Source organism: Paenibacillus oralis (assembly GCF_003863965.1).
GTDB classification, from domain to species: Bacteria; Bacillota; Bacilli; order Paenibacillales; family Paenibacillaceae; genus Fontibacillus; species Fontibacillus oralis.
Genome location: NZ_RRCN01000001.1, coordinates 1,617,783 through 1,675,453, shown reverse-complemented (window position 1 = coordinate 1,675,453; position 57,671 = coordinate 1,617,783). Strand labels below are relative to the sequence as shown.

General features: G+C 47.0%; 51 protein-coding genes and 6 pseudogenes (1 of these 57 only partly in view). 41 read left to right on the top strand and 16 right to left on the bottom strand.

Going from position 1 to position 57,671, the window contains the following annotated elements; translation table 11 throughout:
* The 4 genes from EHV15_RS37230 to EHV15_RS07890 all read left to right on the top strand — a co-directional run.
* A protein-coding gene (locus EHV15_RS37230) for a GNAT family N-acetyltransferase (protein WP_128630756.1) crosses the window boundary here: on the top strand, positions 1-100 show its end. Its footprint begins 422 nt before the window's first position; 100 of the gene's 522 nt are visible here — the last part of the coding sequence; its start codon lies beyond the left edge, outside the window; it ends in the stop codon at positions 98-100.
* A 100-nt stretch (positions 101-200) separates the two neighbouring features.
* Positions 201-995, top strand: a complete 795-nt coding sequence (locus EHV15_RS07900) for an amino acid ABC transporter substrate-binding protein (RefSeq protein WP_128630755.1) — start codon at positions 201-203, stop codon at positions 993-995.
* Positions 996-1,028: 33 nt separating this feature from the next.
* Complete coding sequence (locus EHV15_RS07895) at positions 1,029-1,700, top strand: amino acid ABC transporter permease (RefSeq protein ID WP_128630754.1); 672 nt, start codon at positions 1,029-1,031, stop codon at positions 1,698-1,700.
* 14 nt (positions 1,701-1,714) lie between these two features.
* Positions 1,715-2,452, top strand: coding sequence for an amino acid ABC transporter ATP-binding protein (locus EHV15_RS07890; protein ID WP_128630753.1), 738 nt, complete (start codon positions 1,715-1,717; stop codon positions 2,450-2,452).
* A gap of 554 nt (positions 2,453-3,006) precedes the next feature.
* Here EHV15_RS07890 and EHV15_RS07885 read toward each other — a convergent pair.
* Positions 3,007-3,972 (bottom strand): Rpn family recombination-promoting nuclease/putative transposase, encoded by a 966-nt coding sequence (locus EHV15_RS07885; protein WP_128630752.1) that lies wholly within the window; start codon positions 3,970-3,972, stop codon positions 3,007-3,009.
* 532 nt (positions 3,973-4,504) lie between these two features.
* On the opposite strand from EHV15_RS07885, the gene EHV15_RS07880 reads away from it, so the two are divergent.
* The 3 genes from EHV15_RS07880 to EHV15_RS38015 all read left to right on the top strand — a co-directional run bounded on the left by EHV15_RS07880 (position 4,505) and on the right by EHV15_RS38015 (position 8,126).
* Complete coding sequence (locus tag EHV15_RS07880) at positions 4,505-5,854, top strand: helix-turn-helix domain-containing protein (RefSeq protein WP_246061905.1); 1,350 nt, start codon at positions 4,505-4,507, stop codon at positions 5,852-5,854.
* A gap of 168 nt (positions 5,855-6,022) precedes the next feature.
* The gene (locus EHV15_RS07875) at positions 6,023-7,405 is read left to right on the top strand and encodes a helix-turn-helix domain-containing protein (protein ID WP_128630750.1); all 1,383 of its coding nucleotides are present in this window, start codon (positions 6,023-6,025) and stop codon (positions 7,403-7,405) included.
* 508 nt (positions 7,406-7,913) lie between these two features.
* Positions 7,914-8,126, top strand: coding sequence for an aspartyl-phosphate phosphatase Spo0E family protein (locus tag EHV15_RS38015; protein WP_342773960.1), 213 nt, complete (start codon positions 7,914-7,916; stop codon positions 8,124-8,126).
* Here EHV15_RS38015 and EHV15_RS07865 read toward each other — a convergent pair.
* Positions 8,078-8,755, bottom strand: a complete 678-nt coding sequence (locus EHV15_RS07865) for a GGDEF domain-containing protein (RefSeq protein WP_128630748.1) — start codon at positions 8,753-8,755, stop codon at positions 8,078-8,080. The genes EHV15_RS38015 and EHV15_RS07865 overlap by 49 nt on opposite strands.
* Positions 8,756-8,876: 121 nt before the next feature.
* Here EHV15_RS07865 and EHV15_RS07860 point away from each other — a divergent pair, with 121 nt between their 5' ends.
* The gene (locus EHV15_RS07860; protein ID WP_128630747.1) at positions 8,877-9,188 is read left to right on the top strand and encodes a hypothetical protein; all 312 of its coding nucleotides are present in this window, start codon (positions 8,877-8,879) and stop codon (positions 9,186-9,188) included.
* Between the two features lie 10 nt (positions 9,189-9,198).
* Here the strand turns inward: EHV15_RS07860 and EHV15_RS07855 are convergent, their stop codons facing one another.
* A complete protein-coding gene (locus EHV15_RS07855) occupies positions 9,199-10,593 on the bottom strand; it encodes a family 4 glycosyl hydrolase (RefSeq protein ID WP_128630746.1) in 1,395 nt (464 codons plus the stop codon).
* Between the two features lie 155 nt (positions 10,594-10,748).
* Between EHV15_RS07855 and EHV15_RS07850 the strand changes: the two genes are divergently transcribed.
* Complete coding sequence (locus tag EHV15_RS07850; protein ID WP_178075791.1) at positions 10,749-11,612, top strand: AraC family transcriptional regulator; 864 nt, start codon at positions 10,749-10,751, stop codon at positions 11,610-11,612.
* A gap of 394 nt (positions 11,613-12,006) precedes the next feature.
* On the opposite strand, the gene EHV15_RS07845 is transcribed toward EHV15_RS07850, so the two are convergent.
* Positions 12,007-13,050: a LacI family DNA-binding transcriptional regulator gene (locus EHV15_RS07845; protein WP_128630744.1), complete on the bottom strand. Its 1,044-nt coding sequence runs from the start codon at positions 13,048-13,050 to the stop codon at positions 12,007-12,009.
* 141 nt (positions 13,051-13,191) lie between these two features.
* A complete protein-coding gene (locus EHV15_RS07840) occupies positions 13,192-13,401 on the bottom strand; it encodes a hypothetical protein (protein ID WP_128630743.1) in 210 nt (69 codons plus the stop codon).
* A 344-nt stretch (positions 13,402-13,745) separates the two neighbouring features.
* On the opposite strand from EHV15_RS07840, the gene EHV15_RS07835 reads away from it, so the two are divergent.
* The 11 genes and pseudogenes from EHV15_RS07835 to EHV15_RS07790 all read left to right on the top strand — a co-directional run bounded on the left by EHV15_RS07835 (position 13,746) and on the right by EHV15_RS07790 (position 26,459).
* Complete coding sequence (locus tag EHV15_RS07835; protein ID WP_128630742.1) at positions 13,746-14,999, top strand: S1C family serine protease; 1,254 nt, start codon at positions 13,746-13,748, stop codon at positions 14,997-14,999.
* A 183-nt stretch (positions 15,000-15,182) separates the two neighbouring features.
* Positions 15,183-16,622: a CAP-associated domain-containing protein gene (locus tag EHV15_RS07830; protein WP_128630741.1), complete on the top strand. Its 1,440-nt coding sequence runs from the start codon at positions 15,183-15,185 to the stop codon at positions 16,620-16,622.
* A gap of 158 nt (positions 16,623-16,780) precedes the next feature.
* Positions 16,781-16,948, top strand: coding sequence for a CxxH/CxxC protein (locus EHV15_RS07825; RefSeq protein WP_063836288.1), 168 nt, complete (start codon positions 16,781-16,783; stop codon positions 16,946-16,948).
* A 212-nt stretch (positions 16,949-17,160) separates the two neighbouring features.
* Positions 17,161-17,640 (top strand): 23S rRNA (pseudouridine(1915)-N(3))-methyltransferase RlmH, encoded by a 480-nt coding sequence (gene rlmH / locus EHV15_RS07820; RefSeq protein ID WP_128630740.1) that lies wholly within the window; start codon positions 17,161-17,163, stop codon positions 17,638-17,640.
* A 1,022-nt stretch (positions 17,641-18,662) separates the two neighbouring features.
* A pseudogene (locus EHV15_RS38250) lies at positions 18,663-19,031 on the top strand (ISNCY family transposase); the annotation flags it as partial.
* Positions 19,032-19,474: 443 nt separating this feature from the next.
* Positions 19,475-20,005, top strand: coding sequence for a TetR/AcrR family transcriptional regulator (locus tag EHV15_RS07815; protein ID WP_128630739.1), 531 nt, complete (start codon positions 19,475-19,477; stop codon positions 20,003-20,005).
* Positions 20,006-20,039: 34 nt separating this feature from the next.
* Positions 20,040-21,269, top strand: coding sequence for an MFS transporter (locus EHV15_RS07810; protein WP_128630738.1), 1,230 nt, complete (start codon positions 20,040-20,042; stop codon positions 21,267-21,269).
* Positions 21,270-21,293: 24 nt separating this feature from the next.
* A complete protein-coding gene (locus tag EHV15_RS07805) occupies positions 21,294-22,127 on the top strand; it encodes an alpha/beta hydrolase (protein WP_128630737.1) in 834 nt (277 codons plus the stop codon).
* A gap of 62 nt (positions 22,128-22,189) precedes the next feature.
* Positions 22,190-23,680, top strand: coding sequence for a CE1 family esterase (locus tag EHV15_RS07800; protein WP_128630736.1), 1,491 nt, complete (start codon positions 22,190-22,192; stop codon positions 23,678-23,680).
* Positions 23,680-25,140, top strand: coding sequence for a sucrose phosphorylase (gene gtfA / locus EHV15_RS07795; RefSeq protein ID WP_128630735.1), 1,461 nt, complete (start codon positions 23,680-23,682; stop codon positions 25,138-25,140). The genes EHV15_RS07800 and gtfA overlap by 1 nt, the downstream gene beginning before the upstream one ends.
* A 35-nt stretch (positions 25,141-25,175) precedes the next feature.
* Entirely contained in the window at positions 25,176-26,459 is a 1,284-nt protein-coding gene (locus tag EHV15_RS07790; protein ID WP_128630734.1) for an MFS transporter, read from the top strand.
* A gap of 958 nt (positions 26,460-27,417) precedes the next feature.
* Here the strand turns inward: EHV15_RS07790 and EHV15_RS07785 are convergent.
* Both EHV15_RS07785 and EHV15_RS07780 read right to left on the bottom strand, forming a co-directional pair.
* A pseudogene (locus tag EHV15_RS07785) lies at positions 27,418-28,224 on the bottom strand (SDR family oxidoreductase).
* A 27-nt stretch (positions 28,225-28,251) separates the two neighbouring features.
* Complete coding sequence (locus EHV15_RS07780) at positions 28,252-28,614, bottom strand: MerR family transcriptional regulator (protein ID WP_128630733.1); 363 nt, start codon at positions 28,612-28,614, stop codon at positions 28,252-28,254.
* Positions 28,615-28,886: 272 nt separating this feature from the next.
* Between EHV15_RS07780 and EHV15_RS07775 the strand changes: the two genes are divergently transcribed.
* The 4 genes and pseudogenes from EHV15_RS07775 to EHV15_RS07760 form a co-directional block, all read left to right on the top strand.
* Entirely contained in the window at positions 28,887-29,831 is a 945-nt protein-coding gene (locus EHV15_RS07775) for an AraC family transcriptional regulator (RefSeq protein WP_128630732.1), read from the top strand.
* Positions 29,832-29,929: 98 nt separating this feature from the next.
* Positions 29,930-30,814 carry an SDR family oxidoreductase gene (locus tag EHV15_RS07770; protein WP_128630731.1) on the top strand — a complete coding sequence of 295 codons (885 nt, stop codon included), beginning with the start codon at positions 29,930-29,932 and terminating at the stop codon, positions 30,812-30,814.
* A gap of 219 nt (positions 30,815-31,033) precedes the next feature.
* Positions 31,034-31,438 carry a VOC family protein gene (locus tag EHV15_RS07765; RefSeq protein ID WP_128630730.1) on the top strand — a complete coding sequence of 135 codons (405 nt, stop codon included), beginning with the start codon at positions 31,034-31,036 and terminating at the stop codon, positions 31,436-31,438.
* 322 nt (positions 31,439-31,760) lie between these two features.
* A pseudogene (locus EHV15_RS07760) lies at positions 31,761-31,850 on the top strand (MerR family transcriptional regulator); the annotation flags it as partial.
* 345 nt (positions 31,851-32,195) lie between these two features.
* Here EHV15_RS07760 and EHV15_RS07755 read toward each other — a convergent pair.
* The 3 genes from EHV15_RS07755 to EHV15_RS07745 form a co-directional block, all read right to left on the bottom strand.
* Entirely contained in the window at positions 32,196-33,689 is a 1,494-nt protein-coding gene (locus EHV15_RS07755) for a peptide MFS transporter (protein ID WP_128630729.1), read from the bottom strand.
* Positions 33,690-33,918: 229 nt separating this feature from the next.
* The gene (locus EHV15_RS07750; protein WP_128630728.1) at positions 33,919-34,296 is read right to left on the bottom strand and encodes a zinc-binding dehydrogenase; all 378 of its coding nucleotides are present in this window, start codon (positions 34,294-34,296) and stop codon (positions 33,919-33,921) included.
* Complete coding sequence (locus tag EHV15_RS07745; protein ID WP_128630727.1) at positions 34,233-34,658, bottom strand: alcohol dehydrogenase catalytic domain-containing protein; 426 nt, start codon at positions 34,656-34,658, stop codon at positions 34,233-34,235. The genes EHV15_RS07750 and EHV15_RS07745 overlap by 64 nt, the downstream gene beginning before the upstream one ends.
* Positions 34,659-35,013: 355 nt before the next feature.
* Between EHV15_RS07745 and EHV15_RS37220 the strand changes: the two are divergent.
* From EHV15_RS37220 to EHV15_RS07695, 10 genes and pseudogenes are all read left to right on the top strand, one after another.
* Positions 35,014-36,843, top strand: a pseudogene (locus EHV15_RS37220) (winged helix-turn-helix domain-containing protein); the annotation flags it as partial.
* A gap of 93 nt (positions 36,844-36,936) precedes the next feature.
* Positions 36,937-37,158 (top strand): annotated as a pseudogene (locus tag EHV15_RS38245) (response regulator transcription factor); the annotation flags it as partial.
* Between the two features lie 66 nt (positions 37,159-37,224).
* Complete coding sequence (locus EHV15_RS07730) at positions 37,225-37,896, top strand: DUF4386 domain-containing protein (protein ID WP_128630726.1); 672 nt, start codon at positions 37,225-37,227, stop codon at positions 37,894-37,896.
* Between the two features lie 114 nt (positions 37,897-38,010).
* Positions 38,011-38,694, top strand: a complete 684-nt coding sequence (locus EHV15_RS07725) for a response regulator transcription factor (RefSeq protein WP_128630725.1) — start codon at positions 38,011-38,013, stop codon at positions 38,692-38,694.
* Positions 38,695-39,696: a sensor histidine kinase gene (locus tag EHV15_RS07720; RefSeq protein ID WP_128630724.1), complete on the top strand. Its 1,002-nt coding sequence runs from the start codon at positions 38,695-38,697 to the stop codon at positions 39,694-39,696.
* A gap of 101 nt (positions 39,697-39,797) precedes the next feature.
* Positions 39,798-40,736 (top strand): VanZ family protein, encoded by a 939-nt coding sequence (locus EHV15_RS07715; RefSeq protein ID WP_128630723.1) that lies wholly within the window; start codon positions 39,798-39,800, stop codon positions 40,734-40,736.
* Between the two features lie 23 nt (positions 40,737-40,759).
* Positions 40,760-41,443, top strand: a complete 684-nt coding sequence (locus EHV15_RS07710; RefSeq protein WP_128630722.1) for an ABC transporter ATP-binding protein — start codon at positions 40,760-40,762, stop codon at positions 41,441-41,443.
* Entirely contained in the window at positions 41,440-44,031 is a 2,592-nt protein-coding gene (locus tag EHV15_RS07705) for an ABC transporter permease (protein ID WP_128630721.1), read from the top strand. The genes EHV15_RS07710 and EHV15_RS07705 overlap by 4 nt, the downstream gene beginning before the upstream one ends.
* Positions 44,032-44,058: 27 nt before the next feature.
* Positions 44,059-44,172: pseudogene (locus tag EHV15_RS38010) on the top strand (DinB family protein); the annotation flags it as partial.
* Between the two features lie 139 nt (positions 44,173-44,311).
* On the top strand, positions 44,312-44,494 hold the full coding sequence (locus EHV15_RS07695; protein WP_128630720.1) for a hypothetical protein: 183 nt from the start codon (positions 44,312-44,314) through the stop codon (positions 44,492-44,494).
* 334 nt (positions 44,495-44,828) lie between these two features.
* Here the strand turns inward: EHV15_RS07695 and EHV15_RS07690 are convergent, their stop codons facing one another.
* Both EHV15_RS07690 and EHV15_RS07685 read right to left on the bottom strand, forming a co-directional pair.
* Positions 44,829-45,302 (bottom strand): DUF4062 domain-containing protein, encoded by a 474-nt coding sequence (locus tag EHV15_RS07690; protein WP_128630719.1) that lies wholly within the window; start codon positions 45,300-45,302, stop codon positions 44,829-44,831.
* A 19-nt stretch (positions 45,303-45,321) separates the two neighbouring features.
* Positions 45,322-46,524, bottom strand: a complete 1,203-nt coding sequence (locus EHV15_RS07685; protein WP_128630718.1) for an alpha/beta hydrolase family protein — start codon at positions 46,522-46,524, stop codon at positions 45,322-45,324.
* Positions 46,525-46,673: 149 nt separating this feature from the next.
* Between EHV15_RS07685 and EHV15_RS07680 the strand changes: the two genes are divergently transcribed.
* The gene (locus EHV15_RS07680; RefSeq protein ID WP_128630717.1) at positions 46,674-47,243 is read left to right on the top strand and encodes a PadR family transcriptional regulator; all 570 of its coding nucleotides are present in this window, start codon (positions 46,674-46,676) and stop codon (positions 47,241-47,243) included.
* An 86-nt stretch (positions 47,244-47,329) separates the two neighbouring features.
* On the opposite strand, the gene EHV15_RS07675 is transcribed toward EHV15_RS07680, so the two are convergent.
* A complete protein-coding gene (locus EHV15_RS07675) occupies positions 47,330-48,682 on the bottom strand; it encodes an MATE family efflux transporter (RefSeq protein WP_128630716.1) in 1,353 nt (450 codons plus the stop codon).
* 135 nt (positions 48,683-48,817) lie between these two features.
* Between EHV15_RS07675 and EHV15_RS07670 the strand changes: the two genes are divergently transcribed.
* Positions 48,818-49,504 carry a TetR/AcrR family transcriptional regulator gene (locus EHV15_RS07670; RefSeq protein ID WP_128630715.1) on the top strand — a complete coding sequence of 229 codons (687 nt, stop codon included), beginning with the start codon at positions 48,818-48,820 and terminating at the stop codon, positions 49,502-49,504.
* A gap of 193 nt (positions 49,505-49,697) precedes the next feature.
* Here the strand turns inward: EHV15_RS07670 and EHV15_RS07665 are convergent, their stop codons facing one another.
* Positions 49,698-50,117 (bottom strand): Dabb family protein, encoded by a 420-nt coding sequence (locus EHV15_RS07665; RefSeq protein ID WP_246061396.1) that lies wholly within the window; start codon positions 50,115-50,117, stop codon positions 49,698-49,700.
* A 124-nt stretch (positions 50,118-50,241) separates the two neighbouring features.
* Between EHV15_RS07665 and EHV15_RS07660 the strand changes: the two genes are divergently transcribed.
* Positions 50,242-51,120: a helix-turn-helix transcriptional regulator gene (locus tag EHV15_RS07660; protein WP_128630714.1), complete on the top strand. Its 879-nt coding sequence runs from the start codon at positions 50,242-50,244 to the stop codon at positions 51,118-51,120.
* 436 nt (positions 51,121-51,556) lie between these two features.
* Here EHV15_RS07660 and EHV15_RS07655 read toward each other — a convergent pair whose 3' ends face one another.
* Positions 51,557-52,189, bottom strand: a complete 633-nt coding sequence (locus tag EHV15_RS07655) for an FMN-dependent NADH-azoreductase (RefSeq protein WP_128630713.1) — start codon at positions 52,187-52,189, stop codon at positions 51,557-51,559.
* A 134-nt stretch (positions 52,190-52,323) separates the two neighbouring features.
* Between EHV15_RS07655 and EHV15_RS07650 the strand changes: the two genes are divergently transcribed.
* Entirely contained in the window at positions 52,324-52,683 is a 360-nt protein-coding gene (locus EHV15_RS07650) for a winged helix-turn-helix transcriptional regulator (RefSeq protein ID WP_128630712.1), read from the top strand.
* Between the two features lie 394 nt (positions 52,684-53,077).
* Complete coding sequence (locus EHV15_RS07640) at positions 53,078-54,469, top strand: MATE family efflux transporter (RefSeq protein WP_128630710.1); 1,392 nt, start codon at positions 53,078-53,080, stop codon at positions 54,467-54,469.
* A 75-nt stretch (positions 54,470-54,544) separates the two neighbouring features.
* Here the strand turns inward: EHV15_RS07640 and EHV15_RS07635 are convergent, their stop codons facing one another.
* A complete protein-coding gene (locus EHV15_RS07635) occupies positions 54,545-55,150 on the bottom strand; it encodes a TetR/AcrR family transcriptional regulator (protein ID WP_128630709.1) in 606 nt (201 codons plus the stop codon).
* A 193-nt stretch (positions 55,151-55,343) separates the two neighbouring features.
* Here EHV15_RS07635 and EHV15_RS07630 point away from each other — a divergent pair, with 193 nt between their 5' ends.
* Positions 55,344-56,123, top strand: a complete 780-nt coding sequence (locus EHV15_RS07630) for a nuclear transport factor 2 family protein (RefSeq protein WP_128630708.1) — start codon at positions 55,344-55,346, stop codon at positions 56,121-56,123.
* A 41-nt stretch (positions 56,124-56,164) separates the two neighbouring features.
* Entirely contained in the window at positions 56,165-57,331 is a 1,167-nt protein-coding gene (locus EHV15_RS07625) for a YhgE/Pip domain-containing protein (protein ID WP_128635244.1), read from the top strand.
* The last annotated feature ends 340 nt before the right edge of the window (positions 57,332-57,671 follow it).

Here is a 57,671-nt window from a genome sequence, read left to right as displayed (position 1 = left end):
TGAAGGCTCCAAGGATCTGGGTAAAGGCCATATTACGATTTACATGAAAAAAATCCTCATTCCGGGTATGCTAAAGCAAGACGGCGAAAAACGACATTAAGTTGACTAGTCTGATAGGAATATATATAATGAAACTCATTAAATTGTCGAATTTGTCGAAGTAAGAGAATAACATCATGAATGAGGGGGAAAAAACAAAAATGAAAAAAAGATATTTCTTTACTTTAATCTCTATACTTTTGATCGGCCTGCTCGCTACCGCTTGCTCTGGTGCGAATTCCGGAGGGGCAGACGGGAAAAAGGTGCTTCGCGTAGGGGCGACAGGACAATCTTATCCTAACAGCTATAAAGATGGGGACAAACTGGTTGGCTTCGATGTAGAAGTTATCGAAAAAGTGGCCGCCAATCTTGGTTACACCGTCGAGTGGACCAATTCGGATTTCAGCGGTTTAACGGGACAATTGGAGACGGGCAAAATCGACACGATCGCCAACGCGGTTGCGGTGACGGATGAGCGGAAGGCCAAATACGATTTCACGACTCCGTATTCCTACGCCGGGGTGACGATTGTTACGCATAAAGACAACACGAATATTAACACGTTGGACGACCTGAAAGGCAAAACTGTAGCCGGTGTATTTGGTTCGCAAAACGTGAAAAACCTGGAGAAGTTCGATACGAAAGGCGAAATCAAGGTCCGGACATACGAAACCCGCGACGGCGCGCAAAACGATGCGCTGAACAAGCGCGTGGACGGCTACGTGAACTCCAAGGCGTCCCTGCTGGCCGAAATCAAGAAGCAGGACTTGCCGTTGAAATTTGTCGGTGAGCCGTTCCATTACGAGGATGTCGCGTTCCCGTTTGTCAAGAATGAAGAAAATGCCGCTTTGATCGAGCAAATCAACGCCGAGATTCAAAAGTTGAGAGACGACGGGACGCTCAAGCAAATTTCTGATAAATACTTCGGAGAAGATATTACGGTAAAACCGGAGTAATGGCTCAGGTGAATGGAGAGCAGGCGATTCGATATGAATTTTGATCCTTCTTATATTTTAGTGGCGATGGCGGGTGCGATGAAGTACATTCCGATTGCCATGCTTATGGCTGTCGTAGCGATGGTCATCGCCGTGGTGGTCGGGCTTGTGCTGGCGTTCCTGCGGAACAGCTCCAACCGGGGGCTGCGGGGGCTGGCCAGCGTATATATTTCATTTTTCCGCTCCATCCCGATGCTGGTGCAGTTGTTCCTGATCTACTACGGTTTGCCGCAGTTGTTTCCTTTTTTTACGAAAATGGATGCGGTCACCGCGGCGATTATCGGGCTTGGGATCAAGCAGGCCGCTTTCCTTGCGGAAATCTTTCGTGCTGCGCTTCTGTCGGTGGACAAAGGGCAGATGGAGGCTTGTTTAACCGGAGGAATGACGAAGGTACAGGCGTATCGGCGCATCATCTTGCCCCAGGCGGCGCGCAATGCCCTTCCGGGTACGGGCAATGTGTTTATTTCGCTGCTCAAAGAAACCTCGCTCGCCTTCACTTTGGGGGTCGTGGAAATCTTTGCGGAAGCGAAAATGCAAGCCGCCGAGTCGTTCCGGTTCTTTGAGGCTTACTTGGCCGTGGCCTTGATCTACTGGGCGATGATTATCGTGTACACTTATTTGCAACAACTGCTGGAAAAATACTTGGAGCGTCCATACCGGACGTAAAGGTTGAATGGGATATGATTAGAGTCGCGAATTTAACCAAAAGCTTTAAAGGCCTGGAGGTCCTCAAAGGCATCGATCTCGAGATTAAGGACGGGGAGGTGCTCTCGATTATCGGCCCTTCCGGGTCGGGAAAATCGACGCTGATCCGCTGTTTGAACTTTCTGGAGAAGCCCGACACCGGGATCATTGAAATCGGAAATGCCAAACTGGACGCGAAAAACTGCACGCGTAAGGAAATTCAGCAATTGCGCTCGCAAACCGCCATGGTCTTCCAAAACTATAATTTGTACAAAAATAAAACGGCATTGCAAAACGTGACCGAATCTTTGATCGTCGTGAAAAAAATGCCGAAAAAGGAAGCGGACGAGCTTGGCATGGAGTTGCTGAAGCAGGTCGGGCTGGCCGAGAAAAAGGACAACTACCCCGCGACGCTGTCGGGGGGCCAGCAGCAGCGCGTCAGCATTGCTCGTGCGCTCGCCATGCGTCCGCATGCCATTTTATTCGATGAACCGACCTCATCGCTCGATCCGGAGCTGGTAGCCGAAGTGCTGCAAGTTATCAAATCGATCGCGGAGATGGACACGACCATGATCATCGTGACGCACGAAATGGCATTTGCCCGCGAGGTATCGGACCATATCGTGTTTGTCGAGGGCGGCCACATCGTCGAGCAAGGCCCGCCCGATCAATTTTTCAACCATCCGCAAAAGGATCGGACGAAGCAGTTTCTTAAAAATTTTCAAAATGGATAAAGCAGGTAGTTTTCACTGGAGACCGGATCCCGGAGGGGAGACGGTTTCTTTTTTTGACATTATAGAATTTATAAAATATCGGTCATGGTAGAGGGTGATGCGCAGGTAGAGAGGGGAGGAGAAGAGGAATCGGGGGGCTAAGGGACAGCAGAGCCGTTATTTTGGGAAAAACGGAGGTTTGCAAAATGTAACGGACACAGACGACCTTATTTACCTCAAATCGTCCTGGATGAACGGGTTTAGAGCGAGATAGGGTCGCCTGTGTCCGTTAGACTGGGAAATACCCGGGAAATGGGTGGATAAGGTCGCTGGTGTCCGTTAGAGCAGCGTCCAAAGTTTAGGAAGAGCCTCCAACCGCTCCAAAGTAGAAGTCAGAGCCATTAAGGACGCCGTCAGGCGGTGGATTGAATTTTTTTAAGCGCCACCAGCGTGTGAACTGAAATACTATTTAATTCATACTGCTGGAGAACCAATAAATTTTCTTCGATACCACGAAGACTCACAAAATATGGCTCGAAGTTTCCATGTAAGATTGTGTGAGTATTATCTTTTATTTAATTTGTCTTAAATAGCTTGCTTGTTTTCTTCAGCTTCGCTACCTGCTCTTCGGACAACCCCGTAACTTTGGCAACCAGCGATGTTTCCATTCCCTCGCGAAGCATATTGAGCGCCGCCTTTTCTATCCCTTGCTCCAAACCTTCCTCCCTACCTTCCTTCAAACCTTCCTCGTACCCCAAACGACTCCACGCGGGCATCAGTTTCATAATAGACTCACCTTCCTCCGGGTATTGTTCTTTCAACTCTTCCAGCAACCGCTTGTCTTGCTCGGGATCGGCATTGAAATACTGATCCGCCACTGACATGATCAGGGACATTCGCGCATCATCCAGCTTTCCTTGTAGCCGTAAAATCATCCGCAAATACGCCAGGCGTATTTCTCTCTCTTCTCCCTTAGTATATCCCATTTTCACCAGCAGCGCAGCAGCAATCGGATTGCTGGAATCGATAAATTGCCGCCAAGGTTGCTTCCGCAGTTCCACCTTCATAAACTCAAACTGCAAAATCGCCTGCTGCGGCGTGCTCATTACCAGCGTATTTTTCTCCTCCTTAGCCTCGTCCGCTGTAAAAACGGCGATGGGAATAATCAGTTTATACTCCTTCCGATGCCGCTCAAACAAACGGCTGAAATAGATGAACATCCGCTCATGGAAGTCGTTCTCCAGGTAGGACTGCGGCTCGATGTGGATCAATATGTACGCATCCAGCTCCAAGTATCTCGTCTCCAGCAGCAGATCCAGCGTCCGCTTTTCCTCTCCAACGATATCCACAAGCAGCTCCTGCATCAAAAAACGGGTATGACGATGATCGAGCAGCTTGTCCAGCTCAGGAAAGAACAGTTCGATGAACTCCGCAAAAAAGGTTTGCAGCAGCTTCTTGAACGCTTCGTCATGTGGGGTGAACGCCCTGCCTTTCGGCCATCTTGCTTTCTCTTCTTTTACCGCTAGTTCATAAGCACTCATGATTAATCCCTTCCCCTTCCTCTACCATAATCCAACAATTTTGCAACAAAAAAAGCACACCGCCACAGCGCCCCTTAGGCGCCCAGCAAGTGTGCTTCACTTTTCATTTTATTTTGTATATGTAAACTATATCATCGATCATCATGGAGAAGCAATGTTATTTTTATTGAAATCAGCGTATAAAGATTACCTTGATCGGTCTCGTACCTATCGAGGTTTTCTTTTTTATTATTGATCAATCGATACGAGGCAGTCGCTCCAACTGCCAGAGCGCGATCCAGACAAGGGCGTTAAACATGAACATACCCCATTACAGAAACATTTAACCTGTCTACTGTTTGGGGAGCATTGTTCTATTTCCCTGATTCTATTGGTATAACTTTTACCATTTCATCCTTATCAGCTTATTTTATCATAGCCCAATCATGCACATTTCTTCCTTATTGCTCCATAATGCAGCTAGCCGTATTATAAAATTAGTGTATTTTATTGTTCCGGTTTATTTGGTGAAGGAGGGACTTGCTTGAAATCCGTGGCTACGATTCGCACGCAATTGGAGGAATATTTGAAAAGCAACCGGATGACGCTGAATCAGTTCTCCGAGAAGACGGGAATTAACTCAGGGACGTTAAGCGGGATTATCAACGGCCATCGCCCCATCGCCATGCAGCAGCTGGACCGGATCACGGCGGGGATGGGATTGCCCGAAGGTTTTTTCTATGAGGCGTATATTGAGGAGTGCTTTTTTCATGCTGCGCCGGATTGGCGTAGGTTGGGCCCTTTTTTGAAGAGATGCGCCGAGCTGAACAAGCTGGAATGTATTGAGCGAATGGTTCGGTTATTGATGGACAACCTCTCCTATATACCATTGCTTTTTGACTTGGCCGAACAGTTTTTTCATGAAGGCAAGCGGGAGGCGGCCGTACTACTATACGAAGCGGTCTCGGAGGGTGAACGGATGCAGCACTCCGAGCGGCTGGCGCTCTGCCGGTATCGTTTATTTACACTGGGTTTGTCCAAGGACCAAAACAAGAACTTATTGCTGGCCGCCCGTTTTGAACCTTATGTGGACCGGCTGGATGAACCTTATCAATTGGATGGGTTAAATGATTTACTCAATGTGTTTCTTTCACTGCGCAGATGGAATAAGGTCAAAGAATTGGCGGAAAAATTAAAAGTAAGGGCAACTATTTACTATAAACTGAACGGCGGTAGAAAGTCGTCGGAAACTAAGAAGCAGAATATTTTTTATGTTTTATATGCCTATTTAGAATTAGGTGACGCACTTTTCAATTTAGAAGACTATGAAAATGCGTTGCAGTATGTTTCCCTGTATACGGACTGCGATTGGGTGAAAAATCCAAATGAAGATGAGATGGTCGTGATTCACCAGTTTCAGGAGTGTGCTGAGGGCAATCGTTATCTGTATCAATTAATGTCCGGGAAAGTGGAGGTTTTGCCGGAGTACGAGAGGTATATTTCTACCCGGGAAAACGAAGTTTTTACCGCTCTATGCGAAATTGTTATTGCGGCTAACCGGTATGGTTTTAATATCGATTTTATACTTGAGAAGTACAAGTCTTATTTGAACTACCGAGAGCAACGTAACCGCATCGGAAAGATTAGCGAACAGTGTACTAACGACCAGTACCTAAATTTAATAACGGGTTTGGGGGAGTATTATTTAAGGAAAAGTGACTTAGGGCGGGAATTTAGGTTTGTTTTAGATAGTTTGGCGTACGCTATTGACACCCGTAGTGGGCACGGAATGCTGAAAAGTGTGGAATTGTTTGGACAATATCGAAGCTATGCCTCTGATGAAGTAAACCGGGAGTACAAACAGTTATATGAGAAAATGAGTTTTGCGGATATTAGTGTATAAAATAAGATTACCTTGATCGGTTCCGCACCGTCGAGGTTTTCTTTTTTTAGAAAAAAGTTAATTTTGTAACATTTTCCTCCTGTTCCTTATTGACCGATGTTATATTAGCCTATACTATTAGTCATATATGGTTGTTTATTCCATTATTGTGCAAAAGGAGGTGTTCACTTGAAAGCGGCAACGACGATTCGCTCCCAGTTGGAGGCTTATTTAAAAAACAAGAGTATCACGCTCAATCAATTCTCCGAACTTACGCAGATCAATTCCGGAACGTTAAGCGGCATTATCAATGGGCATCGGCCTATTGCCATGCAGCAGCTTGACCGGATTACGGCGGGGATGGGACTGCCCGAAGGACATTTTTATGAATTGTATATTGATGAATGCTTTTTCCAGGCCGCGCCGGACTGGCGTAGGTTGGGACCATTTCTGCAGCGGTGCGCCGAGCTGAATAAGCTCGACTGTATTGAGCAATCGGTTCGGTTAATGATGGATAACCTTGCTTACATACCGTTGTTGTTTAACTTGGCCGAGCAGTTTTTTCACGAGAACAAATGGAAAGCGGCTGCCATACTTTATGAATCAATTGCGGAGAGTGAGCAGAAGCAGCATTCTGAGCGGCTGGCGCTATGCCAATACCGGTTGTTTACGTTAGGGTTGTCCAAGGATCAGAATCGAAATTTGTTGCTGGCTTTGCAATTTGAACATTTTGTGGATCGGCTTGATGAATCTTATCAGTTGGATGCGCTTAATGATTTAATTAATGTGTTTGCTTCTCTGCGTCGTTGGGATAAGTTAATAGAATTAGCAGAAAAACTAAAAATAAAAGCAACCATTCATTATGAGTTAAGCGGGAGCAAAAAATCAGCAGAAACCAAAAAGCAGACCATTTTTTACATTTTGTATGCCTATTTAGTGTTGGGTGAAGCTCATTTTTATTTGGCTGACTATGAGAATGCATTGAATTACGTTTCTTTCTACACGGATTGTAGTTGGGTGAAGCACCCCGATGAAGATGAAATTGTTGTGATCCTTCAATTTCAAGAATGGGCCGAAGGCAATCGTTACTTATATCAATTGATGACTGGCAAAGTAGAGGTTATGCAGGATTATGTAGAGTATATTTCCACGAGGGAAAATGAAATCTTTCCGGCACTTTGCGAGATCGTAATTGCGGCAAACAAGTTTGATATAAATATTGATTTTGTACTTGAAAGGTTTCAACCCTATCTAACATATCAAGAACAGCATTACCGATTCGGGAAAATTAGCGTGCAATATACCGATGATCGGTATGCAAACTTATTAGCTGGTTTAGGTAAGTATTATTTAAACAAAAATGAGTTTGACCGAGGACTAACGTATGTTCTTGACAGTTTAGCATTCGCTATTGAAATTTACAGCGTCATCAGTATGCTTAAAAGTATAGGACTATTTGAACAAAACAGGGATTTAGCAACTGAAGAGGCTAACCGGCGGTACAAAATTTTAATTGGCGAGGTGCAAGAACTGAATGAAAAGAAAATTGACTTTATTAATAGCTGCATGTAGTCTGGCGGCAGTCGTAACGGCACCGGTTATTTCAATCCTCCCTATCGGAAAACAGCTCAATCCAGGCATCACAATAAATGGCCACGGCTTGGGAGCTTAATTTCAGACGGAAAAAGCGCTCTTGGATTTTTTAATCCGGGGAGCTTTTTTTTATCTGAATGAAACCTAGCAGTTCTATACTCGCAAGAACAACACCAACTTGACTTATTCAACTGCAAAAGTGCATTCAATCTTCCCTAAATTACCGCTCTAGGGCGATTGAAATGCAAAACTACATTTGAAAAGGGGCTATTTGATAAAAAAGAGAATTTTGAGCGGAAATGAACTGCACATTTGCATTTGGCGGGCTATGATCGGGGTGTTTGGGCGAAAATAAGATGCACTTTTGCATTTCGTGGATTGCTTAACAAGTTCCGGATCGATGTTCTTTCACTCCCTCCTCCCTCTGTAAGAAAGTTTCACTGCTGACAAACGGGCCATACCTTGGAGTTTACCATCATAAATTAGAATGATGGCGGTAGGAGGGAAATCGTTGATGGAAAGCCCCGAAAAACTAAAAATAAGGATTGAATTAGCCCGAAAGAGGCTTGTCCAATTAGAGATGATCTACGGGCTCGGTCACGCTCTGGTCTTGAAACAATCCGTGCGGTTGGACGAGCTCATTAATCAGTACTACAGGTTCGGCATTTTGGTTTCCGCAAAGAAAAGAGCCGATGTATAAACCAAGGGCTCAGGGCGCTCGCCAGCAGTATCGAACGGTTCGCCTTCCAAAGCAGTTCGGAGCCGTTCCGCGACTTCCCCGGCTTCCCGGATGGAAACTCCCGGCAGGCCGATGATAAATTCCTCGCCGCCATACCTGGCAAACAAGGCCTCCGGCAGAAGAATAGTCTTGCACACCTCGGCAACATGCATCAGAGCGTGGTCCACGGATTCATGGCCGTAGGTGTCGTTGATTTTTTTGAAAAAATCGATATCAAACAGAATGAACGAGCAGCACGTTCCAGCCGCTGCCGCTTCCTCCAACAGGGCCAGACCCTGTCTGAAAAAATCCGCCCGGTTGCCAATGCCGGTCAAACCGTCGGCATAGGCGAGCCGCTCGAGCTCGTCCTGAAGCGCTTTTTGCTCGGTCACGTCGATCAGTAGAAGCAGCGTGCCCAGCGTTTCGCCTCCTTTGCCGAGAACGGAGGAGGACCGCACGAGAAAAAACCGCATGAACCCGCCAACCTTCCACCCCAGCTCCTTCCCCATACCGTCGATATTTTCTACCGCAGGGAAGTCCGAACCCGTTAAGGCAAGCCACGCTTTCCTCAGCGGCTGGCCAATCGACCGGCTTCCGATCTCCGGCATCATTCCGGTCAAGCCTGATTGAAGTCAACGATCCGCTGGGCGCTGTCCAGGACAATGACACCTTCCCGCATGCTTTCGAAGCGCATCGTTGGTGGCCACCATAAGCAGCGTGATGAGGGGAATAATGAACATCGCGGAAGGTCCGCGCGAATGGTATGTTTTTGCGGTTGATGAACGCGTAAATGCCCAGAAACAAGGACAGTACGCCGGAGGTGGCGACAAGCGTAATATATACGTTAATTGGGCTCCCATCGGTTATTGTTCTCCATATTCGGAATCACCCGAGAAATTTCGCGATTCGCTGCCAGCGCTATCTGTGATTGTACAGAAAGTGCAGAGGGTTGGGAATCTCTTTTATATGGGAGAAAGGCAGCCGAATAGGATGCATGGAAAAGCAATAACACGGGAGCCGCAGGTGCACCTATTTTACGATTAATGAGCGATCATCAGGCCTTTACGTACGGTTCCAACAGCCAATCCGGCAAATAGGCCTTGGTGTTGTTCAGCATGGTCACGAAAAGCTCCTCCGCTTGCTCCGGCGTTAGGGCGGAGAGCAGGGGATCGTTCGTGAACGCCCGCAGCGCCAGCTCCCGGTTATGGTTCAGCGAGGCTTTGACCAGCGCTTCCTGGTTGTAAACGTGGCGGATGACCAGGTTGTTGATGTCGTCCGGCAGGCTGCCGGCCAATACCGGCTGCACGCTGTCCGCGCTGAACACGGCGTTGGTCTCGACGACGGCCCCCAGCGGCAGCGAAGCCACTTGGCCGCGGTTCGGCAGGTTGACGTTGGTCACTATCGGCCCGCTGGCCCCGGTCAGGCTGCGCAGCATGGCGATGCCCTCTTCACCGCTGTTTTTCAGCGTAAATGCCTCTTCACCGGAGACGAGGCGGCTGCTGCGATCCAATAGTTTTTTCTGGTTATCGGTCCGCCAGGAGACGGTGGTTAAGCCGAACTTCCAGCGTTTGACGTGTTCGGGATCGCGCAAGTACCAGGTGTTTGGCAGGAATTCGGCGAGATGGCGGTCCCCGGCGGCGGCGATCAGGCCAAACCGGAGGAACAAATCGAAATGGATCCGGTTGGCGGAGGAGAAGCTGTTGTTGATCCAGTGGTCTTTATCGGCGTGGCCGCTGAACCCTTCCGCGGCGTATTTCACCGCAAATTCACGATAAAGCGGGAATAGGTTGGTGCCCCGGTAAGAAGCGCGATCGAGCCAGGTGAAGTGGTTGATGCCGAGCACATTCACCTCGATGTCCTGACGCCGTACGTCTTCGATGCCTTGCATATTCTTAAGCATTTCGGCGAGCAGGGACTGGGTGCCGAACACCTCATGGCAGCAGCCGAACGCTTTGATGCCCGGGAACACTTCATACAACGTGCGGGTCAGCACGCTCATCGGGTTGGTGTAGTTGATGACCCAGGCGCTTGGTGCGTGGTCGCGGATGGCGGCGGCGATTTCGGCGTACATCGGGATGCTGCGCAGCGCGCGGATGGCGCCGCCCGGGCCGACGGTGTCGCCGACGGACTGATATACGCCGTAAGCTTCAGGCGCATGAACGTCCGACTGCATCTCGGCGAAGGTGCCGGGCAAAATCGAGATGATGACGAAATCGGCTCCTTTCAGCGCTTCCGGCAGCGTCTCTACCGCTTCGTAGCGCCAGCGGCCGACGGCCTCGGGATGCTCCAGCAGCTGGTTGCCGATTTGCTCATTGGCTTTGGCGGCCGCCAAGTTGATATCGTACAAAGCAACGGTCCCCGAAAGCGCCGGCTCCAAAGCCAGGTCGCTCATCAAACCCCAGGCCCAGCCGCGCGATCCGCCCCCGATATAAGCGATTTTCAAATCCATTGATTTATTCACTCCTTCGTGTTGTGTTACAATTACGATAGAACAAAATGAGAGCGATTACAGCACGATTATTGCTGAATTGGTCGCCGGATTCTACATTTTTTGCTGAAATGGACTGGGGAAGTAAATTCACCTGCGGCAGGGGGAGAACCGGGATGAATATCGAAGGACAGCTCGAGCCCATCGAGCGTCATTTCACGATCGAAGCGGTCAGGCAGCCGGGCCGGTTTACCATGGTCGGGGAGCATTTTCACGATGCCTGGGAAATCTACTATTTGGTGTCCGGGGAACGCTGCTATTTTATCAAAAATCAAACGTATCATATCCGCGGCGGCGATGTGGTGCTGATCCCGATGGACGTGCTGCACAAAACTTCGCCCTCCGGCAGGCTGTCGCAGCCTCATGAGCGGATTCTGATCAATTTTCGCACGGAAGCGTTCGCCGGTTATCTGCCGGGCAGGGAAGGGGAGATCAACCGCCTGTTCGAGGATTATCCCGTGGTGCGGCTAACCGCGGAAGAACAAAATTTCATGCAGCCTCTGTTCTCCCGGATGCTTGCCGAACAAAGCCGGAGGGAGACCGGGTACGAGGATTATTGCCGGCTTCTTTTGTCGGAACTGTTGCTAAACCTGGTACGCTTGGCGGAAAACCGTCCCGTTGATGATGGGGAAGCGGAGGCGGGGAAGCGGCCTTACCGCGAAATCGCCGAGGTGGCCAAGTACATCACCGCTCATTACGAGGAGAACCTTAGCCTAAGCGGGCTTGCCGGCCGGTTCCACCTTAGCCCGTATTACCTTAGCCACATATTTCCCCGGGTGACGGGGATGACGCTGGTCGCCTATATTAATCGCGTCCGGATCGAGCAGGCTTGCAGGCTGCTGCGGGAGACGGAGCTTCCGGTGACGGAGATCGCCTACCGCGTCGGCTACCAGAGCGGAACGCATTTCGGCCGCGTGTTCAAGAAGGTCAAGGGCATCTCACCGCAGGGGTATCGAAGGGAGCAGGGGATGTTGGGGTGAAGGAGGCGGGGAAGGACGTGGGAAGGAGCTCGCTTATTTAAGTGAGCCATGCAAAAAGGGCCCCGAAGCGGGATCCCACTCTAGAAACGGTGTTTGCAAGGCCGGGTACTGGAACCAACCAACTGTGGCCTTTAAAAATAGCGGAATATTATGTTCTTATTATCCGGAAATGAGCATGTTCATCCCCATTAGCGGAATTTTTTGTCCTTATTATCCTAGGAATGGACTAGAACACGGGGATATCCTAGCGCTTTGAGTAAATAACGACATAAAATTCCTCTATTTCTCTTTGAATAGGGGAATCGCAGGAATAACGACATTTTTTTCCTTTATGTGCATTTGGGGGAAATGAACCAATGCACATTTAAAGGGTGATCGCATCATGCTTTAAGTATTAGTCAACTTCCTTCGTTGCTGCCGCTTCCTTCCGGAAAAAGCTCGGCAGGAACTCCTTGTTGGCTGTCGTCTCACGGACGATCAACTCCGGGTCGATCCGCTGGCTGGCGCCGCGTTTTATTTTGCCGTCGATGCGTTTCAGCAGCATGTCGGCGGCGGCCAGCGCGATTTTGTCGGCGGGCTGGCGGACGCTGGTCATGTGAGGGCGGAGCCGGGAAGCGATGTAGTGATCGTCGTAGCCGACGACCGCGACCTGCTCCGGCACGGAAACGCCGGCCTCCATCAGGGCGTTCACGACGCCGAGGGCGATGTTGTCGTCGCCGGCAAACACGGCCCCAGGCAGCTTGCCTTCGCGCAGCCAGCGCTGGCACGTCTTGTAACCGAAGGCGATATCGAAATCGCCGTACACGACGTCGAACGGCTCAAGCCCTTGCTCTTCCAGCGCCAGCATAAAGCCGCCGCGCCGCTCCCGCGTGCTGCGGAACACCTCCTGACCGCACAGATGGGCGATGGAGGTGCGGCCAAGCTCGAGTAGATGCCGGGTCGCCGCATATCCGCCTTTGAAATTGTCGACCGTCACGGAAAAAGCGTCGTTTTCCGGCTTTTGATGATCGATCAGTACATACGGGATGCCGCGCCGCTTCAGCTCCAAAATAAAATTGTCTTCCTCTACCGGCGAGAGGAGGATCAGGCCGTCAACCCGGTCCTCCTGAATCAGGTAATGATTGCCGCCTTCGCCGATCCCGGTCGAAACCGAGACGGCTAAATAGTACCCGTGCAGTGCCAGCACTTCATTCAACTCTTTGACCACCGCATCGAAAAAAGGGTCGTGCAGCGTCGTCACGATTACGCCGATTATGCCGGTTTTACCGCTGGCGAGGCTGCGGGCGGCCGCATTCGGGCGGTAATCCAGCTCCTTTATCGCTTCGAGCACCTTCTGCCGGTTTTTCTCCCGCACGGTTTCCACCCCGTTCAGCACGCGGGATACGGTAACGACCGAAAGCCCCGATTTTTTGGCCACGTCAAAAATACTAACCTTCATTTCGATTTCTCCTTGCGGCGGATTTTCCATTCCCTGGAATTTTTTTGTTAACATTAGTATAACAAGCCCTGCGGAACGTCCGCCAAAAACAAAAGGCTTATATTATAAAAGAGGAACAGAAGCCCCCTACCAGGGAGCCGCCTAAACGGAGGGATAGGGCGGAGGGGTCATAAACTCGTCGATTTCCAGCGCTTTTTTCTCGATTTCTTCGCGCGTTAAAATCCCTTTTTCCGTCAACAGTTCGATAATCGCGCTGAGAGTCACCAGCTGGTGGTAATGATCCTCCTTCATGTCGGCGAGTTTGGCCAAAACGTTCACTTCGTTCATGGGCGAAGAATAATAGGAATCCATAGGTACCTCCTCAAGTTTTAAGTTAAGGCGAAAATCCGAAAATTACCTGATAGAAAAAGGCTTCCGTGCCATCAAAATATGGTAAAATAAATCTATCAATCTATCGCTTTACTATAGTGTAGTCCGTAACGCAGTCAAACATTCCTAATTTAAAGAAAAAATTGCCAAACATCCCGTGATGGCAGCAACTCATAAGCTCAGCGCGGCGTCAGAGTAAATGATGCATGCCTGACATATGGTTTTGCCGTACCGGCATACAGTTGAAGGGGACCTTTGTTTTGCGTAAAACAGATCAAAGAACATGGCGGCGAGATCAGGGATAGAGTATGGAGGGAGAGAGTACGATGGGATTGTTTGACGATGATTTTTATTCAACGAAAGTGCCGGGTCGACGCTTGCGCATGTCCGAGGGCGGTAAACGACGTTGGCTGGAGATACGGCGCGGGCAAGGGTTGTCCACGCTGCAAATCTCATTGATCTCTTCCGTGTTGAGCGCGGTTGTCGCCGTTTTGTTGTTTAGCTTTATTGTGGGTCTTCATTCCTCTACCTCCAGGGGTGACGCTTCAACAGGGGCGGCCCCGAAACCTACAGATCCGTTCGATCGGATCAGCTGGGCCGCGGGCAAGGCGGCTCCGGCGGTGGTCAGTATCCTGAACCACAGCGAGCTGTCGCACGAGGAACCCGAGCGGGCGGCGCTCGGTTCGGGCGTGATTTTCAAGAAAGAGAAAGGCAAGGCTTACATTATAACCAATACGCATGTCATTAGCGGTTCCGAGGACCTGGAAGTGGTGACGAGCGACGGAATTTCGCACAAGGCCAAAGTTACCGGCCAGGACTCGATTAATGATATCGCGGTGCTGGAGATTGACGATAAAGGAATCCATACGGTGATCGACATCGGCGATTCCAACAAGCTTCGCGCCGGGGAGACGGTCATTGCTGTCGGCAATCCGCTCGGGCTGGGGGGCACGCTGACGTCCGGCATCGTAAGTTATACGAACCGGATGATTCCGGTCTCGCTGAATCAAGACGGGGTTTACGATTGGGAGCAGGAAGTGATCCAGACCGACGCGGCCATCAATGAGGGCAATAGCGGCGGGGCGCTGGTGGATCTGGACGGGCGGCTGATCGGGATCAATACGATGAAAATCGCCGACACCGGTGTGGAGGGGCTGGGTTTTGCCATTCCGGTGAACGATGTGATGAAGACGGTTGATGATCTGCTGCTGCACGGCAAAGTCGTCCGTCCTTATATAGGCGTGTATACGCTCGATCTGGATAATCCGTATTCGCCGATCACTGACGAGCAGCGTCAAGATTTGAAGCTGCCGAGCCACGTCACCGAGGGCGTCATTGTACTGGAGGCCCATGGGCCGGCGCTGGAAGCGGGGCTGAAGTTGAACGACGTGATCATTCAGCTCGATAAGCAGCCGATCCAATCGACGATGGAACTGCGCCGTTATCTCTATGAAAATAAGAAGATCAGCGACGATTTGCAGGTGAGCTACTACCGGGACGGCAAGCTGCAGAGCGTTACGATGAAGCTCTCCGACAAGCCGTCGGACGCGGAGATTGATGCAGGGCTTGAAGATAAATAATTGAATTTCCCAAGGCTTATAGCCGCAGGAACGATGAAGATTCCGTTACATCAGGAAAGCCGTAGCAGATCAATGGGTTGACAAGCGATGCAGATAAGTGACAAGAGATACAGAGGAATCCTCTAATTCCATTAGAATATAGGTGTGGATGTAATTCTATGGAATGAGGGTGAACTGTAAGCTGTGTTTAGACGGATGATGCGATTGGTGTTTTGTTTAGTGATCGTCGTAGCGGCAGGGGCGGCGACGATGGGACCGAGGCAGGCGGAAGGAGCAAGAAGTGATGACTATACCGATATACCAAGGTCCCATTGGGCTTTCCAGGCTGTTCGGTGGTCTAAAATTAACGGGGTGGCTACAGGGTTTTCCGATGGTTCGTTTCGTCCCTCCCAGTTTGTGTCGGAAGCGGAATTTCTGGGGATGATATTTCGCGCTTATCCGGAGCTGCCCTTGGATGAACTTGAGGAGGGCGAACCTGAATACGCTCCTTATTACGCTTATGCCACCAAGGCAGATTGGCCGGTGGAACATCAGCCAGACGCTCCTGTTACCCGCGGTCAAGCCGCCCGTTTGTTAGCTGCCCTTGCCGGACAATCTTTGCCGGAACAAAGAGCGGTCCTATGGATGTTTACCCAAGAGATCGCCGAAGGCAAGTCTGGTGAAGAGGCGGCGTTTGCTTTCGGTGATAAACTGACCCGGGCAGAGGCTGTCACGTTTCTATATCGATTGGAAAAAGCACAGCCCTGCGCGGTTTTGAGCGGCCCCGAAGGAACGGCATCGGGAATAAGTTTGAACGGCCTTGGACTAGGCGATGCGGAATCAAAGGTAACGGAGTTGCTCGGCAAACCGGATCGCAAAGACGCTGCTTCTTCCGGCATGGAGTGGTACGTCTACAACCGGAATTATCAGTGTTACAAACAAATCGGCCTCACGGATAACCGGGTTGTTGCGTTATTTTCCAATGGTGGAGAGTGGCAGTTCGGTGACGGGAATGCGAATGGGCTTGATGGCTTGCTGGACCGGGCGGGTGATCTGTGGGGGGAGCCGGAGCATGTATCGGATTATGAACTGGTTTACCGACCTAATGGGAGCTACCTGCACTTATACAAGAATAACGAACGTGGGGAATCTATCGGTAAAGAGTTTGTCGATGGGGCGTTATGGATGGATCGGAGCTACGTTGACGCGTTAACGGCCAAAACCGCTTTATTTTCGGTGCCGCTGGATGCTCTGGAGCGTGAGATGTTTGATTTGGCGAATACGGCCCGAGTCAAAAGAGGAGTTCTAGGCCCCTTGGTATGGAATGAAGAGTTTGCAGCCGCAGCCAGACTGCACAGTCAGGATATGGCCAAGCGGAATTACGTAGGGGTCGAAACTCCGGACGGACAAACGCTCGAAGAGCGGTTAATCGCCCAAGGTTTGGGGGACTATCGGAACCGGGGCGAAAACATTCGGGTAGGTAATGCCGACGCGATTGCTGTCTATTACGAATGGGTCAACAAAAAGAGCAGCGGGGCGGAAATGCTGAGCGGCAAGTTTACGATGCTCGGGGTCGGGGCTGCGGAAGGAACCGGTAACAGCGATTATCCGATGTATTATACGCTGCTTTTTAGTAAGCCTTAATGTAAAAAAGATCAAGGAATCACCCGGCGCCGTGCGATTGCTTGCGGCTTGGGCGGTTCCTTTTTTTCGCGGAGTATGGTAGAAAGGATAAAGGACACCCTGTAATTACGGAAGATTCCGCCGGGTGGCGGCGGGAAGAGAAAGGATGCTTTGAATTTATGTATGTCGTATGCAAGGATCATGTGGAACTGGCGATTGATATGTTCGTGGACGAATTCGAAGAGGCGCCCGATGTGGTTGATTTGGAGCACACGAAGTTCATCGACTGGGAGCCGCCGGTGAAGTGCCAGGAATGCGAGCAAGAGGCGCGGTTTTTGGTGGTATGAGGAAGCGGGGCGGTTTTCTCCACGGGGGAAAGCGGCCTTTTTTGTTGGGTAGAGCCGCCTAAATATGCGATCTCCGGAGCAATCTAACAAGTAAAAAGATTCCCGGAGGAGTGAGGCCAATGAACCGGAAATGCACGCTGCCGCGCTGCTGCTCCTGGATTGGGGCGACTTTATCCGCTGATATATTTACGAAGCTTAAAGGGGGTTGAATAATGTACATACAAATCATTGCCGTCGGCAAGTTGAAGGAAAAGTACCTGGTGCAAGGGATCGCCGAATATACGAAGCGGCTGACGCCATATGTGAAGTTTCAGATCGTCGAGGTGCCCGACGAGAAGGCGCCGGAGACGATGAGCGAGGCGGAAGTGCTTCAGGTGAAGGAGCGCGAGGGCGAACGGATCCTCGCGCAGATCAAGAGCGACGCGCATGTCATCGCGCTCGCCATCGGCGGCCAGCTCTGGAGCTCGGAGGAACTGGCCGCCGAACTCGACCGGCTCGGCACGTACGGGACGAGCCATGTCGCTTTTGTCATCGGCGGCAGCCACGGGCTCGCTGATGGTGTGCTCAGCCGCGCGCAGCAGCGGCTGTCGTTCGGGCGCATGACGCTGCCGCATCAGCTTATGCGCCTTGTCCTCACCGAGCAGATTTATCGCGCGGTGAAGATTAATCGGGGGGAACCGTATCATAAGTAGGGCGAAATTTTGAATATTATGAGAGATGAAGGAGGGAATTTCCATGAAACCAGAAATAAATAAGAGCTGCTGAAGATGTCATTAAGCTGTTTGAGGAGATGGGGACGGAGGAGGTACTCGAGTTTCGTCTCCATCTTGATAAGGAGACTGATCGTGGTTGTGCTTTGATGGCCGCAGCGTTTTTAGATGAGTTATTGAAGGAACTATTGCAGAATACATTTGTGGATGACTCAGAAAGTTTTATGGATCTTTTCTACGGGACAGGTGGGCTCGCGATATTCTCTTCGAGAATTGAGTTGATTTATCTTTTGGGGCTAATCCCCTTCGTCTTCGCAGAGACTTACATATTATCAGAAAGATAAGAAACGATTTCGCACACTCAATGAAGATAATTGATTTTAATCATCCTCCGATTGCTTCTCGCTGTAGAGAGTTACACTACAATGTTTTTAAAGATCAACTACCTCCTAGAATGGCGTTTAATCGGTTAGCTTTTGGCGTTGCAGGAGTCATAAATGGTGCCAAAAGTACAACCAAGAGAAGGACCGTACGTGGTGATATTGATTTTGGTTCAACAGAGTTTCAGAAGGGGCTGCGCTTAAAAAATGCTTCTCTTTCTCCTCATTAAAGGCGAACTCGATGCTGCCGACGCGCTTCCTATCGTCCAACGTGATCCTCACGATCAAGTGCAGCAGGGTCTTGCACTACGGCGGGAACGAAGAGCGGCGGAGCAGGGCGTCGAACCGGCTCACCAGGGCTTGGACTGGTCGTCTCGAAGCTTCAGCTGCAGCTTCGACTGGCGAGTGAGTTCAGTGTCGGGCTCTTTGTTTATCTGGCTTACACCCCGTCATAACCTTTTTCAGACATGAGATCGATGGCAGTCATCAATACTTTATCGCTAGTGCTGTGAGTGTCGTTCATAGGTCACCTTTTAATACAAGTGGTTACTTGCATTGTTATTTCATATTTCCTTTGAATTTCATGTCAACCTTCAACCTTCATAAAACGCGATTATTGTTGTGAGTATGCGGAGAATTTTACTGGATATCAAGGAAACAAGCAAGCTAAGCAGAGACGTGCTTGGCTAGAGGAGCGTGCTCCCGCTTTTGCACTGCATGCTGTCATTGACGACGTAACGGGGATCGTTGTCAGTGCCGTGTTCCGCAACTAATGTCGGGAAGGTTAATCTCTTGTTATTCTACAGGGCATTCGGAATTATGGTGTTCCGCTTAGTCTTGTACAGTGATCGGCACAACATCTTCCGATCGGCAAATGAAAAGCTTACGGTAGAACAGGAACTTGCCCCGGGGAGAAGAAGCCTCTTTTCCACTTTGGCAGGCCATGACAGCCCGCATATCAATCATATTAAGGCCAAGCGTTCTCGCTGCAAGTGACAGAGAAACCTGAACGCAAGACCAAGGCAGCAAACAAGGCGACTTCTTTGCAACCACACAAGCCCGCTCAAGACCATCTTTGGAAATCCACGTTCGGCACCCACTTACCCAAGCGTATCACAAAACAATTAATTCCAGATGTTATGTATTCACAGCGTAATAGCTATGCAGGGACCTCTTTGTAAACGGGAGGCTCAACAGAAAAGTGACATTTACATAGCACAGTTATAATGACATTTTCACAAATTATTTCTTGACAACATGACAATATTAATTTATCTTGATGTTAACACTATTAACTTTTGTGGAATTAATTTTTTTATTCATTACTAAATATCCTTATTTTATTGTGTATTTTTATATTAAATAAAAGATAATTGCATTAACTTTTGGGGGTGTTTGTCATAGGGAGAAAAGGATTAAGCAAGGAAAAGATTATTATGACAGCGGTATCATTGATTGAGGAAAAGGGTTTTGAGAATTTCTCTCTGCATACTTTGGCCAAAAAATTAGGAGTTACAACTACATCGTTGTATAACTTCATTGAAAGCGCTACTCACTTAAGTGTTGAAATTGGCAAAGTAGCAATATCACAACTTTATGAGTCTATGACTATGGCAACGGGAGGCATTACAGATAGCCGTTATTTGTTAATGGAGTTTGCTGTTGTTTATCGAAAGTTTGCCCTTCAACATCCAGAGCTATACAAAGTAATGATCAACATGCCTTCAGTTCATGGTAAAGAGCATCTTCGGATGATTCTCGATCCAATGGCTGATGCATTAAAAAAGTTTTCAAAGGATGGTTATGACAATATAAATCTCTTAAGAGCATATAGAAGCATGATACACGGTTTTGTGTCATTAGAAATTACAGGGTACTTTGAACTGTCGAATGTGTCTATTGATGAGAGCTTTATACTGGTTGTAAAGTTATTCGTCGATAGTTTGAGGGGCGGTATTGAATTCTAGGGCATTCAAGGAATAAAAACAATGGAGTTTAGTTATGAGGAAGTTGAAAATGAGAAAGTATAACAAAAGCAAAACTAAGGAAACGATTTGGACTCAATCTTTTATAAGTATTTTTATTATAAATATTATATTGAATTTGGGCCAATTTATGACGGGTGCCTTGATTCCCAAGTTCGCCGCTCACCTGGGGGGAACCGCTACTATTGTAGGGATGGTAACGAGTATGTTTGCTATAACTGCACTGGGTGTAAGGCCAATCGTTGGGCCTGCAACGGGTTATTTCAGAAAAAATCGATTATTAGCAGTGTCTACAGGTGTCATTATTCTGGCATTTATCTGCTATGGAATAGCAGCCGATATCAACATGATCCTAGTAGGCCGCTTGCTTCATGGAATAGGAATGGGATTTCTTGCCCCTCTTAGTTTAGCTTTAGCCAGTGATGCCCTGCCAGAGAATAGAATTGCATCCGGAATAGGCATTTTCTCCTTAGGTCAGGCTATTGCTACAGCTATAGGCCCAACACTTGGATTGGAATTAGTTAAGGTCTATGGCTATAACTCGACGTTCATAATAAGTGCTGTTGCGATGGGAACGGTACTACTGCTGATCCTGAGGCTGAAGAGTGAAGCGCCAAGCCCAAATAAAAGATTTAAGATTTCCCTAGACAACATAATCGCACTTGAAGTGATTGTACCAACGATTATAATGTTTTTTCTTGCAGGAGCCTTCTCCTGTATAAATTCTTTTATTTTGATATACGGGGGCGCTACTGGGGTTGATGACATTGGGCTATTTTTTACATCTTATGCAGTATGTTTATTATTTACCCGACCTATTAGTGGAAAACTTACTGAAAAATATGGCGTAAGCACAACAATAATTCCTGGTATTGTAATTTTTGCTTTGTCGTTCATTGTGATCAGTTTTTCCAAGTCTCTTCCCATGTTTATAGTTTCAGGTGCACTCTCGGCTTGCGGTTATGGCATTTGTCAGCCTTCAATCCAGACGCTTTGCATGAAACTTGTACCTAATGAAAGACGTGGAGTCGCTGGTAATACAAATTATATAGGTGTAGATACCGGATACTTGATTACACCATCTTTGGCAGGATTAATTGTAACTATTGTTCAGGGTTATGGAGGAAGCGAGGTGGATGGATATGCAATCATGTATAGGTTGATGATTATTCCAATTTTAATTGCCCTAGTGATCTTCTTGTTCAATAGAAAATCTTTGACTAGGAACAAAACATATGCAGATTAATTCTGAACGATTGGAGTGAAGAGTGTGTCCATCGTGACCATGAATTTTGAAAGTCAGTTTTTGCATTCTAATCATGAGATATCCATTATTTTACCTGACAAACCACATCATATTTCTGCCAAAGAATATTACCAAAACCAAAAGAAGTACAAGGTGTTATGGCTGCTTCACGGTACATTTGGCGATCATTCGGATTGGTTGAGAAAAACAAATATCGAATTGTATGCGTGTGAAAAGGATCTCATAGTGGTAATGCCTAGTGCTTTAAATAGTAACTATTCAAATTGGAGCCGTTGCATGTTGGGGTTCAATATGTACGATTATTTAATCGATGAATTAATGCCAATGATTTATAACTGGTTTCCCGCATCAGAAAAACGCAAGGATAACTTTATAGCAGGCCTTTCAATGGGTGGACGGGGAACCATAAAATTTGCAGTGAATTATCCTGAGAAATTCGCAGCTGCGGCTGTCTTGTCTGCAGTACCTGTAGACTTTAATAATCTGACCGAACAGGATCTGCAAAAAGACGACCCTTTTTATCAACGTTTGCGGGGAATGGTAGATAATGCGGGAGGTTTGGAAAAGTTTGTTCATTCCAACGAGAACGTATGGAATATTATAAACTCTCTTGCAGATAGCCGTAAACTTCCAAGGTTATTATTTGCGTGTGGTAGTAAGGATAAACTAATTTATGAGAACTTCACTGTTTTCCAAGAACATGCCAAGAAGATTGGACTTGATGCAGAGTTCTGGACACTTGAGGGATATGGTCATGAGTGGAGATTCTGGGATCTGGCGATACAACACGCCTTGGAATTCTTTGGTCTGAGCGATACGGGGCAGAGTCGATTCTGACTTTCGGTTGTAAAATTAACCGACCATACAGAAGGAATAAACTAAAAAAGGGGTTGATTTCTATGGAGAAGAAAATTGTGATTCTTCCGGGAACACCAAATGATGATAATCGGGAATATCTTCCGGAAGCAATAAAAGATTCCGACATGGTCGTAAATGAGAATGGAAACAACTCACAAGTGTACCCTGCAAGATTGATCGAACATACCGGTCATGTTGTGGGAGAGGTTAACAACACTTGGTATGAATATGTACCAGTTGCATACGATGGAACCCAAAAAGTACCCTTGGTTGTGTCCATGCATGGTGGTTTAATGACGGGGTGGGGGCAGGCTGTTTACAGCTCGTGGACACTGGTTGCTGATCGTGAAGGTTTTATTGTCCTTTTCCCGAATGCTAGTGATAGACGGTTTTGGAACGTGGAATGTGATCCTGAGCAAATAGTGGTGGCAACAGCCCCAAATGAAGAAGGAATATATTTAAACCCTCCTTCGGATCAACCAGAGAATAACCATGATATGAACTTTGTGCTTCAACTTATTGAGCTAATGAAGTGCAAATATAACATTGATGAGGGCAGAGTATTTATTCAAGGGATGTCAATGGGCAACCTGATGACAAGCCAAATGGCACGATATTACGGACAAGTGTTTGCAGGGAAGGCTGGATCTGGCGGTCCATCGGACCCGCGCCTTTTATTTGACGAAAATGATGGAGTAATCAATCGGGGAGGAGCGCTAGCTGTCTGGCAAACCCGGCTTGAGCTTGATGATGTACCGCCACATTACCTGGGCGACGCTGATTATGTAATTAAACGGAATCGAGAGTATTGGAAGAGAATCAATCATTGCCGTACTTTGCCGGAAATTAGAATCGTAGGTGAGGATAACTTTGCTTTTTACAAGGGGGAATTGGCCGATCTGGTATTCAGGGACGTAAAGAACCGTGACCATGGACAGACTTTTGATGATGCGGAGTTGGTATGGGATTATCTGTTCTCTGGAATCAGGCGTGATGAACAAGGACATATTGTCAATACAGAACCAATATCCCCGAGAAAGGGCGATAAATATGGAATAGCTCTTGCGTTAGGGAGAACTAAGGCATTTGTCAACAACCAATTGGTCAAGATGCAGGGTCCGGTAATCAGACATAAAAAGTTAAAGTATCACGGACTAAATGGAAGCGCTATCAGTAGAGGGGAATATTTTTTAGTACCTGCCTCATTTGTAGCTGACGTTTTTGGCGACAAGCAGTGTCGTTATTTCAATCAGGGCCATTCCGTTGAAATAGTGCTAAAAGATGGAAGAATGCTGCAATTTGCCCGTGGAAGTATCGGTTGTATCATGGAAAATCGAATCTACTCCATGTTTTGTGAATCTGTATATAAAGATGGTGAAGTCTACATTCCTATACAGTGGATTTGCCAACGACTCTTCAATCACCACGTCTCATATTGTGATGAGGTGCTTTATATCACTGATCATTATGCTGAGTTGTCTCTGAATATGGCTCGCCTTATTCGGGATGAAATATTAGAGGAGGAACATTAATGAAGAAGATACAGAACGAAATTATGCTAATTACTTATTCCGATAGTATGGGGGGAAACCTCAAGGAGCTGTACGAAGTACTGGATAAGCATTTTCAAGGTATTATCGGCGGTGTCCACATCTTGCCTTTTTATCCTTCTTCGGGCGATCGTGGGTTTGCAGTAATCAACTATGATATAGTAGATCCGGCTTTCGGTGACTGGGATGACATTCGTAAATTTTCCGAAAAATATTATTTGATGGCAGACTTTATGATTAACCATGTGTCTATACGTAGTGAAGAATTCAAAGATTACATGAAAAATGGTGATTCTTCTCCATACAGGGAAATGTTCATTCACTGGAACGAATTTTGGCCAAACGGCGAGCCAACTGAAGAAGAATTGGAAGCCCTTTACCGGCGAAAATTACAAGGTCCTTATAAGGAATTCACCAGACAGGATGGCAAGGTTGTAAAACTGTGGAACACCTTCTTCGAAGAACAAGTAGATGTGAATCCATGGGCACAGGCTACTAAGGATTATTTTAAGCGAAACCTGGAGCATTTAGCCCAATATGTTCCACTTATTCGATTTGATGCCTTTGCGTACGCATCGAAGAAACCAGGCACCAGTTGTTTCTTTGTTGAACCAGAAGTGTGGGATGTACTGGATATCGGAATGGAGCCACTTCGAGCGCACGGTACTGAGATGTTGCCAGAAATACATGAGAATTACAAAGTACAGCTCAAAATGGCAGAAAAGGGACATTGGGTGTACGATTTTGCATTACCGATGCTAATGCTTCACGGTTTAATGACAGGGAGGACGGACAGATTGATTCACTGGCTCAAGACTTGCCCACGCAAGCAATTCACCACACTTGATACCCATGATGGAATCGGAGTAGTTGATGTTGCTGGTTTACTGGATGAGAATGAAATTGATCTGGTAAGAGAAAGAATAAACCAGAAGTTGGAGGTAACCCAAAAGTATATTCAGAAGCCTGCTGGAATGGTTAAGATGTCAGGTTCCAAAATGAAACAATATCAGTTGATGTCAACTTATTATTCTGCACTTGATGAAAATGAGGAAGCATACATGCTTGCGCGAATTGTACAACTTTTTGCTCCAGGTATTCCTCAGGTTTACTATGTAGGTCTCTTGGCAGGCGAGAATGATATAGAAAGCCTCAAGCGTATAGGTGAACCAAGAAGTATTAACCGTCACAACTATACAAGAGCAGAAATTGAAGATCGAGTAAAACTTCCTATGCTCCAGCGCTTGTATGAGATTATGCGTTTTCGCAATACCTATCCGGCTTTTGATGGAACTATAGAAATAGACGAAGAATTGGAGAACGGGAAACTGGGCATTACCTGGATAAATCAAGAATACAGAACAACACTCCGTGCTGATTTTCGGACGAAAGAATATGAAATTACGTATTTGGATCACAATAAAGAGGGAATCGTTTTATAACCTTGCCTTTTACTTTATATTTGGGGGAAACTGAAATGAGCGAGACAAACATTATCGGACAGGTCACCACACCATTAGGCAGATTGACCACGGGAATAATTATTGGCTTCGGATTAATGATGCTAGCATTACTGACACCGGGAATCCTTCTACTTACGTTCCGCATGATGGATATTGATCCGGACGGTTATTTAAACTCTTATGGTCTAGTGGCAGGTATTGGAGCCTTCTTTGCACTCATTGGTAATCCAATAGGCGGTGCAGTAAGTGACCGGACAAATGTATCATTTGGGAGACGTCGGACATGGATTCTGTTCGGTGCACTGCTCGGCAGCGCAGGGCTCATTTTGGTTGGATTCGGCACTGCTATATGGCAAATCATTGTTGGTTGGTCTGCCGCACAGTTTTTCTTCAATTTTGCTATGGCGTCGTATATGGCTTTAATTCCTGAACAAGTAAAGGCAGAAAAACAAGGAACTATATCCGGAATAATAGGACTTGTGGGACCCGCCGCTGCATCTGTTGGGATGGTGCTCATGATGGTGATGACTTCTGTTAGCGCTGATATAAAGTGGAGTATGCTTATCATACTGGGTTTAGTGGGACCTGTTATTAGTTTATTTCTTATCAAAGATGGTAAAGTTAACATTATATCTGCTCCCAAAACTAAAGTGAATTTTATAGAGCGGGTTAGTAGAATATATCCTAGTCCTCGAAAGTTTCCTTCTTTTAGCTATGCGATTATTGCTAAATTCTTTTTAATGCTGGGTTATGGAAGTGCCAGTTACCTGACTGTTATGCTGGTTAGCCGTATGAATTATACGCAAGAAGAAGCCACTCAAGGACTGGGAGTAATAAACATTGCTATGATACTAGCAATGGCACTTATGAGCGTTGTTGGGGGAGCATGGTCAGATAAGGTCCGCAAACAAAAGCCTTTTTTGTATACTTCTGCGGCTATTATGATTATGGGGATTCTGGTCTTTGCATTCTTCCCGCTTTTTCCAGCAATCGTTGTAGCAGCAATTATTTTGGGTCTGGGCGCAGGCTGTTTCTCAGCCGTTGATACAGCACTTGTAGCTAGAATTCTTCCACGTAAAGAAGATGCTGCAAAAGATTTCGGGATTATGAATGTTGCCAATACTTTACCACAATCTATTGTTCCGGCACTTGCTCCTTTAATTATAGGTGTTGTTGGTTGGCCATCTTATTTTCTGACATTTGGAATCTTCCTGATAATCAGCATGTTTTGTGTCAAACCTTTGCCGGAAATTGGGGAATTTACAGATACAAATAAAGCGACTAACGAGGTAAACTAGTATGCGTTCAACTCTAAAAAGATGTTTCTGTAACTATTAAGTAAGTCTATCAGGCAGAAGCTATACTCATACTTTTCTATCAAATGTAAGCGTTTGATTTTATAATACACTTGGTAGTTTTTACAGCTACGGTAACCAGATTGCCATCAGAATTCAAGATCCTGGATGCAAAGGTATAATGGGATTACCTAATAGGGGCGTACCCTGCGAAAACATATCCGAATAACAAAGTGAAGAACCTTAGCTTTCCCGTTGGCAACATATCCGAAAAGGAACGCTACAATATAACGAAGGAGCTGTCGGCGGCAGCTCCTTTAGCAATTTCGCCGTTAGATCCGTTAGGCTGAGCCGTACCATAAGTGACGGCGAAAAAAATTGTCAAGAGGACAAAATTTCTTAAATAGGCAGGAGAGGTGGGCAGAGTTTGCGCTTGTAGTAGAATCCCAGAAGTTTTATGGGAGCGATTGGGATAAGAGCGAGCCTGATGACGGCGGTATGCAAGAATTGATCCAATGGCAGCTCGAAGTTGCCGCAGATAAAGAGGAATAAAAAGGACATGCCTTGGCCGTGCAAGACATGTCCAATTGGCCGCAGACCCGTTACAGGGTCAAACTTTGTTCGCATGCACCGTGTTCTTCATTCACGAGCAGTTGCTGACTTTTGAATCGCAGCTCAATCCGGTCTGCTTGCCGCTGCTCTAATCGCTGCCCAATCTCCGATAGCTCATTGATCTTGGCTTTCAGTTTCTTCGGCTCCGACGCTATTGGCGCGACAAACGGCGGTGCCTTTATTGGCAAATTGCCCGATGATGGAGATCCGACCGTACTGCCACAATTCCGCTGCGAGGACTGTGTTGGGTGATGGACGGAAAGATTTGTTTTTCCTCAGTCAATTACAAAGACGAACAGCAACCCATTTACCAGAAGGCTGTTCGTCTCTGCACATGGAATGCTGAAGATTATTCGATATCTATATCAAATCTTTGAGCCATTTTGCCGATAAATTCATTATCGTTTAGTTCTTCACGTTCAATCATCAAGTCAGAGCCGGTATGATATCTCAGTTGGCGGGAAGGATCGATTGCCGCCTTGTAGATAACTTCAGCAACAAGTTCCGGAGAAGCGATTTGTTCAGGGTCGAACAGGCTTTGATACATTAAATTGATTTTTTGCTCGAATTCACTATAATCTGTTAACCGGGTATCCTGAATAGCATCCCTAGATCTGCCCGTGAACTCGGTTTTGGTGGGTCCCGGCTCCACAATCTTTACCCGGATATTAAATGGAGACAGTTCATAAAGTAGAGACTCAGTGAATCCGTTTACGGCATATTTGGAAGCATGATAAAGCGAAAACAACGGATAGGTGACTCTGCCTCCCTCAGAGGTAACGTTGATAATAACTCCCTTACGGTTCTTTCTGAAATGAGGCAGAATCGCTTTGGTTACCCGCATCAGGCCAAAAACATTGACATCAAACTGTCTTTGAATTTGTTCTTCCGTTGCAGCCTCAAAGATACCGAATGCACCGTAACCTGCATTGTTTACAACGACGTCGATTTCCCCGAATTTTGATATCCCTTGCTCGATTACATTTTGGATAGATTCCTTGTTTTCAACGTCGAGATGGGTAACTCACACGTTCTGAACCTGGGTCAACTCCATTTCTTTTTCAGGAGAACGCATAGTAGCGATAACGTTCCATCCCTTATTTGCGAAATGTAAGGCTGCAGCTCTTCCGATTCCTGCTGATGTACCGGTGATCATGATTGTTTTCATGGACTGGCGCCTCCTTTAATCTCCTACCTGAGAGGAATATAAATCGATTTTGTATTGAATGTTTTCCTTGAAGCGAGTTAATTGTTCGAATTGGGCTTCGATACGTTCAATTTGTAATTGAAGCATTTGGATACGTTCAGTTTTCGTTTCATCTCCCTTTAGGACCAGTTGCACAAACTGCTTCATTTCGGCAATACTCATTCCCGAATCACGAAGGCAGCATGCGAATTTGATCCATTCAATGTCTTCCGAATCATATATGCGAATACCGCTTTCATTACGTTTGGCGGGTGGAAGAATCCCTTCCTTTTCATAGTAACGAAGAGTGTGAATAGACAATCCGGTCACGCTCACAAGCTGACTAATTTGAAGGGCCATAGAAGATTTCGTCCGTTCTTTTGAACATTGGACATTCCTCCTTTCACCACGAAATTAATTATAGCGTATCATCTAGAGTGCACTCTACGTCAAGGCTTTCATCACGATCAAGCTCGATGGAAGAACTGTACCGCGAAGGCAAGTGCGCAGATAGCGGAAGAACGAAAGAAATGGATCATTGATTCGTTTATATATTTCAACATGGACTGGTCGATCGTGACGAAATCGGGTACACTATTCTGTCCAGAGTATTCGGAAAGGAGATATATAAAATGGCAGACGAAATGAGTCAACTGGCACAGCTGATTTACAATCATTCTAAGAAGGATGGTACCTTTAGCCAGAGCATTTCCGGTCTGTATACTAGGCGCTACTCCAAAATAAGTACGGACTGGGAAAAATCTTTTTACATGCCCTCCATCATAATTGTTGCTCAGGGAGTAAAGGCTGTCAGGATGGGAAAGGAAATCTTTCAGATTGGCAGGTCCCATATGCTTATGATTCCAGTTGCCGTACCAGTTGCTCTGAAAACAATAGAGGCGAATTCTCAGCAGCCATTTCTCGCCGTAGGGTTGACCTTAGAACCGGAAAAAATTGCGGAGTTTATTCCGAAAATTTACCCACAGGGACTGCCCGCTGTGCAAACCCGGAGTGTAGGTTATGTCACTGAGACTGACATAGGTATTATTAATGCGGTGACGAGGTTAATGGAATGCCTGCATAATCCAAGTGATACAGAATTACTTGCCCCAATTGTTAAGGATGAGATTTTAGTGCGGCTGCTGCGAAGCCAGATTGGTATTCACATCGCCGAAATGGGCTTTGCAGATACAGGTGTACGGCAGGTGGCAAAGGCAATCGAGTGGCTTCGCAACAACTTTAATGAGCCAATGAAGGTTTCAGAGCTGGCAAGGCTTGCTCATATGAGTGTTTCTGTTTTTCATAAACATTTTAAGGAAGTTACCTCGATGAGCCCATTGAAATATCAAAAAGAACTGCGGCTGCAGGAGGCAAGGAACCTTATGTTATCTAGGCAAATGGATGCAGTTACAGCTTCTCAGCTGGTAGGGTATGCAAGCGCCTCACAATTCAGCCGGGATTATAGCAGCTATTTTGGAAATCCCCCTAAAAGAGATATTGCTAAATTGGAACAGCGGTTAAATGCATCAAATGATATTACTTTCACCTCAGGAGAATCAGGCAATAAGTCAAGTTAAACAGGCAACCATCTTTTTAAGACTTAAATCATAATGGGTTTGTAATATGTGCAAGAGATGGCTTAACCCTATTATGAAGTGCTTAGGAGGATATTATTATGCGTATTTTTGTTACAGGGGCTACTGGTTTTATCGGATCTGCTGTTGTAAAGGAGCTTATAAACGCCGGTCACCAAGTTATTGGGCTTGCTCGTTCAGATAAGTCTGCTGCAGCGCTCAATGCAATGGGGGCCCAAGTGCATAGCGGCAGCCTTAATGACATCAACAGTCTCAGAAGTGGAGCCGCAGCAGCGGACGGTGTCATTCATTTGGCCTTTGACAATAGTTTCACTGACTTTGGCGGAGCAATTACAGACGATCTTCATGCCATTGAAGCAATGGGAGATACCCTAGTTGGCTCTGGCAAACCCTTTGTTATTACCTCTGTAACTACAATGGTTCCGTCATTAGGGCGACCAGCTACAGAGGAAGATCAGCCACAGGATGGGTCACCGGGAATGCCGCGAAGTGCAGCTGAAAAGATGGCACTAGCACTGGCTGAACGTAATGTAAGGTCAGCTGCTGTGAGGCTCTCTCCATGTGTGCATGACGCCACTAGGCATGGCTTTGCTACAGGTCTAGCTGACATTGCTCGTGAAAAAGGTGTTTCAGCATACGTTGGCGATGGATGGAACAGATGGCCGGCCATACATAGGCTCGATGCTGCAAAGCTATTTCGATTGGCCCTGGAATCTGCTCCAGCCGGGTCAAGGCTTCACGGTGCTGGTGAGGAAGGCATACCTTTTAGGGATATCGCTGAGGCAATCGGCCTAAGTCTGAACCTGCCTGTGATCAGCATTTCTCCAGAAGCAGCAGCAGAGCATTTTGGATGGCTTACACCATTCGTATTAATGGACAATCCGACGTCCAATTCTTTGACACGGGAGAGGCTTGGCTGGAAACCGGCAGGTCCTACCCTGGTCGATGATATTGTAGGAAAATAAACTTCAACTAACGGAAAAGGCACGATTGTCCATGGAACTGAATCATGAAATAGAGCCAGTCTGACGCGCAAGGAATTGCAAGCTACTGACATAACGTTGTCAGTAGCGTTTTTTTATAATTGGACATGTAAATGTAAAGGAGAATAGATAAGTAAAAAAGTATGTTTTACAACGGCTGTGGGACACGGCCAAACCTATTATTAGGAAGGATGATATCTTGTGAATTTCGCTTCTGTACGCATTATTACTGACGACGTGGATCGTCTCGTCGAGTTCTATGAGAAAGTCATGGGGGTTTCGGCGGAGCGACCCGCGCCCGTATTTGCCGAACTCGTTGTGCCATCTTGCACCCTTGCAATCGGCCACTCCCAGACGACGCAGCTATTCGGCGCCGATTCCGTAGTAGGTGCCAATAATCGCACTGTCATTATTGAGTTCCGGGTCGACGATGTCGAAGCCGAATTTGTGCGCTTGAAGCCATTTGTCGATAATTGGGTAATGGAACCGACCATGATGCCGTGGGGGAACCGTTCTATGCTGTTCCGCGATCCCGATGGCAACCTTCTTAACCTCTTCGAGCCGGTGACCGAGGATGCGATTAAACGGTTTAGAGGTAGACATTGACGGGCAGTAAATAATGGCCTTCAAACTTGCCGTTACAGACAGCGCGGAGAACCGTATCATAAGTGACGGCAAGTTTTTTGCGGAATTCCTTGCGGCGCAGGGATTTGAATATATGTGCAGGATAGTAGAGGACAGGGCACTCGCCCTGTCCCTTCTTATTAGATGAGGATAGGCGCGTGAGTTTCGGTTCAATCAAGGTATTTACAGATCGACTTTCCAGTTGCCCATCATCTTGGCGACTTCCGGATCGCGGTACCTTAGAACCTTCGTGTTACACGAAGTCAAGTGGCTATCTTAATTTATTTTCCAAGGAGGATTCCAAATGCATACGGTCAAAGAAGCTGCCCAGATCACGGGACTCACTGAGCACGCCGTGCGTTTTTACACGGATAAAGGCCTGGTGCCGAGTCTATTTTCAGGAGATGAATGCCTATGGTACCAACAAGTGAATGGCTGTCCCAGTGGGGTTCGTAGAATTCCCATGTTACTTGATCCATACACTGGAGGGTTTCTGGCCATGGGTCCTCTTTGATAAGGCATTAATTTGTTATTGGAGTGGAATGCCCCGATCTTTGACCACATCACCTTTGCGAAGGAGCGGCCGTAGCATGCTCCTTTCGTATTTTTCGCCGATAGACCCGTTAAGTTGAACCGCACCACAAGTAGGGCGAAAAGCGTTATTCTCAGGGGGGGAATCAGACATTTCACAAATGATATAGAGCTACCCCCTACACTGCTATTCTGGACAAGAGTTCTTTTACTGTATCCCTTTCATATACCCCTGAATTTTCGAGGAGAACGAAAAGAGCAGAATACTGAGGAGGATTGCCGCTCCTCCAATGACTCCAAAGTATACCATCTCGTTGGCAGGCGAATAAAATCTAACAATCTGCGCATTAATCGCTTGGGCAGCCGCATTGGATAAGAACCATAAACTCATGGTCTGGGCTGAGAAGGCCGAGGGTGCTAATTTTGTCGTTGCCGATAGTCCTACGGGAGACAGGCATAATTCCCCCAGCACAACGATGAAATAGCTGAGAACGAGCCATAAAGGATTAACCAAGGAATGCTCACCTCCAAAGTAAGCCGGCAAGAGGATCACAAGAAAGGATAATCCGGCAAACAATAAGCCCAAGGCGAATTTCTTCGGTATCGTGGGCTGCCGTTTTCCAAGCTTTATCCATAACCAGGCAAATAGGGGAGCTAAAGCAATAATAAATAAAGGATTTAAAGACTGAAACCAGGCTGGCGATATATGAAGTCCGGCAAAATCCAATTGCGTACGTTTATCTGCATAATTGGCAAGGATAGTTGACCCTTGTTCTTGAATAGCCCAGAACATAATCGCTGCAATAAACATCGGAATATAAGCAATGAGTCTTGAGCGTTCAACGCTTGTTGTTCGTGGACTACGAAACATGACAATAAAATACAGGGTTGGAATCAAAATTCCCAGAATACCTACGATCGCGATAAAGGATTTAAACGTTAACAGACCTAACGTAATCGTAATAGCGACGATACCAGCGAGAAGCACTGCGCCGAGACCGACTATAGGGAATACTTTTTTCCGTTCCGCCTGTGATAACGGGCTTGCTACCAAAGTGCCTGCAAGGCCGAGGTTTTTCTTCTTGGTAAAGATAAAGATGATTAATCCCAGAAACATACCGACGGCTGCAATGCTGAAGCCCAGGTGAAAGTTGTAATTCATGCCGACGGTTCCTACAATAAGCGGAGCAATGAATCCCCCCAGGTTGATACCCATATAGAATATACTGAATCCTGCATCCCGGCGTTGGTCACTTTCACTGTAAATTTCCCCCACAACACTGGATACATTAGGCTTCAGCAAGCCTGTACCCAGCACGATCAGAACCATGGAAACAAAAAATAATGAAATACTTCCCGGGATGGCCAAGGCGATATGCCCCAGCATGATTAATATGCCGCCATAGAATACAGCTTTTGACGCTCCGAATATTCGATCCGCTAACCAGCCACCAATAATCCCAGACATATAGACAAGTGAACCATAGATAGACATAATGGCAAGAGCTGTGCTCTCATCCATGCCGAGTCCGCCTTGACTCAGTTCGTAATACATATAATAAACAAGGATAGCTTTCATTCCATAGTAGGAAAATCGCTCCCAAAACTCTGTAAAGAACAGAGTAAACAACCCTTTGGGATGTCCAAAAAATCCCCGTTGCGGAACACTCTCAACAATTCTTTGTTTGTTTAAATCAGCCATTCTGATACTTCCTCCCATGGGGTAATAAAATTTTATTCAAATGTATCACCTCTTAGTAATAATACCACATTATCCCTTAATTCCCCTCCCTTGTCAGAAAGTAAGAACTTTCAATAAGTGTATGGAGATAAGGCTAGGGGGAATGCCTAACCATACGATCGGTCAGGGTGGTTCGATGTGAATAAAGAAAACAACACGTAGTGCGCTATGCACCCGTGTTGTTTCATTGTTAGATGGAATTTGCGTTCAGCAAAATTCTTCCCCGTCCATGTCTTGCTTCGCTTTTCTCCAGCGCCTTATCCGCTTGGCTTAACGGGAATATAGAATCAATCTCTGCTTTAATCGAGCCTGCGGCCATTAATTCCGTTAAGCTCTGCAAGTCTTCGCGGGTTGGGAATTTAGTATTGAATTTAGCTGTAACGCCATGCTTCTGAGCGTTCTCTTGGGATGGATTCTGGGTCAAAGAGACGAGGATGCCGCCTTTCTTCAGAACGGACCAGGACCGGGTCTCCGTCTCGCCTCCAACAGCATCGACGACTAGATCTACTTCCTTGGCGACGTCTTCGAAATTTGTCGTTGTATAATCGATGACTTGATCCGCACCCAATGAAACGTGAGATTGTCGGGCATTTTAACCAGTTCCTGAATGGTTGCAATGCCATATTCTGCGTAAGCTCCTCTGATACTGCCGAAAATACGATCACCGGGCTTGAACTCCGTTACACTTTGCCCGATCTCTTCGACAACTCCGGAAGCGTAAAAATCAGGGATATAGGGCAATGTTACAGGAAAAACATTTTGAAGCCAACCGTTACGAATTTTATAGTCAAGCGGAATGACCGTAGCATATGCGATGCGAATGAGCACTTCATCCGCTTGCGGTTGAGGGCGTTCAACGGTTGCTATCTTCAAAACGTTTGGACCACCATATTCATTGACCAAAACAGCTTGCATCGACTTGTTAGACATACTTATCTCTCCTCCTCAAAGTTTTGTGAGCGTAACTTCCTGAATTGGCTTCGAACAAAACTCACTTCGGAAGCATGGTCTATATCACTCATTGTTTGGTTTACTTCTATTTACTTTTCTAGTGTAGCGGCTATTTTTTTGGCCAAGGCTACAAACTGTACTTTTTCTTCATCATTAAGATGTTCCGTTGTAATCTCTTCCACCTTGCTCCAGGCCTGAGTGACTCTGGATTCAATTTCACGCCCTGCTTGGGTGAGGGATACGAGGGTTACTCGTTTATCTTTTGTCCCTGCCTTTATTTGGCGCCCGCAGCGTCATATTGATGATGGACAATGGGTGCTGATAAAATAGATATATGTCAAACCCAATAAACGCCACCAAATTATATATCCCCGCGGCTCGGTCGAAAACGGTGATACGCCGACGGTTAACTGAAAAATTAAACAAGGGTCTGCACCGCAAATTGACCCTTATCTCTGCACCGGCGGGCTATGGCAAAACGACGTTAGTCTGCGAATGGTTAGCCAATTGTGGGCGACCGGCGGCGTGGCTTTCGCTTGAACAAGGAGATAGCGAACTTACGCGCTTTTTGACGTATATGATCTCCGCTCTTCAGACTATAGGGGAGAATATCGGAGAAGGCGTGCTTTCCGTGCTTCAATCACCTCAACCTACACCGACCGAGTCGATCCTGACGGCGCTTCTTAATGAAATTGCGGCAACTCCGTCTCCGTTCCTCCTTGTCCTTGACGATTACCATGCGGCCAGTTCGAGAGAGGTCGACGAGGCGGTAGGCTTCCTGCTGGACCACCTTCCCACACAGATGCACCTTGTCCTAACGTCCCGTGAGACCCCTGCCATTTCTCTGCCGCGATTGCGGGCTCGGGACCAATTAACCGAGCTGCACGCTGCAGATATGAGATTTACACTTACCGAAGCTGAAGCCCTCTTTAATCATGTCATGGAACTTAATCTCTCCGCGGACCATATAACCGAGTTCCAAGCACGTACCGAGGGATGGGCTGCGGGCCTGCGCTTGGCTGCAATCTCTATGCAGGAAGACCAAGATGCCGATCGGCTCCTTCAGTCTTTCACGGGCAATCACCATTTTGTGCTGGATTATTTGGTAGAAGAAGTTCTGCAACGGCAGCCCCAAGCCGTACAGGATTTTCTACTGCGAACCTCCCTCCTCGACCGAATGTGCGGATCGTTATGTGATGACATGATGTCCAATCCTGAGGTTTCCGGTAATGAAATGTTAATCGAGTTTGATCGTAAAAATTTGTTTGTTATTCCTCTGGATCAAGAACGACGTTGGTATCGTTATCACCATTTGTTCACCGATATCCTTCGTAGACGGCTGTTGGAAAGTATGGATGGGAGCGATATCTCCGAATTGCACCAACGCGCGAGCATCTGGTATGAAGGCCACGGCTTCGAGATTGAGGCGTTCCATCATGCCGTTGAAGCCCGGGACATCGGGCGAAGCTCACGACTGCTTAAAGGCGATGGGATGCCGCTGCATCTGCGAGGGGCTGCAAGAATGACGATCGACTGGCTAGAGTCTTTGCCTGCCATCGAATTGGATGCGAGACCGGAGTTATGGGTGTATTATGGTTCCGCTCTATTGATTGCCGGTAAACCGACGGGGGTCGAACGCAAGCTTCTAGCGGCAGAAGCTGCATTGGAAGGCATGGAACAAGACGCCGGCGTCATGGACCTGATCGGATGGATTGCAGCTACCCGCGCTACATTGGCCTCCTTACTATTGACCGATCATCGCGATGCTGCGCAACCCAATCTACGTGCGGCCCAAGCGGCTATGCAAGTCTCGGAGACCGAGGACAAGACGAATGAACTTGTCGGATTAATTACACCTGCTTGGAATGCGGGGAAAAGGGAAACGGACGGAGTAGACCAAGTTATTGTCCAATCACGCCGTGCGCTTGCCTATTTGCGACCGGATCATCTACCTGCCCGGACGGCGTCCGCTTGGATGCTGGGCGTTGCCTGCCAGCGGCGGGGAGATTATGCCGAGGCTTGCGAAGCTTATAACGAAGTCATCGCAAATTGCCGAATGATCGATCATCAGCTGATGGCTGTAACGGCCATCATCGGAATCGCTCAGATTAGAGAAGCAGAAGGGCGGCCGGATCTGGCAGCAGAGTGTTACCGGGAGGCTCTAAGGCTTGCTGACGGTTTGCCGCACCCGGCTATTAAAGAAGCCCAAATGGGGCTGGAGCGAATGCGCTCCGTCACCGAATTCGGAATGAAGGATAGCCGGATCGAGCCGCTTAGCCAACGCGAAATCGAAGTACTGCAGCTCATCGCCCAGGGACTCTCCAATCGGGAAATCGCCGAGAAGCTCTTCTTGGCATTGGATACGGTGAAAGGCCACAATCGAAGGATTTTTGAGAAGCTCCACGTACAACGACGCACGGAAGCGATCGCTCGCGCCCGCGAACTTAAATTGTTAATAAACACTCCAAAACCACACTAAAGTGTCTACAGGCTCCATCCTCTTCGAGCTATACTGCTATTAATTAGCTAGGAGAGGAGATGAAGCATGAAAAAGGTGGAGAGAGTGGTGGGAGCATTATTTTTATTGTCGACGGGCACATTCTTGGTGGGAAGCGGGATGTTGGATCCTATCTTGCATCGAACTGACTTGCTGGTCAGTGTGAATTCCAATCGAACGAGCGTGCTTACAGGAGTGTTCCTGGAGCTAATTAACGCCATAGCGGTTGTGGGGATTGCCATGTTACTGCAGCCGACGTTAAAGAAATATCATGAAGCGTTTGCCTTTGGCTACTTTGCTTCTCGAATCATGGAGTCGGCATTGCTGATGATAAGTATAATCGGTCCGCTTATCCTTCTCGCGTTAAGTAAGCAGCCTATATCCGCAGGAACTTCCGGTGATTCATACTTGCAAACGTTAGGAAATTCTGTGGTGCAAACCCACTATTTGTTATTTGATATGGCCATGCTTGTGCTGAGTTTAGGCAGCTTGTTATTTTGTTATATTCTCTATCGATCGAGATTGGTTCCACGATGGTTGTCCATGATCGGCTTAATTGGGTATACGGGCCTGTTAGCAAGCAGTTCTCTGTCCATGGCCGGCCTGGATGGCGGAGAGATACTTTACATCCCTGGAGCGATATTCGAAATTGCTTTACCGGTTTGGCTCATGGTGAAGGGATTTAATCTGCATACGCAAGCTTCCGCAAAGTTACGTTAGTCTCGATACGGTTGAACCCTACCATAAGTAACCGTGAAACCTGCCCAGAAAATCTGTTATAATATCGAAACTAAGATGAGGAGTGAATTTACTCTAACGTAAGGATGATCCGCATTGAAAATTTTATTAGTCGAAGATGATAAGACGATCGCGTCGGGACTGGAATATTCGCTGCAGCAAGATGGTTATCAAACCGTTCTCTGCCATGATGCCGCTACAGCCAAAAAAGTGCTCGCCGAAGACATCGATCAGTTCGCTTTATGCTTGTTCGATTTACAGCTTCCGGACGGAAACGGCTATGAATTGTGCAAGATGGTGAAGGAGCGGCGAGACATTCCGGTTATCTTCTTAACGGTGATCGACGATGAGGTCAATGTCGTGATGGGACTCGACATGGGAGCCGATGATTACATTACCAAGCCTTTTCGAGTTCGTGAGCTTCTCTCCCGGATCAAGTCCGTCTTGCGGAGATATCAGAAGCCGTCCCACGCCAGAGCGATCATCGACATCGGCCATGTTCGAATCCATACACTGGAAGGCAAAGTGCATAAGAACGGTGCCGAAATTCCGCTAACCGCCTTGGAATATCGCTTATTGCTGATCTTTGGCAACCACGTTGGGCAGGTCCTCACAAGGAATCAGCTTTTAGAGCAAATCTGGGACGTGGCTGGCGACTTCGTGAATGACAATACGTTAACGGTCTATATCAAAAGGCTGAGGGAAAAGCTGGAGGATGATCCAGAGCAGCCGGTATTGATCAAAACGGTACGCGGTTTAGGCTATAAGGCTGGTGATTAGATGCTGCGCAATCGGGAAATTCAAATGTTGTTACTCGTCATGGGCTCGATCAGCATAACGGCGACCGTGGTTGCTGCTTTCTTTTCGTCCGTCGCTGCGGCATTGATTTTTATTGTATCCATGCTGCTTATGGGCACGAGTTTGTTATTTACGAGCTGGAGATACCGCGAATTAGCGAAGCTGTCCTACTATTTGCGGGAAATCAGCAACGGTAATGATTCCCTTGACGTTCGTGATAACCAAGAAGGCGAGCTAAGTATTTTAAAAAATGATATTTACAAAGTAACGCTCATGCTATCGGAGCACCGGTCGCTATTGCAGCGGGATAAAATTCAACTGACGGATGCCATCTCCGATATTTCACATCAGCTCAAAACGCCGCTCACCTCCATGACGGTGATGGCTGATTTGTTAAGCGCCCCTGACCTGCCTCCGGCCAAAAGAACGGAGTTCACCCATCATATTCGCCTCCAGCTTGAACGCATCGATTGGCTGGTTTCTTCCCTGTTAAAGCTATCGAAAATGGATGCGAAGACCATCCCATTCAAAAAAGATCGAATACTCATGAAAAACCTTATCCAAAAGGTATTAGAGCCGGTTATGATTCCGATGGATATTAAGGGACAGACGGTTTCCGTCGCGGGCGATGACGAGGTCTCTTTTGTCGGCGATTTCAATTGGACGGCCGAAGCGGTCATCAATATTTTGAAAAACGGTGTGGAGCATACGCCTGAAGGCGGAGCGATCGCCATCACATTTTCCGAAAACGCGTTATTTACGGAACTCGTCATTGCTGACACCGGAAAAGGCATTCCGAAAGAAGATTTGCCTTATATTTTCAAACGTTTTTACAAAGGAAAGAACGCTAGCGAAGGGAGCATCGGTATAGGGCTTGCGATGGCTCACAGCATCATTGCCAGCCAGAACGGCGTGATCGATGTGACGAGCGACAGCGGGAAGGGGACGCAGTTTCGGATTAAATTTTATAAGCATGTGATTTAACGGCACTCCGTAAGTGACTGAATTGTCACCTCCATCGTCACGGGAAAGTCATTTTAGGCAGATAAAATGATATTCATCAGATGAACGGTGGAGGTAAGACCATGCATTCGAAGCAGCAGCGTAAAATTATTTTTGCAATCACGATATTCTATACCCTTTTGATTCTTTATTTTTTGTTTTTCGCTTTCGGCAGAGCAGGTAAGGTAGATCAAATTACCGAGTACACCTTTATTTTTTTACCGGACAGTTTTTTTAAGCTGCCAGGTCTATCCGATCTTCTGCATCCTGCGCTGATGGATTTTGTGGATTTCGGGAACATCGCCGCCTTCATCCCTTTTGGCATATTGATTCCGTTGTTATATCGGACTAGCTTTGTTCGCTTCATGACTTTGTTCATCCTGTCCATTCTCGTGGTGGAGACGATTCAGGCGCTAACTTTCCTCGGCAGCTTTGATATTAACGACGTCATACAGAACTCTTCGGGCGCAGCTGTAGGATTCGGGGCGTACAAACTTGGCTTTCGTACAAAAAACAACTGGAGAAATATTGCCGCTGCGGGTATTTCCAGTGTTGTCTTGATGCTCGGGGTGTGGGGAGTCTTCGGAGTGCTTGACCAAGTGTTCACCAAAGAAATGGGCCCCTTTGTGGCGATAAACGATTTGAAGGATAGTACCGGGAACACATTAACGGGAACCAAACCGTCCAGTCTTAAGGTTGGCGGTCAAGACGTGGAACCCCAATATAATGTGTATAACATCGAAGGTAAAAAGAAGGAAACGTACACGTATACGTTAGGCAATAAGGAGGAGTTGTATTTCTTCTTGAATTATGGAATTCCCGATCAAAAGGATTTCCAAGGCAGCATCAAGCTTACCATCGATGGACATGAGTTCCTGTCCGTATCTGCAAAAGATCAGCGCCATGAGCCGGATAGGGTCGAAATTTTTCTCCCCCAGGCAAATGAGCTTACGATAACCATTGAGGGGAATGAAACCCTATGGGATGTTGGATTTAGAGAGATGGTATATATCTGGAATTGAACAACAAGGGAAGAGGTATGGCCATGGAAATTTTAAAAATCGAGCATCTGTCTAAAGTATACGGCACAGGCGAATCGGCGGTGAAGGCGCTTGACGATGTTTCCTTTTCGGTCCAAAAAGGCGAATTTGTTGCGATTATCGGCCCGTCCGGATCGGGGAAATCGACGCTCCTTCATATGCTGGGCGGTGTGGATCGGCCGACTGACGGGAAAGTTTATGTTCAGGATACGGACATGTATGCCTTGAACGAAACGCAGCTAGCCATCTTCAGGCGCAGGCAAATCGGCCTGATCTATCAGTTTTTCAACCTGATTCCCGTCCTGACGGTGGAAGAGAATATTACGCTGCCGCTCTTGCTGGATAAACAAAAGGTAGATCAAAAGCAATTAGCTGGCCTTGTGAGTACGTTGAATTTGCAGCATCGATTAAACCACCTGCCGAATCAGCTATCCGGCGGACAGCAGCAGCGTGTCTCAATCGGCCGAGCGCTCATCGGCAATCCTGCGATCATGCTGGCCGACGAACCGACCGGGAACCTGGACAGCAAGAATAGCAGCGAGATCATCGACTTATTAAAAATGCTGAATAAGACCTATCATCAGACGCTGATCGTGATCACGCATGACGAACGGATCGCCTTGCAAGCCGACAGGATCATTTCGATTGAAGACGGGAGAATTGCCAAAGACGAGGTGATCAGGCGATGAATATTGTCAATACATTAACCATCCGGCATCTGAAGCAGAACAAGAGACGAACGCTTGTAACCATCATCGGCGTCATCATTTCGGTTGCCATGGTGACCGCTGTCGCTACGCTTGTTTTTTCCTTTTCGGATTTAATGATTAGGCAGACCATCGCGGATACAGGGGAGTGGCATGTCCAATATCATGATGTGACCAAAGGACAGCTGGCGGCGATACGGGGCGATGACAGAGCCAAAACCGTTGCGATCTCAAGAGACCTTGGCTATGCCCCATTAGAAGGGGGGCAAAATCCCAATAAGCCGTATTTGTTCATTAAGGAATATGATGCGCAGGGTTTCGCGCAATTTCAGGTTGAACTAAGCAAGGGGCGTCTTCCGCGTACGGACAAGGAAGTTGTGATCTCCGAGCCCGTTGCCACGAACGCCAAAGTGAAGTACGAAATCGGCGATCGTCTAACCCTTCGCGTCGGCGAACGATTCGAACAAGGGGGCGGTCATCCCCTGGATCAGACCGAATCGCTGCGTAGGGAAGACGGCACATTGACCGAAACGTTGCAGCAAATCAAGATAAGGGATTATACGGTGGTAGGCTTCATCAAGCGTCCCGTATGGGAAACGGCGTGGGCCCCGGGTTATACGATCATTAGCTATATCGATGATCATATCATCGGGGGAAACGATCGAGTCGATGCGTCGGTGGTCTTGCAGCGTGTCAATCCGTCCTTGTTCGCTCATGCGGAGGATTTGGCTAAGCAAAACCAAATTGAAACCGTCCAATACAATAACGATTTGCTTCATTATTACGGCTTGTCCAAAAGCGAAGCCTCGTACAGCATGATGTTCTCCTTATCGGCGATCATTATGGCGGTTATTATGATCGGCTCGGTTTCGCTCATCTATAACGCTTTTGCGATATCCGTCTCGGAACGTTCCCGCCATTTAGGGATGCTCGCGAGCGTGGGGGCTACGAAAAGGCAGAAGCGAAATTCCGTGCTTTTTGAAGGTGTCGTCATTGGCTTGATCAGCATTCCCATTGGCATCCTATGCGGTCTTGCCGGGATCGGGATCACCTTTTGGTTCATGAATGCAATGATTGAAGAGGCATTATGGACCAGTGAAAAGCTGAGGCTCATCGTCACGCCGTTATCGCTTTTGATGGCTTGTCTTGTTTCGATGCTGACGATTTTCGTTTCGGCGTATCTCCCGGCGATCAAAGCTTCCAAAGTATCTGCTATGGACGCGATTCGCCAAACTACCGACGTAAAGCTTACGGCCAAAGCTGTGAAGACGTCGAAGTTCGTTCGCAAGCTCTTCGGGATCGAAGCGGAAATCGGGCTGAAAAACCTAAAAAGGAACAAACGGAGATATCATGCGATTCTTTTTTCGCTGGTCATCAGCATTGTTTTGTTTTTGACGGTATCGTTTTTTACGGCCGGCATGACACAATCCCTGGAACTTTCGCGGGAAGGCGTCAATTACGATATGGAAGTGTCGTACAGCCATGGAAAAAGAATAGATGACCGGTTGATACAATCGATTGTATCTCTGGATGGCGTCACGGAATACAACGTGATTCACGAGTTATATGGGAACGCTTGGGTCGATGCAGCGATCATTGCCGATGAATTGCAAGAGAAGGTTAAGCAGGATAAGAGTATGCTGCAAGACGGGAAATACCCTTACGATATTAAGATTCTTGCCTTAAACGATTCAAGTCTGCAAGCCTACGCCAAAGCGGTTGGCGCAGACTACGAGCAGCTTACGGATCCGGATCATCCCGCCGCGATCGTGATGGATACGATTCATTACAAAGATATGGGCACGGGGAAATATGTGCAGACGAAGGCCGTGTATACGAAGGTCGGTCAAAGTATCGAGCTGACGAACTTCTATCAAGAAAATGGGGAAGAAACAAAAGCAGACAAAGTGATCGTTGCCGCATTGACGGATCAAGCCCCGATGGGGATGAATCCGATAGGCTTAGGCGGGTTAAATATGATCGTGTCGGAACGCGTCCTGAATCGGCTGGCAGGCGACGAGGACCAAGCTAACGCTTCGACGTATCTCTATTTGAAAAGCACGGAACCGATGAGAACGCAGCAGGAAATTGAAGAGATGCAGGAGACCAATCTGAATGTCTACAATGTATATCAATCCAGAAAAAGCGAAGAACGGCAGATTCTCTTGATGTCCGTATTTTCTTACGGTTTTATCGTATTAATCTCTGCGATTTCCATTGCCAACATTTTTAATACGATCTCGACGGGGTTGTCTCTTCGCAAACGAGAGTTTGCGATGCTGAAATCCGTAGGCATGACGCCAAAAGGCTTTGCGAAAATGATGAACTATGAAAGTATTTTTTACGGGGTCAAGTCGCTGGTGTTCGGGCTTCCCGTTAGTTTCGTCGTGATGTATTCGATCTATAGAGCATTTGCGAACAAATTCAGCTACGGATTCACCCTCCCTTGGATGAGCATTCTGTCCGTCATTGTCGCCGTATTTGTCATTGTCGGTTCCGCGATGGTTTATTCCGGCGCGAAAGTAAGAAAGGAAAATATTATTGATGCATTAAAGCAAGAGAATATATGATAGCGGCCCTGACTTGGTTGAAGTCAGGGCGAAGTGATGCGGCACGTGATCGCCCACGAGATCCATCACATCGGTCAATTGGCTATATGGTCAAGAGAAATCGGAAAGAAGCCGGTTACTTCACTCTTTTGGGAACAAGGTTACGAGAAGACGTCAATGACCGATCTGGTCGAGCGCATGGGAATCCATCGAAGAAGCTTGCAACTAGTCAAGCTTGCTGGACTTCAGGTTATCGCTACAGCCTCGCGTCCCGAATCGATTGAATGGACAAAAGAAAACGGTGCCGATCAATGTTATCGATCATCGTCAACCGTTTGAACCTCAGCTAAAGGCGTTTGGCCTGCATGGCGTTAAGTATATTTTAGTATTAAATAGTCCGGATCAGTATTTGAATGAGCTGGTGAAAGTGGTTTTGCCACAAAGGGAAAATCTGCTCGGTCTTGCCGTTCGAACAACCGGTTGATCTAGGCGCGTTCTTTTAAGGGACACCAGAGCCGTTATTTGAGGAAAAACAGAGGTTTGTAAAATGTAACGGACACAGAAGACCTTATTTACCTCAAATCGGCCTGGATGAACGGGTTTAGAGCGAAATAGGGTCGTTTGTGTCCGTTAGACTGGGAAATACCCGGGAAATGGTCGGATAAGGTCGCTGGTGTCCGTTAGAGAAACGTTCAAAGTTTAGGAAGAGCCTCCAACACTCCAAAGTAGAAGTCAGGGCCACTAAAGGACGCCGTCAGGCGTTTTTCTTATTTCTTTTTCTCCAACTCCGCCTTTAATCTTGCATTCTCTTCCAACAGCTATTGAACGTCCGGGACATCCTTGCCGGAAACCCAGCCATACAAATCGTCTCTTGCTGCATACACCGGCAATTGGTCACGAAGTACCATTTTAATGTGCCGTACATCTTCAACATAATAGATAGGGACTTGTTCCATGACCGATTGCTTAAACTCTTGAAACTCCTGATAGTATTCAATTGCTGTGAAGTCGTATGGCTTTTGTCTTAATGCTTCATCCGTGACCACAAAAGCAAATCTGGGTTTGTCCGCTTCTCCGGCATACTCGTATTCCCACTGCGTATAGCTCTTGGATTCATCATCAGGAAGCGTTAAACCATAGAATCCTCCGAGAATCAGGATATAGACATCGGACTCGTCGATCCATCTCTTCCTAATTTTCATTGGACTTTCCTTGAAAAATTGCTCGATCCCAGCAGGGATATGCCCGGCTTGAAGTACGGCTTCAGCAGCGGTATGTCTTTCTTCAATCAGATCGTATAAATAGAATCTATCACTCGCTCACTTTATTTGTCAAAACTTGATCCAACCAGTTGAATATACGGTGGTTAGCCAATTTCAGTGCTCCAAAATGGCAGTGTTCCTCAGCAGAATCTTCCGCAGTAAACTTCATATATGTTTTGGGACCCCTTAAAGCTTTGTATAATCGTTCGGGCTGTCCTGCAAAGGCGTGATCATGTTCCGCTTCGCAAACAAGCACGGGACACTGGATTTGTTCAGCAACGCCTTCTAAAGTAAAAGGTTCCGTTTTGTGCACAAGTTCTTCCAGATTAGCTGCTGAAAAGGTGAAACCCCCATTTTCAATTCCCCACCGAATGCCTGTATCTTGGGCCATAATCGACGCGATAAAATCCTCCGTCTCTGGTGAGCTTAAATCGAATTCACCGCCTGCTTTACCGCCTAACCCCGCAGCTATTGCCCCCACTTGGAAGGAGAATAAACCGTCATTCGCTATGCAAGCAGCGAGCCTGTGTTCATAAGCAGCTGCGCGCGGAGCCAAATACCCGCCTAAACTAATACCCATTAACGCGATTTTGTCGGAAATGACTTCCGGACGTTTGGCCAGATAATCGACAACAGGAGTTACAACAGCCTCCCAGTCATGTCTGAATGGAATTTGCTGTTCGCGTATAACGGCTCCTTGTCCTGGCCCCTCGAATACCAAACAATGATAACCTCTTTCTAAAGCAGAGATAACGACTTGGAAATAAAGCTCTTCTGCAGTGGAATCATATCCTCCGTGAACAATCAAAACAGGGCCTGGTCGATTTCCGGCTAAATATAAGTAACCTGGCAGCTCAGTATTTTCATAAGGAATAGTAACAATCTCCCAATGAAGATTAAGTAAAGTAAGAGCCTGTCTGAATGTGCTCCGGCTCAGCCCCCATGTTTCGAGAATACGTTTATCCAACGGATTGCCATGCAGAAAAAATTCGGCTGTACGATAATAATTTGATGCACGCAAATAGAAGTCTCTTGCGCTGATCTTATTGCCATTTTTGCTGCTTTCGTCGGCTTCCCGATGAACCCTGTTTGCTGTTCTCAGCCATTCCTCATACCAGCTTTCAAAATTACCTTCTTTAATTCGGTAGGCAGTAGATAAGCATTCGCCAATATCCGCCCCGCCAAAAGCTGCGTAACCCATTGTGCGAAGCAATTTGAATGAAAAAGTCTGATCATTAAAAATAATTTTCACAATTATTCACACTCCTTATATTATGTTAAACTTAACACGTGTTAATATTATTCCATGTAATTATATATGTCAATATAGCTTTATGTTATAATTAACTTAATTGCCTGAATGACAATATATGAACTAATAGTTGGAGAGAGGAGAACTTAATGAATAATATCCAGTACACTTTACTTGGACTATTGGCGAGGGAACCATTAAGTGGATATGAAATGAAGCAGCAAATCAACAGCAGAATTACTCATTTTTATAAAATTAACAATAATCAGCTTTATCCATCTCTATCGAAACTGGAGGAAGCCGAACTTATTGAATTGCAAGCCATTGAACAAGATTCTTATCGTCCGCCCCGGAAAATTTACAAAATTACGCCTAATGGTATTAATGCTTTAAAGTCATGGGTGTTAGAGCTTCCTGAAGCAGGTGATACGGATACCTTTCTGTTGAAGCAGTACAGTGCTTGGTTAGTAAGACCGGAAGACCTAATTAACCTGATAGAGAAGAATAAAGAACAACATGAACGCACGTTAGAGGATTATAGAGAGAGGATTTCTTCCTTTCAAGAACAGAGCCCTGACGTCAATAACCCTCTGTTTTCTACAATTTCCGTTATAGAAATGGGGATAAACTTCGAGGAGGCAAGTATCCTCTGGTGTAATAGGATGCTGGAGGTGTTAAAGCAGCATAAGCTTGCGAGTAGAACGGTGAACCATATCTGACAATAGCCTATTCCCCAATGTGCCTAAGAAGGCGGGAACGGGGAGTGCCCTGATCCTGCCTTCTTTCGTGTTATTTGTTTTGTTTTCTACTGTGCTAAAATTTCCAAATCCGGCTGCAATTTATTCCGCAGCGCATACAGCATGATGGCTCCAACAAGGAACGCTACTGCATCGGCAATGACGAGCGACCAGACCACCCCGTGGAAGCCGCTCATTTGATTGGCAATAAACAACACAGGAATCAGAGTAATTCCCTGAATAACGGACATCATGAACGCGGCGGTTCCTTGCGCTGTTGCTTGGAAGATCCCCGTAAACAACGTGGTCATTCCAGTAATGAACAAGGATAAGAACGTCACATGCAGAATGTAGCTGCCCATTTCAATTAATTGCGGGTCATTCGAAAATAAACCAATCAAGTGGTCGGAAATCAGATAGACGATGACGCCGAACACGACGGCTAACGCCACAATCGTTTTGATCGTGAATCCTATGGTATGCTTCATGCGTAATTTATCCGCTGCAAAAGAGAAGGCAATGAGCGGCACGACTCCCTCGCATAAACCCATCAGAATAAACTCAGGAAACTGCAATAAACGCGATGAAATTCCGTAAGCCGCTACGGCCTGATCTCCATATTCGACAAGAAAATGGTTAAAGATAAGCGACATTGCACCCAAGAAGATACTCATAATAAAGACGGGAACTCCGATTTTGAATACATTGCTCAGAATATCCTTGGTAGCCCTGAACCATTTTACGGAGACGGTTAAAAATTGGCTCTTATATCCCATATGGAAGGCGTAGAATACACTCGCAACCAAGTTAGAAATGACCGTAGCAGACGCAACGCCGATCACGCCCCAATGGAAAACGAAGATGGCCAGCGCATCGAGAATAATATTCACGACAACACTCAGAATCATACCGATCATCGACGTGACAGCCGCACCCTCCGAACGCACGATATTCTCCAGCGTGAAGAATAACACGACGAATGGTGAACCCATAAGCATAATCGTGACATAGTCCTTCGTGAAGCCGAAGGAGTCAGGCGTTGCCCCCAGGCCATGAACAATTGGGTCGATCAACGGGAGGCCAACGGCAATTAAGATAAGACCGAGAACTAAACTGCTGTAAAAGGCGAATGAAGACACATGCTTTACATCCTCATATTTTTTCTCACCCAGCAAACGGGAGATGAAGGTACCGCTGCCTATGCCAATCAAGTTGCCTAGAGCCATGATGATCGCGAATAACGGCAAAGTTAATGCGAGTGCGGTTAACATGGCGGTATTGCCCAGCGTACCAAGGAAATAGGCATTCAAGATGGAATAGATGACACTCATTGACGTACCTAACATCATTGGTACAGCGAAGTGAGCTACGGCTTTAGCGATCGGTGCTTTTTCAAAATAATGGAGGTTTTCTGCATCCATGCGGGTCACCACTTTCTTTATATATTTGTTCTTATCTAACAGTGTTAGTTTGAACCTTACAGTGTTAGATGATATCATGAAACTATAGACCTGTAAAGCATAAACTTACACTGTTAGATAAAAGGGCGGATAACGATGAAAAAGCAGCAGCCTCAAATTTCGGAGGATAGGATTTTGGAAGCTTCTTGGGAGCTTCTGGGGGAGGGGGGGATCGAGAAATTCAGCATGAGACGACTGGCCGACCGGCTGGGGATTCAGGCTCCCTCTCTGTACTGGTACTTCAAGAGCAAGCAGAACCTCTACCAGCGGCTGGCTAATCAGGTATCGAAAATCATTTTGGAGGAGTTTCACTCCGAGGGAGACTGGAAGGAGCAGCTGACAGGGCTTGCGGGAACGGTACGGAGCGTGCTCAGCCGGTATCCCTGCTCCACGCAGCTCATGATGATGACGCTCCCCCATGAACCGGACATTATCCGGTTTACCAACCGGATGCTGCTCTGCGTGGAATCGACGCCGCTTGAGCAAGAGCAGAAAATGCAAGTCATTACTACGTTTGTCAACTATGTCTACTTCTTCGTTCTGGACGCTTATCAGCATGAGCGCAATGTCTCCGCTATCCTTAAGGAAAAGGGAGCAGAAGCGCTTCCGGGCGAGGAGATGCTCCGCCTGCTGGACTCCATGAGCGAGACGGAAGCAGGACTGTTCCGGAGGATGTTCACGAACGGGCTGTACGAGCTGATGGGGACCGACGGGGCGTTTGAGTTCGGCTTGAAGCTGATTCTGCTTGGGATTGAGCAGGTGATAAAGGAGCAGGAGAAATAAAATGCATTGCTCGGCACTTCTTCTACGAGTGGCCTTTCGATGGCGGACCAGCGAATGAGCGCTATAAGCTGCGGCATCCTGACGCAACGCGATCGAACCCTCGACCTGGAGAGCGAGGGTTCGAAAACAGGTTATATGCGCGCTAAGGGAACGCGAGGAAAAAGGGTTTGCCAACATGAAAGAATGCGGGCGTCTAGTTCCCTTTTTGATGCACTGATTCATTCGGGTAATCCATGACTACGATCCCTTCGGCAAATGGGCCAATGGATTGCAAAAAATGTTGATGCAGGGGATGCTGAATATAATCCCGGCAAGCTTGCTGATTCTCAAAAGTGACTCTGATCCCCAGCGTAAAGCCCTGCATGTGCTCTGTTTCCTCCGTAACGTTAATCCCGGCGCTTAGATCGACAATACCCGGGATGTTCCCTTTAAAGGCATGCACGCGCTTCACCGCATCTTCTTGTTGGTCAATAGAAACATCGGGTTTGAGTTTCAATAGCACAATATGCTCGAACATCTTTTTTTCCTCCAAGGTTCTTGAAATTATACTTCGCTTTGCAGTTGCTTCAATCTGGATTGAACAGGTTGGGCCGATCATTGCTGCTTCATCCATTCTTGCTATTTTCCCTAAGGAGAACATAGACTAGTGTATATGGACCTGACGAGGCTAGGAAGAGATCTGGTTATCGTAGGATTGGGACTCCTACGTTCATCAATGGATAGGAGGCATGGAGATCATGTCGGACGGATTGGATCGTTACGCGGAGTTGTCCCGTTTTTTGCGCACGCGCCGGGAACGAATAACCCCTAAGCAAGCGGGATTGCCGGAGTCCGGACGCAGACGTACACCCGGACTTCGCCGCGGTGAGGTCGCTCTGTTGGCAGATGTGGGATTGGATTGGTATACCTACTTGGAACAAGGGCGTCATATCAACGTATCCGCCGAGGTCCTCGAGCGAATAGCGGGAGTGCTTCGGTTGGATGAGTCGGAACGCAGGCACTTGTTTCATCTTGCCCGTAAGCAGTTCCCCTTGATCGAAACAGAGAAGCCCCCTAAGGTAACACCTGCGCTTCAACGTTTTTTGGATAGCCAAAACCTGTCCCCGTCGAATGTTATGGATGCGCGAATGAACATTATTGCCTGGAATGCAGCCTATTGCGCGTTGAACGGGGAACTCGCGGCTATGTCTGAAAGGGAGCGGAATTTTGTCTGGATGACGTTTACATCTCCCCGTTTTCGCTACATCAAAGGGGACCAATGGGAACAGCATGCGCGGCGGATCGCCGCAAAATTCCACGCCGGATATGCACGTCACGTTGACGACCCTTGGTGGTCTGAGCAGTTCAAGGCGCTGTGCCAAGTTAGCAGCGAGTTTCGGGAATTTTGGGACACCCATGACGTTCTCGATGCCATCGATGCTCCCAAGGTACTGCAGTGTCCGAATCTCGGGACCTTGAATTTTGATCTTGTTTCGTTTCAGTATTTGGACGATTCAAACCTGACGGTTTCCATCCATGTTCCCCATCAAGACGGCACGGTGGAAAAAATGCAGCGGCTGGTAAGTGATTATCAGAGCCGGCGCCCGGGATCTTTTGAATCTTTTCAAAGAGTTTAGTGTGGAGAAGAGGGACGTGGGGGCTAAGGGACACCAGAGCCGTTATTTGGGGAAAAACGGAGGTTTGCAAAATGTAACGGACACAGATGCTCTTATTTACCTCAAATCGGCCTGGATGAACTAGTTTAGAGAGGAATAGGGTCATGTGTGTCCGTTAGCCTGGGAAATACCCGGGAAATGGGCGGATAAGGTCGCTGGTGTCCGTTAGAGCAACGTCCACTGGATGTAGACTACAGATTGGAAAGGGCCGAGGTGCTCAACGCTACTGTTCATGAAAAAAGGGGAAGGTTACTCAAAGAACAGAAGAGGGGATGGGAACCCATCCCTCCAATCGCTCCAAAGTAGAAGTTAGAGCCATCTGGCCCCCACGACTGATACTGCACTCTCTGCTCTTTCCTAAAAGCGGCGCTCGTTCAGCTTGCAGCCAAACCCCTTATTAGAAACGTTTGGCAACTTCCTTCGCATGTGCAATTGCTTTTTCTTTAATAGCTGGAGCTTGCTCTAATGATGCCGTTCCTTCAACAAAAATCGCCTCAATAGATTGAATCCCATAGAACTGTAAAACCTTTTTAAGATAGCTGTATCCCATTTCAACCGGAGCAAGCGGACCTTCCGAATAAACGGAACCACTAGCTTGAATGTGTAAGGCTTTCTTGCCGGACAACAGACCTACAGGACCATTTTTGGTATATCTGAAAGTCTTACCCGCAACTGATGTCGCATCCGTGTATGCTTTCAAAACCGGTGGGATCGAGAAATTCCACATGGGGGAAACATATACGTACTTATCAGCAGCCACGAATTGATCAACAATCGCCTCATGACGAGCTACTTTTGATTTCTCCGCATCAGACAGTTGATCGAAAGACGAACCCGACCGAATCTTTCCCCAACCATGTAAAACATCGGCATCGATTTGCGGAATATTCTCTTTGTACAGATCCAAATGAATCACTTCGTCGGCTGGATTTGCTTGACGATATGCTTCTATAAATTCTTCCCCTACCGCGAGACTAAAAGATGACTGGGAATCCAGGGGGTGTGCGGTGATGTACAGTACTGTTGCCATGAATCAAAACTTCCCTTCTGTAATTATATTAAATACCCTTTCTAGGGTTAATCATATAATATATATTTTATTTGTGAAGTACGCACAATAATGTGGTATAGTATTAAAAAAGGTACTGTAAGGGAGGCGGACGTATGCAAAAGAACCCTGTCCAATGTCAATTCGTTGCGGCGCTGGATTCGATCGTCGGCAAATGGAAGCCGATGATCCTTTATCATTTGCTTCAAGGTAAACCTTTGCGGTTTAATGAGCTAAGAAGATTGCTGCCTGATATCACTCAAAGGATGCTTACGCTCCATCTACGGGAATTGGAGGAGGAAGAGATCGTTAAACGAGTCATTTATCCGCAAATCCCGCCGAAAGTGGAATACTCCATCACGGAATACGGCAAGAGCCTTTCTCCGATTTTGGAATCCTTACATCAATGGGGAGCGGCCCATGTCGAGCGAAAGCAGCTCAAAATGGCGAATAATGAACAAACAGAAACGGACTAGCATTCGACATTACGCTAGTCCGTTTCGTTCTGCATCGCGTCACAATCCGCCTATCGTGCAGAATGTTAGCCAATTATCGTTCGGCACAGTCTTTGATTTCAGGCGGACAATCCTTGACGGTGCTTGCAACATAATTGACATCTGCGACTACATTGGGGCCGGTTTCAAAATGTGCCGAAAGATTCCACCCTGGCCAACGAAGAATCATACATTTTGCTTGTTTGACGACTTCGTAAGGTAGGCGCGCCCTTTTTTTCTTTATGTTGTCACCCGAGATCAATGCGAAGCCCGACTTGATTTTATATAAACTAAAATACACATAGACGTGTTGGCCTATCGGGCGCTACACTGGGGAAAGTGAAAAAAGAATAGACATAGTAGGAGCTTGTAAAACGTGACACTAACAGATCGTATTCCATCATGGAAGAAACTTAGTCTTTTTGCCGTGACTTGGCCCATTTTCGTCGATTCCGTACTGCGGATGCTGCTGGGCACGGTGGACGTGTTTATGTTAAGCCGCATCTCCGATAAGGCGACCGGGGCAGTAGGTTTGGCCAACGAAATTATCTACTTCTGCATTCTGATGTTCGGCTTTGTCGGCATCGGCACCAGCGTCGCGGTCTCCCAGTATATCGGCGCCGGGCGGGAGAAAGAGGCGAGCCGCATTTCGGCGCTGGCCATTACGCTGAACCTGATTTTCGGGATTCTCGTCAGCTTGGTTCTCGTTTTTTATGGGGAGCCTCTCCTGCATCTGTTGAAGTTAGATCCCGAACAAATCGGAATCGCAAGCCATTATTTAAAGATCATCGGCGGTTTTATGTGGATTGAGGCGCTCTCTTATGCGGTGTCGTCGGTCATCCGTTCGAGCGGACACACCAAAAGTGTTATGTTCGTAACTCTAGGCGTCAATATCATTCATGTGACAGGAAATTATTTGCTCATTTTCGGGAACCTGGGCTTTCCGGAGTGGGGCGTGACGGGTGCGGCTATATCGACGGTCGTTAGCCGTTTGCTGGGCATCGTCGTTCTTTTTATCATTTTGTATCGGCGGGTTCCTGCACCAATTCGCGGAAAGGATTATATTACCTGGAACGGTTCCTACTTGAAACAGATTTTGAGCGTCGGCTTGCCTGCCGCGGGCGAGCATCTCTCCTGGCAGTCGCAGTACCTCATGATTATCAGTTTTGTCAATATGATCGGAATTACGGCGTTAAACACCCATGTTTACGTCATGAACGTATCCAACTATTTTATGGCGCTTGCGATGGCAATCGGGGCGGGTACGGAAATTATTGTCGGTCAAATGGTCGGTGCGGGGGAAATGAAAGCAGCCTACAAGCGGCTCATGAAAAGCGTGAGGATCAGCTTTGTATTAACTTTAGCTATCGTCAGTGCGGCAGCGATATTCCGGCATGAGCTAATCGGCATGTTCACGAAGGACCCCGGGATCATCGCCGCCGGAGCGAGTATTTTTTTGCTTTCCATCGTACTCGAACCCGGCCGGACCTTCAATATGGTCATCATCAATTCGCTGCGCGCCGCCGGGGATGCGCGTTTTCCCGTCTTGATGGGCGTGCTCTCGATGTGGGGAGTTTCCGTGCCGCTTGCTTATGCGTTGGGCGTTCATTTCGGGATGGGGCTGCTTGGCGTATGGATCGCTTTTGTGGTGGACGAATGGCTGCGCGGGGTTATCATGCTGCTTCGCTGGAGAAGCCGGGCCTGGGAGAAAAAAGCGCTCGTGAAGCCTGTTTCCGTTCCGGAAAACGGCATGGGGGCCCAGGGTTAAATGCGGATCTGAAGGGGACTTTTGCTTGCCGACAGCAAAAGTCCCCTTCGCCGTTTGGTCGGAAGAGGGCTTATTTTATTCCTCTACGGCGATGCCGGCCGCTTTCCAATGCCCGTAGGCAACGATTCTGCTAAACTGGGATGAAACTTCGCTTGCAGGAAGGGGCTGATCGTTTTTTAGCCACCAAATGACGATCCCCATGAAAGACGATACGAGGAATTCGAGCAGCAATTCCTTGGATATCGCTAAAGTTGAATTTCCCTCAGCGGGATTCCACCCCTCATTCAGCTTATCTTTAACGATTTTCTCCATTTTATCTCGAAACTGATAAATTCTATTTTCATCAACCAACATGGCATAGTAAAAAGAAGTGTTGCACGAAATATGTTCCAACACAGCTTGCATGACTGTCTCGAGTTTGGAAGTGCTGAAAGGACTCGCGCTGATTGGGCATTGAACGGCTACATCTTTTAACTCGCTCAGCAGCTCATTCATACATATGTCCAATAAATCGGGTTTATTTTGATAGTGGAGATAAAAAGTGTTTCGATTGATCATAGCCCGATCGGCAATATCCTGGATCGTGATCGCTTCATACCCTTTTTCCTGAATAAGCTCATAAAACGCCTTTCGAATCGATTTGTTCGTGCGCAGTATTCTTAGATCGGTTTTTTTGTTCACTTTTTCGTTCCCCCAGCATTAAATTTTAACCGTTAAGCGACAAAGGTCTTATGAATTGTCTGTTATCCTTCAAAATTAAAATTATTAAATATTGAGCGTTGGATTAACCTTCATTATAATGAGCAACAGATAAATAAACAACGTAGTGTTCATTATTCATCTAAATGACTATAGACTCAAGGAGGATATTCTAATGACATTCAATCATCAAAATGAGCTTGTCCGTAAGGCCATCGCTGTACTGGAAAGTTTTGAGAGCGGCAATCCCGAAGCGATTACGGCTTACGTAAATCCGGATAAATATATTCAGCACAACCAAGCCTTGCCCGATGGCCGCCGGGCCATGCTTGGCGCGCTTGATCATTTGAAGGAAATGGGTACAAAGGTAAGCGTTAAACGCGCTTTAGTCGACGGAGATTATGTGGCTCTTCATTCTGTATATGATTTTCACGGCCCTAAAATCGCCTTTGATATTTTCCGTTTTGAGAATGGACTGATCGTCGAGCATTGGGACAATTTGCAAGATATGGAGGACAAGACGCCAAGCCATCATACGATGATTGACGGGCCGGTCGCGATAAGGGATATCGACAAGACCGATGCGAACAAAGGATTTGTCAAAAGCTATGTTGATAATATCTTGCTTGGGAAGAATCCGAGCCTGCTTGCCTCTTACTTTGCTGGGGATAACTACATTCAGCATAGTCCGCATATTGCGGACGGCCTTTCCGGTCTCCATGCTGCATTGCAGGCCCTTAAGGAGAAAAATATTGAATTTCAATATACCCATGTCCATCAGGTCATCGGACAAGGCGATTTTGTGCTTGCGGTGAGTGAAGGTCTCTTCGATGGTCAGCCTACCGCTTTCTACGATTTGTTCCGCGTGGAGGATGCGAAGATCGCCGAACATTGGGACGTAATCGAGGCTATACTGCCGGCGGAAAAACGAAAGAATTCGAACAGCAGATTTTGAGGCTGATGCAGCTGAATCGCAAGAAAAACAGAGGAAAACGTATGAGCTTATTTAAAAACAGACTAATTGTGGCATTACCGTTTATCGTTATTGCTGTCGTCTTCATTTTTAGCCTTGCCATGATTCCCAGCATCAATCCTGCTCCCCATAACTTGCCCATTGCCATTGTGAATGCGGATCAAGGCGAGAGGATTGTGTCTAATATTCAGTTGGCAACCTCTGCCAATTCGGATGGAGAGCCGGCGATGAAATGGATCGAAGTTGATAGTGAACAGGAAGTAAAAGCAGGACTTGATAACCAAGAATACTATGCTGCATTGGTGATTCCCCAGGATTACAGCGAGAAGCAGGCATCGCTGATGACGCCGGATCCGTCTGCACCCCGGGTGCGAATTTATGTCAACCAAGGCATGAATGCATCGGCATCGAGTATGGCTGGGGAAATGCTAAATCAAGCGATTAGTGGGATAAATGAGGAGATGCGTGCTGAGCTATTAACGGCTTTCGAGCGGCAAGGCGCTGCGATCTCAACGAAACAAGCCGTCGCATTAGCTTTGCCAATCGTTAGCGAAGTCATCTATGTGAATGCAATCGGTACGCATAGTGCAAACGGGAATTCACCGGTTTTGATGTTCCAACCTTTGTGGATGGCCAGTCTGATCGGAAACGTGATTTTCTTGCTGGTTAAAAACAAATCAAATTATGCAAGTCGCAATGAACGGCTTCGGGCGAATATAGTCCAAGTTTTTTGGGGAGCGGTCATGGCTTTGGCCAGCGGGTTTAGCCTCGCCTGGTTCGCCGAGCGTTGGGGTTTGCACATTCCTCATTTTACGGATACGGCTTTACTCTTGGCTATTGCTTATTTAGTATATTTTCTCATGATAGCTGCCGTTTTCTCTTGGATTGGATTTAAAGGCATGATTATTTTTGTATTGTTCTTATTCATCGGTGCGCCGCTTCTTAATTTCGCTCCCGAGTTATTATCTTCGTTTTACCGGGATTGGATACACTCATGGTTGCCGATGCGTTTCATGGTTGATGGGCTGCGTGAGCTGTTCTTCTTCGGGCAAGGCCTGCGCATGAATCATCCCACATTCGCTTTAATTTGGATCGGCGCCTGTGGCCTTTTGGTCTTGCTTGCATCTGCCTTTAAACGTTCCCGTAAGCCGGAACAGAAAAAAGAGGTTGAAATTGCGCATAACCCCTAATGAAATCATTTCTTGAGGCACCCTCACGGGTAGCCTTTACATATCTCCCTCCAAATTCGATAAAATGCAAGAACCCTCCGCGTCTGGAGGGTTCTTTTTTGACGGCGATGGAATGCGGGGCTTGAAAAAAGGAAGAGGGGGACGCCCCACGAAATGCAAAAGTACATGCGATATTCGTCGAAACGCCTCGAAACGGGTGGTTCAAATGCAAATATGCAGTTCATTTCCGATCATAAGCTACTTTTTTACCCAATTGCTGCAAATGAGATGTATTTTTGCACTTCAACCGCTCAAACGCAGAAATTTGCGGAAATTCAAATGTACTTTTGCATTTGATCCC

Bases quoted from the DNA above. Each gene is read 5' to 3' on its own strand.
- EHV15_RS07680 (WP_128630717.1), top strand. From the start codon at position 46,674: ATGAATAATATCCAGTACACTTTACTTGGACTATTGGCGAGGGAACCA.
- EHV15_RS07865 (WP_128630748.1), bottom strand. From the start codon at position 8,755: ATGATGCCGGAGATCGGAAGCCGGTCGATTGGCCAGCCGCTGAGGAAA.
- EHV15_RS07840 (WP_128630743.1), bottom strand. From the start codon at position 13,401: ATGGATTCCTATTATTCTTCGCCCATGAACGAAGTGAACGTTTTGGCC.
- EHV15_RS07835 (WP_128630742.1), top strand. From the start codon at position 13,746: ATGGGATTGTTTGACGATGATTTTTATTCAACGAAAGTGCCGGGTCGA.
- EHV15_RS07730 (WP_128630726.1), top strand. From the start codon at position 37,225: ATGAAAAAGGTGGAGAGAGTGGTGGGAGCATTATTTTTATTGTCGACG.
- EHV15_RS07755 (WP_128630729.1), bottom strand. From the start codon at position 33,689: ATGGCTGATTTAAACAAACAAAGAATTGTTGAGAGTGTTCCGCAACGG.
- EHV15_RS07885 (WP_128630752.1), bottom strand. From the start codon at position 3,972: ATGAGTGCTTATGAACTAGCGGTAAAAGAAGAGAAAGCAAGATGGCCG.
- EHV15_RS07860 (WP_128630747.1), top strand. From the start codon at position 8,877: ATGAACATCGCGGAAGGTCCGCGCGAATGGTATGTTTTTGCGGTTGAT.
- EHV15_RS07650 (WP_128630712.1), top strand. From the start codon at position 52,324: ATGCAAAAGAACCCTGTCCAATGTCAATTCGTTGCGGCGCTGGATTCG.
- EHV15_RS07655 (WP_128630713.1), bottom strand. From the start codon at position 52,189: ATGGCAACAGTACTGTACATCACCGCACACCCCCTGGATTCCCAGTCA.
- EHV15_RS07720 (WP_128630724.1), top strand. From the start codon at position 38,695: ATGCTGCGCAATCGGGAAATTCAAATGTTGTTACTCGTCATGGGCTCG.
- EHV15_RS07780 (WP_128630733.1), bottom strand. From the start codon at position 28,614: ATGGCCCTTCAAATTAGTCAGCTTGTGAGCGTGACCGGATTGTCTATT.
- EHV15_RS07745 (WP_128630727.1), bottom strand. From the start codon at position 34,658: ATGTCTAACAAGTCGATGCAAGCTGTTTTGGTCAATGAATATGGTGGT.
- EHV15_RS07675 (WP_128630716.1), bottom strand. From the start codon at position 48,682: ATGGATGCAGAAAACCTCCATTATTTTGAAAAAGCACCGATCGCTAAA.
- EHV15_RS07705 (WP_128630721.1), top strand. From the start codon at position 41,440: ATGAATATTGTCAATACATTAACCATCCGGCATCTGAAGCAGAACAAG.
- EHV15_RS07665 (WP_246061396.1), bottom strand. From the start codon at position 50,117: ATGGATGAAGCAGCAATGATCGGCCCAACCTGTTCAATCCAGATTGAA.
- EHV15_RS07770 (WP_128630731.1), top strand. From the start codon at position 29,930: ATGCGTATTTTTGTTACAGGGGCTACTGGTTTTATCGGATCTGCTGTT.
- EHV15_RS07800 (WP_128630736.1), top strand. From the start codon at position 22,190: ATGGAGAAGAAAATTGTGATTCTTCCGGGAACACCAAATGATGATAAT.
- EHV15_RS07895 (WP_128630754.1), top strand. From the start codon at position 1,029: ATGAATTTTGATCCTTCTTATATTTTAGTGGCGATGGCGGGTGCGATG.
- EHV15_RS07715 (WP_128630723.1), top strand. From the start codon at position 39,798: ATGCATTCGAAGCAGCAGCGTAAAATTATTTTTGCAATCACGATATTC.
- EHV15_RS07710 (WP_128630722.1), top strand. From the start codon at position 40,760: ATGGAAATTTTAAAAATCGAGCATCTGTCTAAAGTATACGGCACAGGC.
- EHV15_RS07900 (WP_128630755.1), top strand. From the start codon at position 201: ATGAAAAAAAGATATTTCTTTACTTTAATCTCTATACTTTTGATCGGC.
- EHV15_RS07845 (WP_128630744.1), bottom strand. From the start codon at position 13,050: ATGAAGGTTAGTATTTTTGACGTGGCCAAAAAATCGGGGCTTTCGGTC.
- EHV15_RS07855 (WP_128630746.1), bottom strand. From the start codon at position 10,593: ATGGATTTGAAAATCGCTTATATCGGGGGCGGATCGCGCGGCTGGGCC.
- gtfA (WP_128630735.1), top strand. From the start codon at position 23,680: ATGAAGAAGATACAGAACGAAATTATGCTAATTACTTATTCCGATAGT.
- EHV15_RS07775 (WP_128630732.1), top strand. From the start codon at position 28,887: ATGGCAGACGAAATGAGTCAACTGGCACAGCTGATTTACAATCATTCT.
- EHV15_RS07625 (WP_128635244.1), top strand. From the start codon at position 56,165: ATGAGCTTATTTAAAAACAGACTAATTGTGGCATTACCGTTTATCGTT.
- rlmH (WP_128630740.1), top strand. From the start codon at position 17,161: ATGTACATACAAATCATTGCCGTCGGCAAGTTGAAGGAAAAGTACCTG.
- EHV15_RS38015 (WP_342773960.1), top strand. From the start codon at position 7,914: ATGATGGCGGTAGGAGGGAAATCGTTGATGGAAAGCCCCGAAAAACTA.
- EHV15_RS07670 (WP_128630715.1), top strand. From the start codon at position 48,818: ATGAAAAAGCAGCAGCCTCAAATTTCGGAGGATAGGATTTTGGAAGCT.
- EHV15_RS07660 (WP_128630714.1), top strand. From the start codon at position 50,242: ATGTCGGACGGATTGGATCGTTACGCGGAGTTGTCCCGTTTTTTGCGC.
- EHV15_RS07890 (WP_128630753.1), top strand. From the start codon at position 1,715: ATGATTAGAGTCGCGAATTTAACCAAAAGCTTTAAAGGCCTGGAGGTC.
- EHV15_RS07810 (WP_128630738.1), top strand. From the start codon at position 20,040: ATGAGGAAGTTGAAAATGAGAAAGTATAACAAAAGCAAAACTAAGGAA.
- EHV15_RS07790 (WP_128630734.1), top strand. From the start codon at position 25,176: ATGAGCGAGACAAACATTATCGGACAGGTCACCACACCATTAGGCAGA.
- EHV15_RS07825 (WP_063836288.1), top strand. From the start codon at position 16,781: ATGTATGTCGTATGCAAGGATCATGTGGAACTGGCGATTGATATGTTC.
- EHV15_RS07850 (WP_178075791.1), top strand. From the start codon at position 10,749: ATGAATATCGAAGGACAGCTCGAGCCCATCGAGCGTCATTTCACGATC.
- EHV15_RS07630 (WP_128630708.1), top strand. From the start codon at position 55,344: ATGACATTCAATCATCAAAATGAGCTTGTCCGTAAGGCCATCGCTGTA.
- EHV15_RS07815 (WP_128630739.1), top strand. From the start codon at position 19,475: ATGACAGCGGTATCATTGATTGAGGAAAAGGGTTTTGAGAATTTCTCT.